Below are 56,888 nucleotides of genomic sequence, written 5' to 3' on the forward strand. Positions count from 1 at the left end.
GGTGGTGGTGTGAGCCGCTCGCCCGAGCCGGGGCGCAGCTCCGCCGCCCGCGGTCGCCGCATGGCGGACAAGGCAAGGGCCGGAACCCGGCCGCCGCGCCCGCCCAGGGTCGAGGTCCATGACGACAGCCCCGACATCGGCGTCGAGGCGCGGATCGCGGCCGGCGTCCTGCTCAACGCCGCCCTCGAAGGGCGGGGCGGGCTGGATGCGGCCCTGTCGTTCCGGGAGGTTTCCAGCCTGCCGGGGCCGGACCGGGCCTTCGCCCGCGCCGTGGCCATGGCGGCGCTGCGGCGGCTGGGCGAGATCGACCAGATCCTTGACCGCAAGCTGCAGAAGGGCCCGCCGCTGGCGGTGCGCACCATCCTGCGCGTCGCCCTGGCCCAGATGCTGATCCTCGAGACGCCGGCCTTCGCGGCGGTGTCGACGGCGGTCAAGCTGGCCGAGCGCGAGCCCAAGACGCGGCCCTACAAGAACCTGGTCAACGCCGTCCTGCGCGGCATCGACCGCGAAGGGCCCGGCCTGACGACGGCCGAGAGCAACCTGCCCGAATGGCTGGCCGCCCGCTGGCGGGCCGCCTATGGCGAGCCGGCGCTGGTCGGCCTGGCCCTGGCCGCCCGCGAGGAGCCGGCGACGGACCTGAGCGTCAAGCCGGACGTCGAGGCGGCGGCGGTCGCGGAAGCGGTCGAGGGCGAGGTCCTGCCCGGGGGCTCGATCCGCACCGGTCTCAGGGGCGATGTCGCCGCCTGGCCGGGCTTCGAGGACGGCGTCTGGTGGGTCCAGGACGCGGCGGCGGCCGTGCCCGGCCGGCTGCTGGCCCCGAAGGCCGGCGAGACCGTCATCGACCTGTGCGCCGCCCCGGGGGGCAAGACGCTGCAACTGGCGGCCTCGGGCGCCAGCGTGGTGGCGCTGGACCGGTCGGCGGTGCGGCTGAAGCGGCTGACCGAAAATCTGCAGCGGACCGGCCTGAACTCCGAGGTCGTGACCACGCCCGCCGAGGACTGGGACGACCCGCGCACCTTCGACGCCGTCCTGCTGGACGCGCCCTGCACCGCCACCGGCACCTTCCGGCGCAACCCCGAAGTCCTGCGCGCCACCAAGCCCGCCGACGTCGCCAAACTGGCCGATGTGCAGCACCGGCTGCTGGACGCCGCCGCCGAACGGGTCAAGCCGGGCGGACGGCTGGTCTATTGCGTCTGTTCGCTGGAGCGCGAGGAGGGCGAGACCCAGATCATCGCCTTCCTGCGCCGGAACCCGGCGTTCAGGACGGCGCCCGCCGTCCCCGCCGAGGTCGGCGCGCCCGACGAAGCACTCACTTCCGAGGGCTGGCTGCGCATCCTGCCGTCGATGTGGGCGGAAAAGGGCGGGCTGGACGGCTTCTTCATCGCCCGTCTGGACCGGGTCGGCTGAGATCGGGCGGATCGAGACTCCCGCCTCTCCCGGCCCGCGACTCCCGGAGCGTCATTCCGGCCCGTGCAGCACCGTGTAGGTGACTGGCGTCCGCACGGTGAACCCGAGCGTCTCATACAGGGTGATGGTCGCGGTATTGGCGGCATAGGCGTGCAGGAAGGCCTGTTCGCCGCGTTCGAGGATGCGCTGCGTCACCACCCGCATCAGGGCGCTGGCGTAGCCATGGCCGCGGTGGTCGGGATGGGTGCAGACGCCCGACACCTCGGTGAAGCCCGTCGGCCGCATCCGTTCCCCGGCCATGGCGATCAGCCGACCGTCCCGTTTCACGCCGATGAATTCGCCGAGCTGGTGGGTCTTCTCGAAGAAGGGACCCGGGACAGTCAGGGTCGCCAGCGCCAGCATCTCGCCGGCGTCGGCCTCGCCCAGAGGCTCGAAGGCGATGTCCCGCCCGCCCGCCGTCAAGGCCGAGGCCGTCATCTGCACGCACAGCGCGGCCGATCGGACGCGGCAGCCCGAGGGCGGGGGCATGTCGCCCGCCTCCACCAGCCCCATCCCGTTGGGCGACGTATTGAGAGCCGCCAGCGCCGCCTGGCTCTCCGGCGAGGCGTCGGCGGCCGCGCCGAACAGGGCCCAGGCCGGATCGAACCGCAGCGCCCGCGCATCGCCGAGCGCCAGATCGGCCTGGCGGCTGGTCAGGGTGCTCCAGACCGGGCGATCCAACGGATGGGCAGGGCTCATCGGCCTTGTCTAGCGCAAGCGCGACGGTCCGCCAGAGGGACCGGAAAGGCGGGGTCCGAAAGCCGCCGTCAGGCGCGCCAGAAGCCGACGATCCTCTTGACCTCGTCGACCACCGGATCGGCGATGGCGGCGGCGCGTTCGGCGCCGTCCCTGAGCACCCGGTCGATCTCGGCCGTATCGGCCATCAGCCGGCGCATCTCGGCGGTCACCGGGGCCATGGAGGCGACGGCGAGGTCGGCCAGCCTCGGCTTGAAGGCGCCGAAGCCCTGGCCGGCGTATTCGGCCAGCACGGCCTCGCGGCTCATGTCGGCCAGGGCGGCGTAGATGGTGACGAGGTTCTTCGCCTCGGCGCGGCCCTCGAGGCCTTCGAGGGTCTCCGGCAGCGGATCCGGATCGGTGCGGGCCTTGCGGATCTTGGCCGTGATCGCATCGGCGTCGTCGGTCAGATTGATGCGCGACTGGTCCGAAGGATCGGACTTGGACATCTTGGCCATGCCGTCGCGCAGGCTCATGACCCGCGGCGCCGGCCCCTGGGTCAGGGGCTCGGGCAGGGGGAAGAAGCCCGGGGCGCTGAAGTCGGTGTTGAACTTCTGGGCGATGTCGCGGGTCAGCTCGAGGTGCTGTTTCTGGTCCTCGCCGGTCGGCACCTCGGTGGCCTTGTAGAGCAGGATGTCGGCCGCCTGGAGCACCGGATAGGTATAGAGGCCGACGGACGAGCGTTCCTTGTGCTTGCCCGACTTCTCCTTGAACTGGGTCATGCGATCGAGCCAGCCGAGGCGGGCGACGCAGTTGAGGATCCAGGCCAGCTCGGAATGGGCGCGCACCGCCGATTGGGGCCAGATGATCGACCGGGACGGATCGAGGCCGGACGCCAGATAGGCGGCGGCGATCTCGCGCGTCTGGGCGGTCAGCAGGGCCGGGTCCTGCCAGACGGTGATGGCGTGCAGGTCGGCGACGAACAGGAAACAGGGCGCGCCGCTGTCCTGCAGCTGGGTGAACCGCTTCAGGGCCCCCAGATAGTTGCCCAGATGCAGGGCGCCGGAGGCCTGGATGCCCGACAGGACACGGCGCGGGCCGGTGTAGGCGGGAGCGGCGGCGGGGGAGGCGTCGGTCATGTCGAGGCGCAATGCCCGACCGTCGCCCAAGGAGCAAGCCGTTACTTGCCTGTCCGCCGCAGCAGGCCCTTCACTTCCGCCGGCGTGATCGCCCGGGTGGCGAAGGCCAGACCGATGTAGGCCAGACCCCCGGCGGCGGTGACCAGCAGCAGGGCGGCCTCCTTGGCGCCGACGCCGATGCCGATGGCGCCGAGGATATCGGCCACCGGCGCCTCGATCCGCGACCGGCCGGCGGCGGCGAGGCCGACGACCAGCGCCAGACCGGCGGCCGACAGGCCGATGCGGGCCAGGCGCGCCAGAGCCTGGGGGCCGGGCCGGTAGAGCCCGCGGCGCCAGAGGGTCGCGGCCAGCAGGATCACATTGGTCCAGGCGGCGGCGGACACCGCCGCGGCGATGCCGGCTATGCCCCAGCCGAGGTTGAACAGCCCGATGGCCAGGGCTGCGTTCACCGCCACGGAGATGAGGGCGAAATTCATCGGCGTCCGGGTGTCGCGCCGGGCGAAGAAGGCGGGCGCGAGGATGCGGATCAGGACGAAGGCGGGCACGCCCCAGCCGAACTGGAACAGGGCGCGGGCCGTATTGACGGCGTCCACCTGCAGGAAGGCGCCCCGGGTGAACAGGGCGTCGATCAGGAAATAGGGCATGGCCATCAGCGCCGCTGCGGCCGGCAGCGTCAGGGCCATGGACAGGATCAGGGCCTCGTCCATCGAGGCCTGTTGCTGGCCGTGATCCTGCGACGCCACGGCGCGGGACAGGCGCGGCAGAAGGGCGATGCCGATGGCGACGCCGACCAGGCCCAGCGGCAGCTGGTACAGCCGGTCGGCCGTGGCCAGCCAGGTCCGTCCGCCGGCGACGAAGCTGGACAGGTTGCCCGAGATGAAGACGTTGATCTGGGTCGCGGAGTTGCCGATGGCGGCCGGAATCGCGGTGATGATGATGGCTTTCACCGCCGGCGTCAGCCGCGGCAGGGCCAGACGGATGTCGGCGCCCGCCCGGCGCGCAGCCCACCAGCACAGGCCGGCCTGCGAAATTCCGGCGACGAGCACGGCCCAGGAGGCGGCATAGGCCGCGCCGATCTGGCCGCCCTGGGCCGGGATCACCGCGACCAGCATGATGAGGTTGAGCAGGACCGGATAGGCGCCCGAGACGATGAACCGTCCGCGCGCGTTCAGCACGCCGCTGAGCAGGGCCGCCACCGCCATGCAGGGCAGGTAGGGCATGGTGATCTGGGTCAGGACCACCGCCAGCTTGAAGCGCGCCGGATCGTCGAGGAAGCCGACGTTGATCACGGCCATCAGCCACGGCATGGCCAGCTGGGCGACAATGGTCAGCGCCAGGGTGGCGAAGGCCACCGCCGCCAGGGCGTCCGTGGCGATCTTGTCCGCCACCGCCTCGCCCTCGGTCTCCAGGGTCTTGGCGTAGGCCGGCACGAAGGCGGCGGCGAAGGCGCCTTCGGCGAAGATGCGGCGGAACAGGTTGGGGAAGTTCAGGGCGGTGTTGTAGGCGTCCGCCGCCGGTCCGACCGAGGCGCCCAGGGCCGCCGAGATGACGATGTCGCGGGCGAAGCCGGCGAAGCGGCTGACGAGGGTCAGGCCGCTGAAGATCGCCGACGACCGCATCATGCCGCCGCCCTTGCGCGAGGTGGTGGCCGAGGCCGGCGGCTGAACCATCGGATCGGTTATGGCCGTGGCTGAAGGCACAGGCGGCGCGGCCTCGATCGGTTGGGCTTCAGGGTCGATCTTTTTGGCCATGTCAGCGCCTTAGCGTGGTTCCGGCGCGCGCGATACGGGCTCTTGAGCCGAGCGGCGGCGACCGACTTCGGAGACGTCGCGCAGGCTGGCCCGAACGGGGGCCGAGACGCGGTGGCCGCCCCGCTCGGTGAAGTCCAGGACGGTTTCCAGATCGGCGCGCAGCGCGTCCAGCTTTGGCCCCGGCTTCGGCTTTCTGCCCGCCGCGTCGGTGACATAGAAGCTGTCGACCGCGCGCTCGCCGAAGCCGGCGATATGGGCCGAACGGATCGAAAGGCGGTGGATGGCGAAGGCCCGGGCCAGGTCGGCCAGCAGGCCGGGGCGGTCGGCGCCCGACACCTCGACCACGGCGGCGGTGGGGCTTTCGTCCAGATCGACCATGGCCGTGGGCCGCACGTCGAAGGCGGCGCGGCGCGGATTGGGCGGGGCGACCGGCGGCGGCGCCGTGGGAACGCCGCCGCGCGCCGCCGTCTCAAGCCCCTCGATCAGCCGGGTCAGTCGGCGCGGCTCGGCCTGGCCGTAGGGAGCGCCGCCCCCGTCCTGAAGCTCGAACACGTCCAGAGCCGTGCCGTCGGGGGCAGTGGCGACACGCGCGCCGACGACGTCTGCCCCGGCGGCGGCGAGGGCGTCGGCGAGATCGACGAACAGGCCCGGTCGGTCGCGGGCGGCGACGGCGACGCGGGTGGCGGCGCGCTCATCCTCCCCGCTCTCCTCGACCGTCAAGGCCTCGGCGGCGGCGCCGTCGGCGCGGGCGCGGGCGACCAGTGCGGGATAGTCGTCCAGCGGATCGGCGTGGGTGACGTCCTCGCCCCGGAACACGCCCTCGGTGCGCAGATAGAGGTCGCGGATGAGATTGCCCTTCCAGGCGTTCCAGACGCCGGGCCCGACGGCGCGGATGTCGGCCACGGTCAGGATCAGCAGGGTCCGCAGCCGCTCGGGGTCGCCGACCAGCCGGGTGAAGGCGCGGACCGTCGCCGGGTCCGAGACGTCGCGCTTCTGGGCGTAGTCGCTGAGGGCCAGGTGGTTGCGCACGAGCCAGACCACGAACTCGGTGCGGCGCGGGTCGAGGCCCAGCCGGTCGCAGGCGCGGCGCGCGGCGATGGCCCCGTCTTCCAGCTGGCCGCGGTCGCCGCCCTTGCCGACGTCGTGCAGCAACATGGCCAGCATCAGGGCCTCGAAATCGTCGATGCGGTGGACGATCTCGGTCGAGGACGGATGGTCCGCCTTGAGCTTGCCGCGCCAGATGTCGTTGATGATGCCGATGGCCTGCAGCGTGTGCTCGTCGACCGTATAGGCGTGGTACATGTTGAACTGGGTCTGACCGACGATCCGCCCCCATTCGGGCAGGAACCGGCCCAGCAGGCCGGTCTCGTTCATCAGCGTCAGGACGCGGTAGGGGCGCTGGCCGTGGGCCAGGATGTCGAGGAAGGCGCGGGTGGCCTCGGGGTCGCGGCGCAGCGACGGGGTCACCAGCGACAGCGACCGGCTGACGGCCGAGAAGGCGTCGGGGTGCAGGTCCAGATCGTGTTCGTCCGCCGTGCGGAACAGCATCAGCAACTTTTCAGGCGCGGCGGCGAAGACCTCGGGGCCTGTGACCGACAGGCGGCCGGCGTCCTCGGTGAAGCCCTCGACGCCGAGCTTGCGTTTGCGGCCCGGGATCAGGCGCGACAGGCTCATGGTCGGCTTCTGCTGGCGCGCCTCCAGCTTGGCCGACATGGCGCGGGTCAGGGCGCCGACGTCGCGAGCGACGAGGAAATACCGGCGCATGAAACGCTCGACCGCCGGCTCGTCGCCGCGTCCGCGCCAGCCCATGCGGCGGGCCACCTCGGGCTGGAGGTCGAACGTCAGCTTTTCCTCTGCCCGCCCGGCCGTCAGGTGCAGATGCGCCCGGGTGCGCCAGAGAAAGTCGAAGGCTTCCTCGAAGGTCCGGCGTTCGCGGGCGGTCAGCAGGTCGTCCAGCACCCGGGCGCCCAGCGGGCTTTCGGGGGCCAGGGAGCGGGCGATCCAGAACAGGGTGTTGAGGTCGCGCAGGCCGCCCTTGCCGTCCTTGACGTTGGGCTCGACGCGATAGCGGACGGCGCCGGATTTCTGGTGGCGCAGGTCGCGCTCCACCAGTTTGGCGGCGATGAAGGGGCGGGGATCGGCCCGCGTCACGAAGGTCCGGAAGCGGGCGATGAAGTCCTGGGCCAGACGGTCGTCGCCGGCCAGGGGCCGCGCCTCCAGCAGGGTGGTGCGGATCACCATGTCGGACTTCGCCAGCGCCAGGCATTCGTCGATCGACCGCGCCGACTGGCCGACCTTCACGCCCAGGTCCCACAGGACGTAGAGCATGAATTCGATCACCTGTTCGGTCCGCGGGATGGGTTTCCACGGACGCAGGAACAGCAGGTCCAGGTCCGAGAAGGGCGCCAGCACGCCCCGGCCGTAGCCGCCCACCGCGATCAGGCTGAGCCGCTCGGCCTCGGTCGGATTGTGGGCGGGATAGAGGGTCTCGGTGGTGAAGCGCCAAAGGGCGATCAGCAGCTCGTCGGCGGCGAGGGAATAGAGCCGGGCCACCTCGACGCCCTCGCCCCCGGCGTCGAGGCGGCGGGCGGCGCGGGATTGGGCGGCGGCGTAGCTTTCGCGCAGGATTTCGGCGACCGCCTTGCGCACATCGGGGGCGGACGCGGCGTCAACCAGCCGGTCGTCGAGGGCGGGGGTCACCGGCGGCCCAGACCCTTCAGCCGGTACAGGGCCTCGAGCGCCTCGCGCGGGGACAGTTCGTCGGGTTCGATGGCCTGAAGCGCGTCCTCGACGGCGGACGAACGCGGGGGCGGCGGGGCCTCCGCCATGGCGAACAGGGGCAGGTCGTCGAGGCTGATCGCGGCGCCCTTCTCGCCCTCCAGACGTTCCAGCACCTCGCGGGCGCGGCTGACGACGGCGGCGGGGACGCCGGCCAGTCTGGCGACCTGGACGCCGTAGCTGCGGTCGGCGGCGCCGGGGGCGGCCTCGTGCAGGAAGACGAGATCGCCGTTCCACTCCTTGGCCACCATGGACAGGTTGCAGACGTGGGCCAGCCGCGTCTCGAGTCCCGCCAGCTCGTGATAGTGGGTGGCGAACAGGGTGCGGGCCCGGTTGCGGTCGTGCAGGGCCTCGGCGACGGCCCAGGCGATGGCGAGGCCGTCATAGGTGGCGGTCCCCCGGCCGATCTCGTCCAGCACCACGAAGCTGCGTTCGGTGGCCTGGGTCAGGATGGCGGCGGTCTCGACCATCTCGGTCATGAAGGTGGAGCGGCCGCGGGCGAGGTCGTCGCCGGCGCCGACGCGGCTGAACAGCCGGTCGACCACGCCGAGACGCATGGCGCGGGCGGGCACGAAGGCGCCGGCCTGGGCGAGGACGACCAGCAGGGCATTCTGGCGCAGGAAGGTCGACTTGCCCGCCATGTTCGGGCCGGTCACGATCGACAGGCGGGCGCAGGCCGCGCCGGAGCCGTCGAGCCGGCAGTTGTTGGGCGTGTACGGATCGCCCTGCGCCTTCACCGCCGCCTCGACCACGGGATGGCGGCCGGCGGTGACTTCGAAACATGTCGTGTCATCGACGGCCGGGCGGACGGCGCCGACCTCTTCGGCCCATTCGGCGAGGGCGGAATGGGCGTCCAGCTCCGCCAGAGCCTCGGCCACGGCCTGAAGCGGTTGAGCGAGCGACTGAACCGTTGCGCGCCAGACCTCGAAGGTCTCGCCCTCGATGGCGAGGGCGCGATGGCCGGCCTGGCTGATCTTCGCATCGAGCTCGGACAGTTCGACGGTGGTGAAGCGGACCTGATTGGCCAGGGTCTGGCGGTGGATGAAGGGGCTCTCGCCGGTCGGGCGCAGCAGCGGTTCGGCGGCCCTGGCGCTGGTCTCGAGGAAATAGCCCAGCACGGCGTTGTGGCGGATCTTGAACGGCACGCCCGCCTCGGCCACGGCGCGGGCCTCGAGGTCGGCGACGACGCGGCGGCTGTCGTCGCGCAGGCGGCGGGCCTCTTCCAGCTCGGGACGGTAGCCGGCCGAGACGAAGCCGCCGTCGCGGGCCAGATGCGGCGGCTCGGCGACCAGACCCTCGGCCAGATCGACCAGAAGGCGGCCGAGATCGGGCGACAGGGTCAGCCGGTCCAGCGCCGCGACGATGCGGGCGGGCGGGCCGGTCAGCGGGTCGCGGGCGGGCGGGAACAGGCCGGCTAGTCCCTCGGCGATCGACAGGCCGGTGCGGATGGCGACGAGGTCGCGCGGTCCGCCGCGGCCCAGCACGAGCCGCGATGTGGCGCGGGCGACGTCCGACGAGGCGCGCAGCCCCTCGCGCAGGTCGCGGCGCAGATCGCGGCGCTCCAGCAGCCATTCGACGGCGTCGAGGCCGTGGTTGATGGCCGTGGTGTCGCGCAGCGGGCGGGCGATGCGTTCGGCCAGCGCGCGCGCTCCGCCCGAGGTGACGGTCCGGTCGATGCAGGCCAGCAGCGACCCTTCGCGCTCGCCGCGCTGGGTGCGGTCGATCTCGAGGCTGAGCCGGGTCGCCGGATCGATGGCGAGGAAGCCGCTGTCGCCCGAGCGGCGCGGCGGGGACAGGGCGGGAATCTTGCCGGCCTGGGTCGTTTCCAGATAGGCGGCGATCAGGCCCAGGGCCGAGACCTCGGCCTCCTCGAAGGCGCCGAAGCCGTCCAGCGAGGCGACGCCGTACAGCCGCTCGACCCGGACCCGGGCGCCAACCGGCTCGGCGAGAGCCTGAGGCAGGGCCTGGACCACGCCGCCGGAGCCGTCGAGCGCGGCCCTGGTCGCCTCGTCCGAGAACAGGCGGTCGGGGACCAGCACTTCGGACGGGCGGAAGGACGCGAGGGTCGCGCCGAGGTCTTCCAGCGAACAGGCGACGGCGTCGACCGACCCGGCCGACAGCTCGACCACGGCGACGGCGGCGCGGCCCTTGCGGACCGAGACGGCGGCCAGACGATTGGCCCCGCGCGCGTCCAGCAGACTGTCCTCGGTCAGGGTGCCGGGGGTGACGACGCGGACGATGTCGCGATGGACCACGGCCTTGGAGCCGCGCTTGCGGGCCTCGGACGGGGCCTCCAGCTGTTCGCAGATGGCGGCCTTGAACCCCTGCCGGATCAGGCGGGCGAGATAGCCGTCGAGGGCGTGGACCGGCACCCCGGCCATGGGGATGTCCTGACCCTGGTGCTTGCCGCGCTTGGTCAGGGTGATGCCGAGGGCGGCGGAGGCGATCTCGGCGTCCCTGAAGAACAGCTCGTAGAAATCGCCCATGCGGAAAAACACGATGGCGTCGGGCTGGCTGGCCTTGGCCGCCAGAAACTGCGCCATGACAGGCGTCGTCCCCTCGCTGGACGGGACCGCGTCGGCTTTCGGAGGGTGGACGAGGGGGGCGTTCATGAGAGCGCCGCAAGGTGAAGGATTGCGCCGCCCGCCTCAAGCGTCTTGCGCAAGCTGTGCCGCACTGCGACAAGCCCGGCAGGCGGTTAAGGGAACGCGGTGAGACACCGCGGCTGTGCCCGCAACTGTAGGCGGCGAGACGGACGATCACTCCGGGGCTTCGGCTTCGGCGTCACTGGGCAACCGGGAAGGCGCGATCCTCCGTTTTTGACCCGCAAGCCAGGAAACCTGGCCGCCGACGTCGCTCGTCCGCTGTCCGGGACCAGACAGAGGCGTGGGGCCAACCCTTCCGCGATGCGGAAGCCGTTCCGTCGAAGCGACCCGACCCCAGCGCCGCGCCCCTTTTCGGGACCGGGTCGGTCGCTTTCACACGCCGCCGCGCAGCGCCCGCGCGGGGCCGACGGAGATCCGCGCATGACGCGATCCTTTCTCTACGCCACCGCAGCCGCCGTGCTGTTTCCCTTGTCCGCCCACGCCCAGTCGGCGGACGAAACTGACGCGCCCCTGCCCGAGGTGGTGGTCACCGCCACCCGCCTGCCGGCCATCGTCGCCGACACGCCGGGCGCACGCGTGATCGACCGGGCGGCGATCGAGCAGCGCGGGGCCGCGTTCGCCGCGGATATCCTGCAGGACATTCCCGGCCTTTCGGTAGTGCGGTCGGGGGCTTTCGGAGGAGTCGCCCAGGTGCGGATACGGGGCGCGACGCCGGGCAAGACGCTGGTGCTGGTCGACGGCGTGCCGGTCAACGATCCGGCCGAGGTCAACGGCGCCTTCGACTTCTCGGGACTGGAGCTGTCGGACATCGATCGCATCGAGGTGCTGTCGGGCCCGCAGTCCTCGTTGTGGGGATCGGACGCCATCGGCGGGGTCATCGCCTTCACGACGCGCGAGCTCGAGGGTTTCGGGCTGGATCTGGAGGCCGGGTCGTACGAGACCGTGCGCGGCCGGCTGGCGGCGGGTGTATCGACCGAACGCTACGGCTTCGGGGCCTGGGTCTTGCATTTCGACACCGACGGCATCTCCGCCGCAGACGCGGCGGACGGCAATCCCGAGCCGGACGGCTTCACCTCGACCACGATGGGCGCGCGGGGCCGCTACGCCTTCACGCCCGGCGTCGCCTTGGACGGATCGGTCCGCTGGACCGACAGCGACGCGGATCTCGACGGCTATCCAGCCCCGGCCTACGCCCTGGCCGACACGCTGGATACGCAGGCCAGCGAGCAATGGTCGGGGTTCGGGCGGTTGCGCCTCAACGCGCTGGGACTGGCGCATCAGATCAGCGTCTCGGCGTCGGACATTTCGCGCGAAACCGTGTCCGCCTTCCCTTCGGTGTTCGAGGCCGACCGGCAGGTGTTTCGCTGGCAGGGGGACGGCTCGGCGGCGGGCGTCGACTTCGCCATCGGCGCCGAGCGCGAGGACACCGAGGGCAGCCTGTCCAGCGGCCTGACCGAGGAACTGGGGACGAGTTCGGCCTTCGCCACGGCCCGGATCGATCCGACCGACCGGCTGAGCCTGACCGGGGCCCTGCGGTTCGATGATACGGACGCCTTCGGCTCGAAGACGACGGGCCGCGTGTCCGGCGCCTTCGAGGCCGGAGCCGGCTTCATCCTGTCGGCGGCCTGGGGCACCGGGTTCAAGGCGCCGTCGATCAGCCAGGCGGTGTGCGACTTCTGCTTCTCGGCACAGCCCTTCCCGGTGCTGAGGCCCGAGACGGCCGAGGGCTATGAGGGGGCGATCGGCTGGGGCTCGGCCGACGGCCGCATCGAGGGCCGGCTGACCGCCTACCGGCTGAAGGTCGAGGACCAGATCACCTATGTCTTCGATCCAGCCACCTTCGACAGCTATTACGTCAACATCGCCGAGACGGCGACGGACGGCGTGGAGTTCGAAGGGCGCGGCCAGTTGCCGGGCGGGTTCGACCTGACGCTCGCATACGCCTGGACCGACGCCCGGGATGAGACGACCGGGGCGCGGCTGCTGCGCGTGCCGGAACAGTCGGGGTCGGCGACCCTGGGCTGGACCGGGCGGCGGCTGACCGGCGCGCTCACCGTTCGGTCGGAAGGCGATCAGGACGACGCCGGCGGGGTCCGCGAGGCCTTCATCACAGCCAATCTGAACGGGTCCTGGGTGCTGACCGACCGGGTCACGCTGACCGCGCGGATCGAGAATCTGGCGGATGAGCGCTACCAGCAGGTGTTCGGCTACGGCGAGCCGGGACGGTCCGGTTCTGTCGGGCTCAGGCTGCGCTACTGACCCGGCGAAGGCCGGTGGCGGCGCCCGCCGTCGCCGGCTCCAGCTGCATGGCGGCCCAGTCGAGGGCGGGCGTCGGGGCGTGGGCGGCGGCGACCACGGCGCGCAGTTCGGCGGCCGAGGCGACGCTGGCCACCACGGCGGAGACTTCGGGCAGGCCGAGGGCATAGGCCAGGGTCGCCTGCATCGGGTCGACGCGGGCCTCGGCCAGACGGCGACGGATACGCGACAGGGTCGGGGCGTGGCGGTGCATCTCGACCGGCAGGGCCTCGCTGTTCATGAACAGCAGGCCGTCCGCGAAGATCGAGGAGGCGTGGACGGTCACGTCCAGCGAGGCCAGCTCGGACAGGACGCCTGCGTGCTGGGCGCGCTGGTCCAGCAGGTTGCATTTCAGCTGGACGATGTCGGGCTGGAAGCGGCGGGCCAGCAGGCCCGGGCCATCCTCGACCGAGGCGCAGAAGCCGATGCGGCGGTACAGGCCGCGGTCCTTGAGGGCCAGAAGCTTGTCCCACAGGGCGCGGCCTTCGGTTCCGGCGAGGTCCGAGGCGCTGGAGATCAGCAGGGCGTCGCCGCGCGGCAGGCCGAGTCGTTCCAGCGAACGGCGGGCGCGGGCCTCGACCCGGTCGACGCCGTCGCTGACCGGCACGGTGCGGACCGAGACCTGGAAGGGCGAGGGGAAGGGCCAGGACTGGCCGAGCCAGCGCTCCCCATCGCCGTCGGGGCGGGTGGCGACGCGGGTGACGCCGGAGTCGGCGGCGGTCTGAAGCAGGATGCGCAGCGATTCCTCGCGCGCCCCGGCGGGCGCGGGTATGGCGCGGTCCGGCGCGTGCACGACGGCCAGAGCGAGTTTATCGACCGGAATCGGGGCGCGGTTCGGAATCACATCCGGACTGTGACGGCCAAAGTTTAAGGCGCCCCTTCCAAGACCTTGCCCGAACCTTACCTCGCGAACGTCGGTTTCAATCCACAGCCTGTGCAAGAGCGGCCAGAACGCCCTTGCCGTAGCGGTCCAGCTTGGTCTGGCCGACGCCCGAGATATGGCCGAGCGTCTCGAGGTTTCCGGGTTCGGCCATGGCGATTTCCAGCAGGGTCCTGTCCTGGAAGATGACGTAGGGCGGCACGCGCTGTTCGGCGGCGCGGTCGCGGCGCCAGGCGCGCAGGGTCTCGAAGCGGGCGCGGACATCGGCGTCCATGGTCTCCAGCGCGGCGTTGCGGCCGGTGCGGACGCGCTCCTTCGAACCCACGACGCGGGCGGGAGTCAGGCGCACCTCGACGGCGCGCTCGCCGCGATAGACCGCGCGGACGGCCTCGGGCTCGCCGATGCGAACCAGCGGCTTGCCGTCATTGGGGTCCTCGACCAGCAGGCCCTCGAACATCAGGTGGTCGACCACGTCGCGCCAGGTGTGCAGGGCCACGTCGGCGCCGACGCCCCAGGTCGACAGGGCGGTCTCCCACGGCTGGACTTCCTTCGTCTTGCCGAGGAGGTGGTCGATGACGCGGGTCTTGCCGAAGCGTTCGCCGAGCCGCTGGACGGCGGCCAGGGCCTTCTGCGCGTGAACCGTGGCGTCGAACACGGCGGGCGGTTCGAGGCAGATGTCGCAGACGCCGCAGGGTTGGGCGGCCGTCTCGCCGAAATATCGGCGCACGGTCTGGGGCCGGCAGGTCGCGCCGTCCAGCATGGCGAACAGCTGGCGGACCTTCCTCACCTGCACCGCCTTGACCGCCTCGGCCATGGGGCGGCCCTCGAGGCGCTTCAGGGTCCAGGCGATGTCGGAGGGGCCGTAGAGGGTGATCCCCTCGGCCGGTTCGCCGTCGCGTCCGGCGCGGCCGATCTCCTGCCAGTAGGCTTCCAGCGAGCCGGGCGGGTCGGCGTGGATGACGAAGCGGACGTCGGCCTTGTCGACCCCCATGCCGAAGGCGATGGTCGCGACCATGACGGCCCCGTCCTCGGCCAGGAAGCGTTCGAGGCGGCGGTCGCGGTCGCGGGCGTCCATGCCGGCGTGATAGGCGATGGCGTTGGTCCCGGCGGCCTTGAGGGCGTCGGCGACCCGCTCGCAGCCGTCGCGAGAGCCGCAATAGACCACGCCCGACTTGCCGCGGCGCTGCCGCACCAGATCAATGACGGTGAGATCGGTCTTCGCCCGCGAGGCGTTCTCCTTGCGCACGGCCGAGAGCTGCAGGTTCGGGCGGGCGAAGCTGTCGACGAGGACCTTCGCGCCTTCCAGCCGCAGGGAGCGGACGATGTCTTCCCGTGTGCGGGCGTCGGCGGTGGCGGTGACGGCGATCCGGGGGACGTCGGGGAAGAGTTCGGCGAGCCGGCCGAGGGTGCGGTAGTCGGGGCGGAAGTCGTGGCCCCACTGGCTGACGCAGTGGGCCTCGTCGATGGCGATCAGGCTCAGCGGCAGGTCGTGCAGCCGGTCGATCAGATGCGGCTGGGCCAGTCCCTCGGGCGAGACATAGAGCAGGTCGAGCTCGCCGGCCCGGGCCTGACGCCAGATGGCCGAGCGGTCGTCCATGGAGACGCCGGAATCGAGCCGGGCGGCCGCCACCCCCTGCTGTTTCAGCGCCTCGACCTGGTCGGTCATCAGGGCGATCAGGGGCGAGACCACGAGGCCGAGCCCGGGCCGCAGCATGGCGGGGATCTGGTAGCAGACCGACTTGCCGCCGCCGGTGGGCAGGACCGCCAGCACGTCGCGACCCGCGAGGATCTCGGCGACCACGTCGGCCTGCAGCCCGCGGAAGTCGCCGTGGCCCCAGACGCGCTCGAGCGTCGTCCGGGCGTCGGCGAGTGTCGGCGGCGCGACTAACGTTAAGGTTGAATCCGCGAGCATGGTGCGCTTGTGCCTCATTTGTTCTCGTTTGTCAGCGGGGAATTGGGACGGGGAAGCCCCGCCTGTGGAGCAGGCCCAGACGGTCCTTCCCCATTTCGGGGGAAGGGGGGCGGCGAAGCCGCTCGGATGGGGGCTCTGTCCGCATGAGCGGTCGACAACCAGAGTCCGCCGCAGACAGCCCCCATCCGTCTCGCTGCGCGAGCCACCTTCCCCCGTGAAGGGCGAAGGGACGGCAGGGGGTCCCCGCCGCGACGCATTCCAGCTATAGGCCGCGCCATGACCACCCTTCTGTATGGCCGCCCGCCGGCGGTGTTCGATCCGCCCGGCGCGGCGACCCAGGTTTCGCCGCTGATCCCGGGCTCGACGCCGCTCGAGGACGTCGCCGAAGCTTCGGCGGACGAGATCATGATCTACGCCCCGCCCGGCGTGCTGGAGCGGCGGTACACGCTGGCGCTGGCGTTGCGGGCGCTGAAGCCGGGCGGCCGGCTGGATGCGATGGCGGCCAAGGACAAGGGCGGGTCGCGGCTGAAGAAGGAGCTGGAGGGCTTCGGCGCCGAGGTCGGTGAAAGCGCCAAGGCGCACCACCGGCGTTGCGTCGTCATCCGGCCGGAGACGCTGACCGGGATCGACGAAGCGATCGCGGCCGGGGCGCCGCGTCTGGTCGAGGGGCTGGAGGCTTGGTCGCAGCCGGGCGTCTTCGCTTGGGACCGGATCGATGCGGGGTCCCTGCTGCTGGCGCAGACCGCGCCCGCGCTGAAGGGGGCGGGGGCCGATCTCGGCTGCGGCTACGGGGCCCTGGCGACGGTGGTGCTGAAATCGCCGGCGGTGACCTCGCTGCGGCTGATCGATCTGGACCGGCGGGCCATCGCGGCGGCGGAGAAGAATGTCACCGACCCGCGCGCGACCTTCGAATGGTCCGACGCCCGCACGATCGAGGCGGCGGGCGATCTCGATTTCGTCGTCACCAATCCGCCGTTCCATGACGGCGGCGCCGAGGACAAGCGGCTGGGTCAGGCCTTCATCCGTCAGGCCGCCGCCATGCTGGGCAAGGGCGGCGTCTTGTGGCTCGTGGCCAACCGGCACCTGCCCTATGAGGCCGAGCTGAACGCCGCCTTCAAGCGGGTGCGGATGGCCGCCGACGCGGGCGGCTACAAGGTGTTCGAGGCGGTGAAGTGAAGACGCCGACGGCCCGCGTCGACAAGCTGCTGGGATCGATGGGCTATGGCTCGCGGACCGAGATGGCGCGGCTGGGCAAGGCGGGCGGGATCGTGCTGGACGGGGCCGATCTGACCGATGTGTCGAAACGGATCGCGGTGACGCCGGACCTGCCGTCGCGGATGGAGATCGACGGCGAGCCGCTCGATCCGACGCCGGGTCTGGTGATGATGCTGCACAAGCCGCTGGGCATGACCTGTTCGCGCAAGGAGGACGGGGCCCTGGTCTATGACGTTCTGCCCCCGCGCTGGCGGCGGCGCGATCCGGCGATCTCGACCATCGGCCGGCTGGACAAGCAGACCACGGGCCTGCTGCTGCTCACCGACGACGGCGACCTGTTGCACCGGGTTATTTCGCCCAAACGGCATGTGGCCAAGGTCTATCGCGCGACCCTGGCGCGGCCGCTGGACGGGACGGAGGGCGATGTCTTCGCCGCCGGAGGTCTGGTGCTGGAGGGCGAGGACAAGCCGCTGTCGCCGGCGGTGCTGGAGGTGCTGTCGCCAACGGAGGCGCGGCTGACCGTGACCGAGGGCCGCTATCACATGGTGCGGCGGATGTTCGCGGCGGTGGGCAATCACGTCGAGGGCCTGCACCGTGAACGGGTCGGGGGGCTGGCCCTGCCGGACGATCTGGGTCCGGGGGACTGGCGGCTGCTGGATGCGGCGGAGATCGACGCGATCTTCGCCTGACGGAACCTCACCCACGCCGCCGGCTTATCGCTCCGCTTGCAGCGGAGGCGACATGACCGGGGCGACGATCAAGAGAGACCTGCGCACCGGACGTTCGCTGTGGGCCGACAGCTTCGGTCTCGGCGTGCCGGTACGGCCGCTGAGAGAAGCGATCTCGGTCGATGTGGCCATCGTCGGGGCGGGGATCAGCGGCGCCTTCATGGCGCATGAGCTGAGCCGGGATCATTCGGTGGCGGTGCTGGACCGGCGGCCGCCGCTGATGGGATCAACGATCGCCTCGACCGCCCTGCTGCAATGGGAGATCGACCTGCCGCTGACGGCGCTGGGCGAGCGGATCGGCATGGCCAAGGCGCGGCGGGCGTATCTGCGATCGCGGCGGGCGGTGGACGACCTGAAACAGGTGATCGCCGAAGAGGGGATCGTCTGCGGCTGCCATGACAAGGCGACCCTCTATCTGGCCGGCGACGAATACGGCCATCGCGCGCTGCAGGCCGAGGCCGAGGCGCGGGCGGCGATCGGGCTGGAGAGCGAATACGTCGGGCCGGAGATTCTGCGGGACCGGCTCGGCATCGACCGAACCGGCGCCATCGTCAGCCAGGGCTCGGCCAGCGGCGATCCGGCCCGGCTGGCGGCCGGCCTGCTGCGGCGGGCGCAGGCGGCGGGGGCGAAAGTCTATTCGCGGGTCGAGGTGATGGAGGCGGCCAGCGATCCGGACGGGGTGACCCTGCTGACCGACGCCGGCCATGCGGTGCGGGCGAAGGCGGTGGTGTTCTGCTGCGGCTATGAATTCCCCAGGGGCGTGCCGACGCCCGGGGCCAAGGTCATCTCGACCTGGGCCATGGCCTCGAAGCCGCGTCAGCGCTGCCCGGCCTGGCTGAGGGAGACCCTGGTGTGGGAGGCGTCGGACCCTTACCTCTATTTCCGCATGGGCGGAGACGGGCGGCTGATCGTCGGCGGCGAGGACGAGGCGACGCCGGACGCCCATGCCGACAAGGCGAAGCTGAAACGCAAGTGCGAGACGATCGCCGCCAAGCTGAAACGGCTGTTGCCCGAGGTGGCGTTCGAGATCGACTACAGCTGGGCAGGGGCTTTCGGAGAGAGCGCCACCGGCCTGCCCTCGATCGCGCCCGTGCCGACCATGGACCACGCCTGGGCGGTGATGGGGTTCGGCGGCAACGGCATCACCTATTCGGTCATCGCCTCGCAGGTGGTCTCGGCGGCGCTGCGCGGCGGGGCCGATCCGGACGCGGACCTGTACCGGCCTTGACCCCGGCCGGCGGCGGGGGCACCTGCGCCTGATGAGCGCCCACGCCAAGATCTGCGGCCTGACCACGCCGGACACGCTGGACGCGGCCCTCGCAGGCGGGGCGGCCTTCGTGGGCGCGGTGGTGTTCCCGAAGAGTCCGCGCCACATCGAACCCCTGCACGCCGCGACCCTGTTCGAGCGGGCGCGCGGCCAGGGTCCAGGGGGGGCGAAGATCGTGGCCGTGACGGTTGACGCCGACGACGCCCTGCTGACCGAAATCGCCCTGATCCTGAAGCCGGACCTGATCCAGCTTCATGGCCATGAGACGCGCGAACGGGCGGAACGGGTGCGGACGCTGACCGGGGCCGGGATCATCAAGGTGCTGCCGATCCGCACACACGGGGATTTCGCCGAGGCCGCGGCCTGGGAGCCGTTCGCCGATCATCTGATGTTCGACGCCAAACCGCCCGAGGGCTCCGCCCTGCCGGGCGGGGTCGGGGCGCGGTTCGACTGGGCCCTGCTGGCTGACCGGGCCTTCCGTCATCCCTGGTTCGTGGCGGGCGGGTTGACCCCGGACAATGTGGCGCAGGCGATCCGGGTGTCCGGCGCGCCCCTGGTGGATGTGTCCTCTGGCGTGGAAAGCGCGCCGGGTGTTAAGGACCCCGCCCTGATCACGGCGTTCCTCGACGCCGTCCGCTCCGCCTGATTTCCGCCGCTCCCCCGCGTGAAAGCTACCGCCGTGAACGCCATCATCCCCAACCAGTACGCCATGCCCGACGCCGAGGGCCGTTTCGGCCCCTATGGCGGGCGGTTTGTGGCCGAGACCCTGATGCCGCTGATCCACGAGCTGGACGCGGCCTATGCGGCGGCCAGGGCGGATCCGACCTTCCAGGCCGAGCTGGACGGTTTCCTGACCGACTATGTCGGCCGGCCCAGCCCGCTGTACCTGGCCGAGCGGCTGACGGAGCACTACGGGGCCGCCGACATCTGGTTCAAGCGCGACGAGCTGAACCACACGGGCGCGCACAAGATCAACAACTGCATGGGCCAGATCCTGCTGGCCATGCGGATGGGCAAGACGCGGATCATCGCCGAGACCGGCGCCGGCCAGCATGGCGTGGCGACCGCGACCGTCTGCGCCCGCTTCGGGCTGAAATGCGTCGTCTACATGGGCGCGACCGACGTCGAGCGGCAGTCGCCCAACGTCTTCCGCATGAAGCTGCTGGGAGCCGAGGTCGTGCCGGTGACAGCGGGCCGGGCCACGCTAAAGGACGCCATGAACGAGGCGATGCGCGACTGGGTCACCAATGTCGAGGACACCTACTATCTGATCGGCACGGCGGCCGGGCCGCACCCCTATCCGGCCATGGTGCGGGACTTCCAGTCTGTGATCGGCAAGGAGACGCGGGCCTCGATGCTGGCCCGGCGGGGCAAGCTGCCCGACGCGGTGGTGGCGGCGATCGGCGGCGGGTCGAACGCCATCGGCCTGTTCCACCCCTTCATCGAGGACGCGGGCGTGCGGCTGATCGGGGTCGAGGCGGCCGGGCGCGGGCTCGACGGACCGGACCACGCGGCCTCGCTGCAGGGCGGCCGCCCCGGCGTGCTGCACGGCAACCGCACCTATCTGCTGCAGGACGACGACGGCCAGATTCTGGAAGGCCATTCGATCTCGGCCGGTCTCGACTATCCGGGCATCGGCCCGGAACACGCCTGGCTCAAGGATATCGGCCGGGCCGAATACCGCGCCGCCACCGACGCCGAGGCGCTGGAGGCCTTCCAGCTGTGTTCGCGTCTGGAGGGGATCATCCCCGCGCTGGAGCCCAGCCACGCGCTCGCCCGGATCGGCGAGATCGCGAAGGAAGTGGGCAAGGGCGGCGATGTCGTGCTGAATATGTGCGGGCGGGGCGACAAGGACATTTTCGCGGTAGCGAAACATCTGGGCGTGGAGTTGTAGAATGAAGATCGCAGTATTGGCCGCCGCGGCGGCCCTGTTGGCCAGTCCCGCCTGGGCCCAGGAGCCAGCGGCTCCCGCCACAGCGCCGGTTGTCGTGTCGCCGGACGCCCTGGTGCTGCCGGGCGCGACCTTGGCGCCCGATTGCGGCAATCTGTACGGCCTGGCGGGCCGCGCCTTCTGCGTCAGCGCGCCGCTGGCGGGGATCGGAACCCTGGCCGACGCCTATATCGCCGACCTCGCCACCAAGGGCTGGATCGCGGCGGGCGGGGACGACAACCGCGTGGTCTTCGTGCGCCGGCGCGACACCGGCGGCTGCGACGGATTGCAGATGCAGGCCTTCTACGACACCGCCCGGCCCGCGGGTCCCGAGTCCACGGGCTATCTCGGCTTCGGCCCGATCCCCGGCGACGTTTGCGCCGGCCCGGCGGCCGCTCCCGCCCCGACGCCTGCCCCGGCGCAATGACCACAGCCCGCATCGACGCCCGTTTCGCCGCGCTGAAGGCCGAGGGCCGGGCCGGGTTCGTGGCCTATGTCATGGCCGGGGACCCCACGCGGGACCAGGCGCTGGAGATCCTGCGCGGCCTGCCGGGCGCGGGCGCGGACATCATCGAGCTGGGCTTTCCGTTCTCGGACCCGATGGCCGAGGGGCCGCCGATCCAGCGCGCGGCCCTGCGCGGGCTCAAGGCGGGGCTGACCCTGAAGGGCACGCTGGCCCTGGCGGCCGCCTTCCGCGAGGGCGACGCGGACACGCCGGTGATCCTGATGGGCTATCTCAATCCGATCGAGACCTACGGCTACGACGCCTTCGCGCGCGACGCGGCGGCCAGCGGGGTGGACGGTCTGATCGTCGTCGACTGCCCGCCGGAAGAAGCCGGGCCGCTGTCGGACGCCCTGGACGCGGCCCAGGTGTCGCTGATCCGGCTGGCCACGCCGACCTCGGACGATGCGCGGCTGAAGATCATCGCCGAACGGACCTCTGGCTTCGTCTACTATGTCTCGGTCGCGGGCGTGACCGGGGTCAAGGAGGCGCAGGCCCTGTCGGTGGCTCCGGCCGTCGAGCGGGTGCGCAAGGCCTCGGGGCTGCCGGTCGCCGTCGGTTTCGGGGTCAGGACGCCGGAACGGGCCGCCGAGATCGCCCGCGTGGCCGATGCGGTGGTGGCCGGATCGGTCCTGGTCGATGAGGTCGCGGCCGCTTTGGAGGCGAACGAACCCGCGGCGGCGCGCGTTCTGGCGAAGGTGCGGTCCCTGGCCGATGCGGTCCGGGGTGCGCGCGTGAAAGAAAGCGTCTAAAGCGCCGCCATGGTCGACAAGAACAAACCTCCCCAGGAAAAGCGCGGCGGCTGGCTGAGCCGCTTCGCCCCCGGCGTGCGCAAGATCGTCAACCGGCGCGACACGCCCGAGAACCTGTGGGTCAAGGACCCCGACACGGGCGAGATGCTGTACCGGTCGGACCTGGAAACCTCGCTGTGGGTGACGCCCTCGGGCCGCCACATGCGGATCAACGCCGAACAGCGGCTGCGCTACACCTTCGACGACGGCGCCTTTGAGGCCATCGACACGCCCGACGTGCCCGAGGACCCGCTGAAATTCTCGGACGGCAAGCCCTACAAGGACCGCCTGATCGCCGCCCGCAAGGCGGCCGGCCGCAAGGACACCATGGCGATCGGCTTCGGCGAGCTGGACGGAACGCCCGCGGTGGTGATCGTCCAGGACTTCAGCTTCATGGGCGGCTCGCTGGGCATGGCGGCGGGCGAGGCGTTCATCGCCGCGGCCCGGGCGGCCGTGGAGCGGGGCGTGCCGCTGGTCTGCTACACCGCCGCGGGCGGGGCCCGGATGCAGGAGGGCGCGCTCAGCCTGATGCAGATGGCGCGCACCACCCTGGCCATCCAGGAGCTGAAGGCGGCGCAGCTGCCGTTCGTGGTGGTGCTGACCGATCCGACCACCGGCGGGGTCACCGCCAGCTACGCCATGCTCGGCGATGTGCATCTGGCCGAGCCGGGGGCCCTGATCGGCTTCGCCGGCCCGCGCGTCATCGAGGCGACCATCCGCGAGAAACTGCCGCCCGGCTTCCAGCGCGCCGAATATCTGCAGGAGAAGGGCATGGTCGATCGCGTGGTCGCCCGTGAGGACCTGCCGAAGGTGCTGGGCCAGATCCTGTCGATGCTGATGGGCGGACGGCGCCGGGCGGCCTGACCGCCGTGGACCCGATCTCGGAAAGACTGAGGGCGCGGCATCCCCAGCGGATCGATCTGTCGCTGGACCGGATGCGGGTGCTGTGCGCGGCCCTGGGCGACCCCCAGCACCGCCTGCCGCCGGTGGTCCATGTGGCCGGGACCAACGGCAAGGGCTCGACCGTCGCCTTCATCCGCGCCATCGCCGAGGCGGCCGGGCTGAAGGTTCACGTCTACACCTCGCCCCATCTGGTCCGGTTCAACGAGCGCATCCGTCTGGGCGGTGAACTGATCGGGGACGCTGCCCTGAACGACATCCTCGACCGCATCGAGGCGCTGGATGTCGAGGCGACGGTGTTCGAGAGCACCACGGCCGCCGCCTTCGTCGCCATGAGCGAGACGAAGGCCGACCTGGCCGTCGTCGAGGTCGGGCTTGGCGGGGTGCTGGACGCCACCAATGTGATCGAACGCCCGCTGCTGAGCGTCATCGCCCCGGTCGATCTGGATCATGCCGAGTTTCTGGGAACGTCCCTGCCCGGGGTGGCGGCGGAAAAGGCGGGCATCCTGAAGTCCGGCGCGCGGGGCCTGATCGCGCGGCAATCCGAAGAGGCGATGGCGGTGATCGAGGCGGCGGCCCGCGCCGTGCAGGCGCCCCTGACCGTCATGGGCGTTGATTTCGACGCCTGGGCGGAGCGGGGCGGCATGGCCTTCCAGGATCAGGAGCGATTCCTCGACCTGCCCGCGCCGGCGCTGGTCGGGCCGCACCAGATCGCCAACGCCGGCCTGGCCGTCGCCGTGGCGCTGGAGCTGGACCTGCCCGAGACCGCCATCGCCGAAGGCCTGCGCGCCGTGCGCTGGCCCGCGCGCCTGCAGCGACTGACGGCGGGGCCTTATGGCGAGGCCGCGCGGGCGGCGGACGCGGAGCTGTGGCTGGACGGCGGCCACAATCCGCACGCGGCAAGGGCCCTGGCGGAGGCGCTGGCCGAGCGTCAGGCCAGGGCGCCCCGTCCGCTGGCCCTGATCGTCGGCATGCTGGCGAACAAGGACGCAGGGGGCTTCTTCGAGGCGATGAGAGCCACCGGGGCGGCCGTCTTCACCGTTCCGTTCGAGGGCGCCGCCGCCGAGCCGGAAGCCTTGGCCGCCGTCGCGCGCGGCCACGGTCTGGGCGCCGCGGCCTGTGCTTCGGTGCAGGAGGCGCTGGAGCGGGCCTTGCGGCTGGGGGCCGGCCGGGTGGCCATCTGCGGCTCGCTGTATCTTGCCGGCGAGGTTCTGGGCGCGGCGCGGGAAACCTGGCCGGACTGAATTCTCACCCGTTCAACGTCCAACGTCCGCGCCGGCGGCTAGTGTTCGTCCGGCGTGCGGACGCGCTGCAGATTGCGGAGAAAATCGCGCGTCTGCTGGTCCTGGACGCCGCTGACGGGGATGTTTCTGCAGACCCTCTGCTGCATGTTCGATCCGGTGGCGCGTTCAAGGCGGCAGACGCGACGGGTGGCGCCCGGGTCCGGGCGGAGTGGCCGCCGACCGGGCCGCGGCGGGCGCGGGGGCACCGGCGATGACTCTCACCTGGCCCCCGTCGAGCAAAAGGGCGGCGGCGATCAGGGCGGCGGTCAGCATGGCTATGGAGCTCCGTGTCCTTCCGGGACCCGAAGCAGAACACCGATTTTTCAGCCGGGCAAATCCGGGGCCGTTCGACCCCGGCCGGATCAGGCGGCGGCCGTTCCGATGCCGGACTCGGCCAGCCATTCGAGAATCTTGCCCTTGGGCATGGCCCCGACCTTCATCGACGCCATCTGGCCGTCCTTGAACAGCATCAGCGTGGGAATCCCCTTCACGCCCAGTTTCGACGGAATCATGGGGCTGTCGTCGATGTTGACCTTGGCGATGACCACCTGGCCGGCCAGATCATCGGCGATCTGCTCGAGGGCCGGGCCGATCTGTTTGCAGGGGCCGCACCATTCGGCCCAGAAGTCGACCAGTACGGGCCGGGACGCCTTCAGAACGTCGGCGTCGAAGCTGTCGTCGGTGACCTTGATGGTGGCCATGCGGATATTCCTGTCTGGCGCCGGCGTCGGCGAAGGCGAATGATCGGCCGCTCAGACTCAATGAGTTCGGCCCGGGCGCCCCGATGTGGGATGTCCCGGCGCGCAAATCAACGCGGATGTTCGGACGGCCCGTCATCCGGACAGGGCGGCCCGCATCAGGTCGGCGGGCACGGGCATCAGACGCGGGCCATCGGTCCAGACCAGGGCCGCCTCGACGGTCCGGTCGGGGTAGAGCCGGGCCAGCACCGAGGCGTAGACCGCCATCTGCAGCACATAGGCGGGGTCGGCGTCCTCGATACGATCGGGAGCCGGGCGGTTGGTCTTGTAGTCGATGACCAGGACCCGATCCGGGGTAACCACCAGCCGGTCCATGCGTCCCGATATCGGGACATCGCCGACCGACCCCGTCAGGGCGACCTCCGGACGGGAGCCTGGACCGAAGACCGGGGCGAAACGGGCGTCCTCGAGGACAGCGAAGGCGGCGCCGGTCATTTCGCCGCGGGCCTCGTCATCCAGGTCCCGCTCGCGCGACAGGATGCGGCGCGCGGCGTCGGCCCTTTCGGGCGGCGCGATGTCGGGCAGGCGCTCGAGCAGCCGATGGATCAGGTCGCCGCGCCGGAACCGGCCCAGCGGCGCGCCGGGTCCGGCGGTCGTCGCCAGGGGCGAAGGCGCAGGGATGCGGGTCGTCTCCTCCATCTTCGACGGCGAGGCGAAGCGGGCGGCGCTGTCGGGAGCGGGCGGGGTGCGCGCCCAGGCCGGCGCCCCTGCCGGCGTCGGGCGGGCGGCGATCCCGGCGGCAAGCGTTTCAGGGTCGACGCCGAACCGCCGCACGCCGTCGCCGATGTCGTGCACGTTCTGCGGATCATCCTCCTGCAGGCGCTGGAAGGTTTCGGCGATGACGCTCCACCAGCTGCCGGCCTCGAAGCCTTCCTCGGGCCGCCGGACCGCCCGGCCCATGATCACCAGCCGGTCGCGGGCGCGGGTCAGGGCGACATAGAGCAGGCGAAGGGTCTCGGCGTCGGTGCGGGCCACCCGGGCCTCGCGCGCGGCCTTCGAGGCCGGGCAGTCGTCCTTCGCCGAGCCGGGGCACATCAGCCAGCCCTCGCCTTCTGCGCCGTCCTCGTTCGCCGAGGGCATCAGGGTCGGCCCCTGGGGCTTGGCGCGCGAGGTGGTGTCGGGAAGGATGACGATGGGCGCCTCCAGACCTTTCGCGCCGTGGACGGTCATGACCCGCACCTCGTTGCGGGCGCCCTCCATCTCGCGCTTGACCTCGACATCGGCGGCCTCGAGCCGGGCGACGCAGGTTTCCAGATCGACGCCGCCGCGCCCTTCGGCGGCCAGGACCTGGGCCAAGGTCTCGTCGATGGCCTCCTCGGCCTCGCGGCCCAGGCGGGCGAGGATGCGGGCGCGGCCGGTGAGGCCGGTGTCGTCGACGCGGTTCAGCAGGCTGGAGAAGAAGGCGAAGGGGTCGCGGTCGCGGGCGTCCAGCGCGGCCTGGACGAAGTCGCGGGCGCGACGCCACTGCGGCTGTTCGTCGGCCCGGTCGCGCAGCGCGCGCCACAGCGAGCGGCCGGCGCGCCCATCCTTGTCGGCAAGCGGATACAGGCTGTGGGCGTCGCCGAAATCGGTCACGTCGCAGAAGGGGCTGCGCAGCACCTCGGCCAGCGACAGGTCGTCGTCGGGGTAGAGGGCGAAGCGGGCGACGGCGATCAGGTCGTCGAAGACGATGTGCTCTTTCAGCTTCAGCCGGTCGGCGCCGGCGACGGGCACGGCCTCGGCCTTTAGGGCGCGGATGATCTCCTCGAACAGGGCGTCGCGGCGGCGGACCAGGACGAGGAAGTCGCCCCAGCGGGCCGGGCGCATCGGCGGGTCGGTCTCCGATCGGCGATGGTTGTGAACCGCGACGCCGGCCATGACCTGCTTGCGGATGTCGCGGGCCAGGGCCTGGGCCAGCTGTTTGCGGCCGCTGCGGGCGTCCTCCTTGTCCACCGGGGCGTTCCAGGCCTCGCGGTCGGGCGTCGCCGGATCGTGGAACAGGGGCCAGAGGTCGATCGAGCCGTGCTGGCCGACGCGGGCGGGATGGTGGGTCGGGATGTCGCCGAGCTGGCCGACGAGGGCGCGGGTCCGCTCGGGGCCCTCGAAGGCGGCGTCGACGAAGGCCAGCACCTCCTCGGTCGAGCGGAAGGAGGTGTCCAGCGGCACCTCCTCGAACGGCCGTCCGGCCCCACGGGCCAGCGCCTCATAGGCCTGGGCCTCCTGCCGCAGCCGTTCGGGGCGGGCGCCCTGAAAGGAGTAGATCGACTGTTTCTCGTCGCCGACGGCGAAGACGGTGCGGGGAATGCGCGGGGCATCGCCGCGCCGCCCCGCGCCCTCGCCCGAGAAGAACTCCTCGGTCAGGGCCTTGAAGATGGCCCACTGGTCGGGGGCGGTGTCCTGGGCCTCGTCGACGAGGACGTGTTCGATGCCGCCGTCCAGCTTGAACAGCACCCAGGCGGCGGTGGCCCGTTCGGTCAGCAGGTCGACGGTGCGGACCACGAGGTCGGAGAAATCGAGCGCGCCCTGCCGGGCCTTGGCGGCTTCATAGAGGGCGGCGTGGGTCCGGGCCAGGGTCAGGGCCTTGACCGTGTCGTCAGCGACCCGGGCGGCGCGCATCCGGTCCAGAACGGCGCAGTATTTCAGCGAGACGGAGTCGAGATACGCAGCGGCCGCAGGCGGGGCGCTCTTCGTGCCGAATTTCGTCCGCGCCTCGCCCTTGGAGTCGATGAAGAGGGCCTTCATGGCGGCGAGGCTGGAGTGGGGCGGGACGGCCTCGCGCATCTGGGCCGCGATCTTCTGGTCGTTGGCCGAGCCCGTTGCGAAGCCGTCGGCGGCGGCGCGCCAGGCGGCGGGGTCGAGCCAGTTGAGGAAGTCGGTCTCGATGGCTGAAGGCGTCTCATCTTCGGAGACGCCGGCGAGAATATGCGGACCCGGCGCGGAGCCCGAGGTCCAGCGCTCGACATAAGCGACCAGCTTGCCGCGCTCGGTCTCGATCATGGCCAGCAGGGCGTGGAAGGATTTCCAGTCCAGTTCGACCGCGAAATGGGCGTAGGCGGCGCCGAGCCGGCCGTCGGGATCCACCAGGGCGGCGCGGGCCAGATCCTCGCGCGCCTCGTGCGACAGGGCGATCGCCGCCTCGTTCTCCAGCACCTTGAAGGCGGGCGAGACGCCGGCCTCGATGGGGAAGCGGCGCAGCAGCTTTTCGCAGAAGGCGTGGATGGTCTGGATCTTCAGACCGCCCGGCGTCTCCAGCGCGCGGGCGAACAGGCGGCGGGCCTCCTTCAGGTCGGCGGGCTTCAGGCCGGCGGGATCGCGGCCGTCCAGCCCCGCCAGATCGGCCGACAGCTCGGCGTCGTCCATGACCGCCCAGCGGCCCAGCTTGTCGAACAGCCGGGCCTGCATCTCGGCCGCGGCGGCCTTGGTGTAGGTGACGCAGAGGATCTCGCCCGGCGGTGCCTTCTGCAGCAGCAGCCGGGCCACGCGGTCGACCAGGGTGGTGGTCTTGCCCGAGCCGGCATTGGCGGTGACGAAGACCGAACGGCCGGGGTCGGCGGCGGCGGTCTGGTGGGCGCGGGCCTGGTCGAGCGGGGCCAAAGTCGGCGTGGATTGCGTCATTCGGGCGCCTCGTCCTCGCCGCCGACGACGTGCCACTCCCAGACCCGGGCCAGATGGTCGTAGTTGCCGCCGAAATTGCCCATGAACTGCGGCGCGGCCCAGGAGACATAGGGCCGGGACTCGTCGTCGAAGGCGGCGACGCCGTCGACCAGCCGGGCCAGTTCACGTTCGGCCAGTTCGGCCGCGGTCAGGGGCTGGCTGCGGGTGACCCTGCCGACGTCGACGGCCTCGCCCGGCGTCTTGCGGCCGGTGACCTTGACGTAGAGCAACTCCGAGGCCGGCGTCGGCGGGGCGTCGGCGAAGCCGCCGTCGGCGAGGATGGCGGCGGTCAGGGTCAGCTGGGGGGCGAAGCCCTGGGCCACCTGTTTGGCGCTGGGGGTCGAGCCGGTCTTGAAGTCGATGACGGCCGCGCCGTCGGCGTCAAGTTCGATCCGGTCCGCCTTGGCCGTCAGGGTGAAGGGGCCGAACGGCGCGCCGAAGGTCATCTGGCCGGTCTGTTCGATCAGCAGGGTCGCGCCGCGCTCGCGGCGCTCGCGCTCCCAGCCGGCCAGCCAGACGGCGCAGTTGCGGGCCAGCGGCGTTTCGCGCGCCATGGCGTGGTCCTCGAAGCCGGCGGCGTCCAGCTCCTCGCGCAGGAAGTCCTCGATCTGGTCGGCGCAGTCCTCGGGCAGGGCGTCGGGCCAGGACACGACGACGCGCTCGATGGCGCGGTGCACGGCGTTGCCGCGCGCCATGGCCTCGGCCGAGGCGCCGGGGCGCTCGAGCTTCTGCAGGCCGAGGATGCGCTGGGCGTAGACGGCGTAGGGATCGCGGACCCAGCGTTCGACGCTGGTCACGGGAAGTTTGCGCGGGCGGCGCGCGACAGGCGGCTTCGGCGCCGGGCGGCGCTCGTAGCGCGGTGGTCCCGGCGGCGGGACATCCAGCGCGCGGGCGGCGTCGACCGAGGTCGAGGGGCGTTCGAGGACGATGGGCGTGGCCGGGGCGTCGGCGCCGCGGGTCAACATCTCCAGCCGCCACAGCCAGCGCGACTTGACCGCGGGCTGACCGCCGCGGCGTTCGGAGTGGACCAGTATGGCCTCGTCGGCGCAGGCGGCCTGGACGAAGTCCTGGGCCGTCTGGCCGAGGCGGCGCTCGGGCGGGGGCAGGCCGAGAGTCTGGCGCATGGGCCGTGACAGGAAGGGATCGGTCGGAGCGGCGTTGGGCCAGACCCCCTCCTCCAGCCCGGCCAGGATCATGCGGTCGGCGCGCACCAGCCGCGCCTCGATGGCGCCGAGGATGCGCAGCCGGGGCTGGGTGGCGCCGCCGGTGCGCACCGTCTCCCTGGCGAGCAGGTCACGGACCAGGTCGGCGAATTCGGCGCACGACACGGCGCCGAGGGAGGCGCCGCCCTCGATCAGACCGGCCAGAAGGGCGGCGGCGGCCTCGCCGTCGGGACCGGCCCAGGCGTCCTGACCGGCGAGCGCCTCGATCAGTCCGGTCAGGGTGCGGGCGGCGGCGTCGAGCGGGGCGTCGGGCGTGAACGGGGCGAGGGCGGCGGCGGACAGCGCCTCCAGCCGATCGACCAGGGCCGTAGCGGCGGTCAGGCGGGCGCGGGTCCCGTCGGAGGGGGGCTTGCCGTCGTCGCGCGGCTCGCCGGCCTTGAGCAGGGCGCGGCGCAGGCGGCTCCAGTCGCGATGGCGGGGGCCTCTCAGGGCGTGATGTTCGAGGGCGCGCAGGGCGGCGGCGGGATCGGTTTCGCCGAGGTCGAGCCGGACCAGCGGATGCTTCAGCAGGCCCAGCAGGGCGTGGGGATCGAGCGGCTTGTCGACGAAGCGGACGGCGAGATCGATCAGCCGGCCGGCGTCCATGCGCGACAGGGGCTGGCCGGAGGAGACGTCGGCGGCGACGCCCCAGCGCTCCAGCCGGGCGGCGACGCGGCGGCCAAGGGCCAGGTCGGGGGTGACGAGGGCGCAGGTCCGGCCCGGAGTCTCCAGCGTCTCGCGCATCATCAGGGCGAGGACGGCGGCGGCGTCTTCCTCGGCGCGTACGGTGACGACCGACAGGCCTTCCAGCCCCTGGGCGATCGGATCGGCGGACTGGTCCCTGAAGGCGTCCTTGCGCAGGGCGGCGATGACCGTTCGCCAGTCGTCGGTGGCGTCCGCCGGGCGCAGGGCCTCGTTGATCAGCCGCTGGCGGGCGCGGCCGCGCGCCTCGGCGACGGCGTCGCCGACCGGCTGGAACCACGGGCGGACGGCGTCGCGTTCGGTGCGGCCGTCCAGCAGCCGCCACAGGGCGTTCTGCGGATGCTGTTCATTGTCGCCGAGCGTGGCCCAGACGGTCGGGTCCAGCTCCCGGTCGAGGCCAGGCAGGACGACGCAACCGCGCGGCGCGGCGGCGACGGCGGCCAGCACATCGGCGGCGGCGGGGGCGGTGCCGGTCGAGCCGGCGGCGATGACGGTCTGGGACGGCGGCCGCTCGGTCCAGGCGGTGGCCAGCAGCCGCAACAGGCGGGCGCGGCGCCAGGCCGGATCGACCAGCCCCATGGCCTCCAGCCGTCGGGGCCAGGCTTCGACGGCGAGGGCGAGGAATTCGGCGGACTCGCGCCAGTGCTCGGCCAGATCGCCCTCGACCAGGGTCGCGACGCGGTGCAGGTCCCCGATCTCCTCCAGCTGGCAGGAATCGAGGAAGCCGCCGAGCGCGTCGGCCATCTCCAGCGCGCGCAGGGGCGTAAGGCCGGGGCGGAAGTCCTCGACGATCATCCGCGCCATCTCGAAACGGCGGGTCAGGGGGGCGATGGCCGGGGGAAGGTCGAGGCCCAGTTCGCCGGGCGCGAAGGGCGGCTCGTCCTCTTCGAGGTCGCCGAGCGGGCGGACCTGGGGCAGCAGCAGGGGGCGTCCGCCCGCCTGTTTCGACAGGGCGGCGGTGAAGGCGCGCGCGGCGCGGCGGTTGGGCAGCAGGATGACGGCGTCGGACAGGGCCTCGGGCGGATGGTCGCCGAGCCAGTCCAGAACTCCGGCTGCGAGATCCTCGAGGAAGGGCCGTCGCGCCTCAATGGCGTACCATCGCGGTCCGGGGGGCAGGAAGGGATCGAAGCGGGCGGTCATTCGAGCGCCAGTTTCGCCTCGGCCTCGTCGCGGGCCTGCGGGTCGCCGACATGCATCCAGTCGCCGTCGAGAACGCAGCCGTACAGGCGACCTTCCGCGGCGGACCGGCGCCAGAAGCCGCTCAGCGAGAAGGGGCCGTCGGGGCCGTCGGCGACATAGTCGGGCCGACAGATGTGGACGCCCATATAGGCGAAGGGGGCGGAGGGGGCGTCGCCCCGGAAGGTCAGTTTTCCGTCGTCGGCGAGGAAGAAGTCGCCCTCGCCCTCGAAGCCGATCGAGCCTTCGCGCCTGGCGAGAAGAAGCGCCGCATCCATGATTGACGGATTCCACAACCGGGCGAGTTGATTCAGCGCATCGCCCCGCGGGTCGGTCCAGACGCTGTCGATGTTGGCGACAAAGACCGGGTCGGGCCCGAGGAGGGCCGCCGCCTTCTTCAGTCCGCCGCCCGTTTCCAGCAGTTCGATGCGTTCGTCGGATATGACGATGTCCGGCCCGCCGCGGCGCGCGGCCAGATGGCGCTCGAGCCGGTCGGCGAACCAGTGGACATTGACCACCGCCCGCTCGACCCCGGCGTCCGCCAGCCGGTCCAGCACATGGTCGATGAGGGCGCGGCCGCCGACCTCGACCAGGGCCTTGGGCCGGTCGTCGGTCAGGGGACGCATGCGGGTGCCGAGGCCCGCGGCCAGCACCATCGCCGTTCTTGGGGCGGTCATCGGCGTCTCGTCTCCGGGACATGGGCGGCGAACCAGCGGGCCACGGGTTCGAGCCCGGGCGCCTTCAGATTGGCGTTCAGATGGGCCCACATGCGCGGCATGAAGGCGCGGTAGCGCGGCTTGCCGTCGCGCACGATCAGCCGGGCGAAGACCCCGAGGATGCGCGCCTCGTTCAGCGCCGCCAGCCCGGCGTAGTCGCGCATGAAGGCCTGCCGGTCCGTCAGCGGACGAAGGGCGAAATAGTGGTCCAGCGCCCGCGTCTCCAGCGCCGCCGGCACGTCGCGGCGGGCGTCCTGCAGCAGGGAATGCAGGTCCCAGGAGGGGTGGGCGCGCACGGCGTCCTGGAAGTCGATCAGCCCCACGCTCGCGGCGCCGCTGCGGCCCGGCAGGCGGATCAGGTTTTCGGCGTGATAGTCGCGGTGGGCCATGACGGTGGCTCCGGCCGCCCCGCGCGCCGTGACGGGGGCCCATGCCGCCCGCCATTCATCCACGGCTGCGTCGTCGAAGATCAGCGACGCATCCAGCTTCGGCATCCATTCCACGAACAGGTCGGCCCCGCCCTGCAGCGCGGTTTCGTCATAGGCCAGCAGCGGCCAGTCGCCGGCGGGTCCGGTCAGTATGGCCGGCGCGGGCGTGTCGTGCAGGGTCGCCAAGGCCTCGACGGCGGCCAGATAGAGCGGCTCCTCGGGCGCGCCGTCCTCGATCACCCGGGCGAAAAGGTCGTCGCCGAAATCCTCCAGCACGGCCAGGCCGGCGGCGGCGTCGACGGCGACCATCTCGGGGGCGGACAGGCCCAGCGACCTCAGGTGGGCGGCGACGGCGGCGAAGGCCTCGATGCGGCCGGCGGACAGGCGGGCGACGGCGTTCCAGCCCTCGGCCTTGCGGCGCTCGGGCGACCACGACGGATCAGCGGGCGGGCTTTCGGCGGCGGCCGGCTGATCCATCAGCATCAGGCTGACGCCCGATGGCGTCGTCAGCCGCTCATAGCGGCGGGTCGAGGCGTCGCCGGGCAGGGGCGCGCGCGCCGCCTCGGCCAGGCCGGCGGCTTTGAGGAAGTCGAGACGCTGCTGCTCGCGGTCAGACATGAAGGTCCTTCAGTTTCGTCTCCCATGCGCCTGCGCCGGACAGGGCCGCAACCCGGCCGTCTCCGGCCTCGGCGAGGGTCACCGTCAGAATGTCGGGGCCCAGCCAGCGGGCCGGATCGTCGCCGAGCCGTTCGGGCCATTCGATGATGGCGCAGCCGTCGTCCAGCACCTCGTCGAGGCCGATCTCGGACGCCTCCCCGGGCCGGGTCAGGCGGTAGAGGTCGAAATGGGCGACGGGGGGGTCGCTCTCGTAGAACTGCACCAGGGTGAAGGTCGGCGAGGGCACGTCCTCGTCCGGCCGCGTCAGGGCGCGGATCAGGCCCCGCGCCAGGGTCGACTTGCCCATGCCCAGCGGTCCGTACAGCAACACCGCCTCGCCCGGCTGCAACCGCGGCGCGATGGCGGCGCCGAGGCGGGCGGTGGCGTCGGCGTCGGGCAGCGTCAGGCCATTGATCTCAGGCAAAATCGGCGTCCGGCTGGCTGGGCAGGACCCGTTCGGTGAAGGCCTTGAGCCCGTAGGTCGCCTTGACCGCGTCGATGTCGAGACGGGTCGGCGGCACCGGCTTGCCGACCTTCAGCTGGAAGGCCTTGCGGCGCTTGTTCAGCAGTTCGTGGAACAGGGTGATGTCCCGAAGTTCCGGCGAAATGCGGTCGAAGAGGTGGAACAGGCGCGACGTCGGGCCAGCGACGTGGATGGGTACGATGGGGGCGCCGTATTTGCGCGCCAGCGAAGCGGCGGTCGGGGCCCATTCGGGATCGGTGACCGAGCCGTCGCGGGCCACGCGGGCCAGCCTCCCGGCCGGGAACATGACGACGCAGCGCTCGGCCTCGAAGGCTTCCTTCGCCGCATGAAGCGTCGCCCGCGTCTTTTCGCGCGTGCGTTTCGCGACCACCCATTCGACCGGAATGACGGTCTCGCCCAGCCGGGGCGAAACGCGCAGGGCGTCGGCGTTGGCGAAGAAGACGGCGTCGGTCCGCCGGCCCCGGATGGCGTCGAACACGGCGATGCCGTCGGCGATGCCGGTCGGGTGATTGGCGACGATGATGCAGCGGCCCTCGGCCGGAATGCGTTCGGGGTTCATCACCGCGACCTTCAGATCCAGCAGGTCGCTCATATAGTCGAGCGCTCCGGGTCCCGGGAGCGGCCTGACGGCGTCGGCCATGCGCACGGCGGCGCGGTAGTTGAGCAGCCGGTAGAGGAAGGGCCGGACCAGGGGCCAGGCGATGGACCGGGTCAGACGCGGCGCGCGCTCGGCGATCAGCACGTCGCAGACGTGCGGTTCCCGGCGGGTCGGCGTGAGGGCGACGATCTCGGTCATTCGACGCCGGTTGTCGCCGCTCGCGGCGCGGACGGCAAGCGGCTTCCGCCTGCCCGCGCCCGGTGCTACGCCAGCGCCCGGGACTGAAGACAAGTCACGAGGAAACCGTCCATGCGCCACCGTTCCCTGCTCGCCGGCGCCAGCGCCGCCCTGGCCATTTTCGCCGCCGTCCCCGCCCTGGCGGAGACTCCCGCCGAGGGCGCCCCGGCGCCCGCCCCGGCCAGCCAGTCGGCGGACGCTTTCGACTACCGCGACATGATTTCGGCCAATCGCCTGGCCGATCCGCAGGTGTCGCCGGACGGACGCTGGGTGGTCTACGCTGTGACCACCACGGATGTGGCCGCCAACCGCCGCGCCGGTTCGCTCTGGATCATGGACCTGCGCCAGGGCGGCGAGGGCCGCAGGCTGGCGATCAGCGAGGGCGGGGCCAACACCGCGCGCTGGGGCTCGGACGGCAAGCTGTATTTCCTGTCCGGCCGCTCGGGCACCAGCCAGGTCTGGCGGGCGAACGCGGATGGAACGGGTCCGGTGCAGGTCACGGACCTGGCGCTGGACGTCAACGCCTACCGGCTGAGCCCCGGCGCGGACAAGGTCGCGGTGTCGCTGGCCGTCTTCCCCGGGTGCGGCGACATCGCCTGCACCGTCGACCGCACGAAGGCCGTGGCCGAGGATCCCGCGACCGGCCAGGTCTATGACCGCATGTTCGTGCGCCACTGGGATACGTGGAACGACGGGACCCAGAACCATCTGTTCGTCCAGTCGATCGGCGCCGACGGCCGCGCCACGGGCCAGCCCGTCCATGTCACGAAAGGCTTCGACGGCGACACCCCCTCCAAGCCGTTCGGCGACGAGAGCGAATTCACCTTCGCCCCGGACGGGCAGGCGATCGTCTTCTCGGCCCGCCTCGCCGGCCAGAGCGAGCCGTGGAGCACCAATTTCGACCTGTGGCGCACCAACGGCCTGTCGGGCGACGGCACGTTCGAGAACCTGACCGACGACAATGACGCCTGGGACACCGGCCCGGTCTTCTCGCCGGACGGCCGGACGATGGCCTACCGCGCCATGGCCCGGCCCGGCTTCGAGGCCGACAAATTCGCCATCTTCCTGCGCGACGTGGCCACGGGCCGGACGCGCCAGATCGCGGCGGACTGGGACCGCTCGGCCGACAGCCTGCAATGGTCGGCGGACGGGAACACCGTCTATGTCACCGCCGGCGACGTCGGCCAGACCCGGATCTTCGCCATCGACACGCGCAACGGCGTGGTCACCCCGGTCACGGGTCCGGGACATGTTTCGGCCTTCGCCCAGACGCCCACCGGCTTCGTCTTCGCCCAGGACACGCTGACCCGGCCCAGCGAGCTGTTCGTCAAGACCTTCCGCGGCCGCGAAATGCCGCGCCGGATCACCAATGTGAACCCGCAGCTGGACGATCAGGCGTTCGGCGAGCCCGAGCAGTTCAGCTTCGCCGGCTGGAACGGCGAGACTGTCTACGGCCATGTCATCAAGCCGGCGAACTATGTCGAGGGCCGGAAATATCCGGTCGCCTTCCTGATCCACGGCGGACCTCAGGGATCGTTCGGCAACGGCTGGTCCTACCGCTGGAATCCCGAAACCTACGCCGGCGCCGGCTATGCGGTGGTGATGATCGATTTCCACGGCTCGACCGGCTACGGCCAGGCCTTCACGGATTCGATCAGCCAGCACTGGGGCGACCGCCCGCTGGAAGACCTGCAGAAGGGCTGGGCCGCGGCGCAGGAACGCTACGGCTTCCTCGACGGCGACAACGCCTGCGCCCTCGGCGCCTCGTACGGCGGCTACATGATCAACTGGATCGCCGGCCGCTGGTCCGACGAATTCAAATGCCTGGTCAACCACGATGGCGTCTTCGACGTGCGCGGCATGGCCTATGGCACCGAGGAGCTGTGGTTCACCGAATGGGAGTACGGCGGCACCCACTATGACAATCCGCGCGGCTACGAGGCCTTCAACCCGGTCCATCACGTCGACCAGTGGAAGACCCCCATGCTGGTGGTGCAGGGCGATCTGGACTTCCGCATCCCGACCTCGCAGGGCCTGTCGACCTTCACCGCCCTGCAGCGCCGGGGCGTCGAAAGCCGGTTGCTGTTCTTCCCGAACGAGAACCACTGGGTGCTGAAGCCGGCCAACAGCCTGCAATGGCACACCGAGGTGTTCGGCTGGCTGGACAAATATCTGAAGCCCGCGCCGTAACCGGACCGGTCTTCGGCAGGCAGGGCGCGTCCGGACCGGGCGCGCCCTTTTTGCCGCCCGCGCGGGAATACGCCGCCGCCCGCGGCCCGCCCTGAGCCTTTCCGGACGTTTGCGCGTTGTGGAGGCTTCGACGGAGTCCCGCGCTTGTCCAACCCCTTGAAGGACCATCCCAACTGGCTGGCCGTGCGCGACCGGGCGCTGGTCCCGGCGGGGACCTGGGCGCGGGACCGTCGCGACTGGGTCAGGGCCAACGACCCGGTCTACACCAGCTTCCGCCAGCCGGGGCGGCCGGAGCAGATCGCCGCGGGTGTGGCGCTGGCGTTGATCGCCCTGGTCGTCGTCTTCCTGGTGCTGTTCGACTGGAACTGGCTCAGGGGGCCGATCGGCGGATGGGCCTCGGCCCGGTACGACCGCGACATCGAATTGCAGGGCGATCTGGACGTGCAGCTGTTCAGCTGGACGCCTTCGGCCCGCATCCGCCAGGTGCGCGTCGGCGGCCCGGACTGGGCCAGCGAGAAGGACACCCTGACGGTCGAGGACGCCGTGGCCTCGGTGCGTCTCATGCCGCTGCTGTCGGGTCGGGTGGAGATGCCGCTGGTCGAGATCGTCCGCCCGCAGGTCGTGCTGATCTCGACCGCCGACGGCCGCAAGAGCTGGGTGCTGGACCCGGACAAGCCCGACACCGGCCCGATGAAGCTGCCGCCGATCAACCGGCTGGTCATCCGCGACGGACAGGTGTTCCTGGACGAGCAGGGCCGCAACATCCGCCTGAACGCCACCGTCAACGCGCGCGAGGGCTCGGACGGAAACGCCGGCTTCCACCTCGATGGCCGCGGGACGATCAACGGCACGCCCCTGACGCTGATGGTGCGGGGCGGACCCTTCATCAACATCAAGCGCGACCGCCCCTATGGATTCAAGGCCGAACTGTCCGGCGTGGGCACGACACTGACGGCCGATGGCGCGATCACCCGGCCGTTCGATCTGGGCCAGTTCAACGCCACCCTGGGTCTGCGCGGGCGCGACCTGGCGGACATCTATCTGCTGACCGGCATCACCACCCCCAACACGCCGCCGTATCGTCTCAACGGCAAGCTGACCCGAAACGACAACGTCTTCACCTTCAACGACTTCAGCGGCCGGGTCGGCTCTTCGGACCTGTCGGGCGATCTGAAAGTGGACAAGGTCGGCGACCGCCGCCGGGTCGAGGCCAGCCTCTATTCCCGCCTGCTCGACATCGACGACCTCGCCTCGGTGCTGGGCGGGACGCCGCGGGTCACCGCGTCCGGCGACACGGTGGTGACCTCCGGCGCCCCGGGCAAGCTGCTGCCGGACGCGCCGCTGAACGTCGAGCGTCTGCGCGTCATGGACGGGACGCTGACCTATCGCGCGGCCCAGGTGAAACGGAACGAACTGGACGTGCGGCGCGTCAATCTGGGGGCCCGGCTGAAGGACGGCATCCTGAATCTGGATCCCGTCGCCTTCGACTTCAACCGCGGCGAACTGGACGGGACGGCGCGGATCAACGCCAACAACAAGGTGCCCTATTCGACCGCCGACTTCCGTTTGCGCGGCTATCCGCTGGAGTCGATCATCCCCGCGCGAAACGGCGTCCCCACGGTGACGGGCCGCGCCATCGGGCGGGCGAAGCTGGAGGGGCCGGGCGCCTCGATTCACGATTTCGCGGCCAATTCGAAGGGCACGCTGAGCCTGGTCGTGCCGCAGGGCCGGATGCGCGCCGCCTTCGCCGAATTGCTGGGCATCAATGTCACCGCCGGCCTCGGCAAGCTACTGTCAGGCGACACCGGCACGTCGGAAATCCGCTGCGCCGTGGCCGACTTCACCGTCAGCGGCGGCACCGCCACCGCGCGAACCTTCGTCATCGACACCACGCCCGTGCTGGCCAAGGGCACGGGGACCATCGATCTCGGCGCCGAGACCATGAACCTGCGCATCGACGGCGAGACCAAGTCGCCCCGATTGATCCGCCTGTGGTCGCCGATCACCATCCGGGGCCCGCTGACGGCGCCGAAGATCGGCGTCGACGGCGGCGCCATCGCCGGACAGGTCGGCCTGGGCACGGTGCTCGGGGCCCTGATCAACCCGCTGGTGGCCCTGCTGCCCTTCGTCGACCCGGGACTGGCCGAGGACGCCAACTGCGGCGCCCTGATCTCGTCGGCGCGATAAGCGGCCGCGCGGTTGAGCCGTAGCCGACTTCCGTGCGTATCTTGGTCCAACTCCGTCTGAAACCAGGGACCGCATGACCCGAAGAGGCCTGTTCGCCCCCGCCCTCGGCCTGATCGCCGCGGCCTGTTCGCCGCTGGGCCTGCTGAATAATCTGGCTCCGCGCGACCGGGGCGTGCGGCGCGTGGCGCGCGACCTCGCCTATGGCGACAATCCCCGTCAGAGGATGGACATTCACGCCCCCGTCGAGGCGGGCGACCGGCCGTGGCCGATGCTGGTCTTCTTTTACGGCGGGGGCTGGGACAGCGGCGAGCGCCGCCTCTACGGCTGGGCGGCGCAGGCGCTGGCCGCGCGCGGCTTCGTGGTCGCCACCCCGGACTACCGGCTGGTTCCCCAGGCGCATTTCCCGGCCTTTATCGAGGACGCCGCGGCGGCCACGGCGAAGGCCGGGCAGATCGCCGACCGGTACGGCGCCGATCCGGCCCGGCTGGGCGTCATCGGACACTCCGCGGGGGCTCATCTGGCGATGATGATCGCCCTCGATCGCCGCTATATGACCGGCGCGGGCGCGCCAGGGCTGATCAGGGCCGCGGCCGGTCTGGCGGGGCCCTATGACTTTCTGCCTTTTGACGTGCCGGCCTCGGTCAACGCCTTCGGACGGGTTCCGGACCCGACCCTGACCCAGCCGGTGACCTTCGCCCGCGCCGACGCCCCGCCGCTGTGGCTGGGGCATGGCGTGGAGGATGTGGTGGTCCATGCCGAGGACACGGCCATCCTGTGCGACCGGATGAAGGCCGTTGGCGGCCGCTGCGAGGCCAAGCTCTATCCCGGCCTGAATCACGCCGACCTGATCGCGACCTTCTCGCCCCTGTTCCGCAGCAAGGCGCCGGTGCTGGACGACGTCACGACCTTCCTGCGCCGCGAGCTGGGCTGATGCCCGGGGCGCTGAAGCTCCACCGTCTCGCCAAGGTCATCTTCTTCCGCTAGATGAGGCCATGACAGAAACGATGACACCACAGGCGGCGCTGGACCGCCTCGAAGCCCTCTACAACCAGTCCGTCTCCAACCTGCGCACCGCGGTGGGGGCCTTTCTCCGGACCGGCGAACGCGCCGATCCCGAGGCCCGGGCCAAGGGCCTGTTCTCCTATCCTGAACTCAGGGTCAGCTGGTACGGCGAACGGCCGGCCAATCTGGAACAGCGCGCCTACGCCCGGCTGTCGCGGCCGGGAGTCTATGCGACCACCATCACCCGGCCCGACCTGTACCGTCCCTATCTGCTGGAACAGCTGACCCTGCTGGAGGCGGACTATGGCGCGGCCTTCGACGTGCGCCCGTCGGATCAGGAGATCCCCTTCCCCTATGTGATGGACGGTTCGGACGTCGCCCTCGACCGCAGCCAGACGGCCGCCGTCGCGCGCTATTTTCCGACCACGGACCTGGCCCATATCGGCGACGAAATCTCGGACGGGATGTTCGACCTGACCCGGGATTTCCCGCTGGCCCAGTTCGACGGCCTGCGCACGGACTTCTCGCTGGCCCGCCTGCGCCACTACACCGGCACGCCGGTCGAGGATGTGCAGAGCTACATCCTGTTCACCAACTACAACCGCTATGTCGACGAGTTCGTGCGCTGGGCCTGCGCCCAGCTGCAGGATCCGAACAGCGCCTATGACAGGCTGGTCTGCGCCGGCGGGATCGAGATCACGCGCGACACGCCCAGCCCCGAGACGGCGGTCATGGACGCGGCCTGGAAGAAGCACCAGATGCCGGCCTATCACCTGACGGCGCCGGGCCATCGCGGCATCACCCTGGTCAACATCGGCGTCGGCCCGTCCAACGCCAAGACCATCTGCGACCACCTGGCGGTCACCCGTCCCCACGCCTGGATGATGATCGGCCACTGCGGCGGTCTGCGGCCCAGCCAGAGCATCGGCGACTATGTGCTGGCCCACGCCTATCTGCGCGACGACCACGTGCTGGACGCGGTGCTGCCGCCGGACATTCCCATCCCCTCGATCGCCGAGGTCCAGCGGGCGCTGTACGACGCAGCCAAGATCGTCTCCGGCGCGCCGGGCGAGGAGGTCAAGCGGCGCCTGCGCACCGGCACGGTGGTGACCACCGACGACCGGAACTGGGAGCTGCGCTATTCCAAGTCGGCGCTGCGCTTCAACCAGAGCCGGGCCGTGGCCATCGACATGGAATCGGCGACCATCGCGGCCCAGGGCTACCGCTTCCGCGTGCCCTACGGGACCCTGTTGTGCGTCTCGGACAAGCCGCTGCACGGCGAGATCAAGCTGCCGGGACAGGCCAACCGCTTCTATGAGGGCTCGATCTCCGAGCACCTTCAGATCGGCATTCACGCCATCGACCTGCTGCGCGCCGAGGGCGCCCGCCTGCATTCGCGCAAGCTGCGCGCCTTCGACGAGCCGCCGTTCCGGTAAGAAACACGTTCTCCCTCCCCTTCATGGGGAGGGAAGTCGGCGCGAAGCGACGACAGGGTGGGGTGCGTCTGAAATTCCCCCCCGGTCGCTGCGCGACCCCACTCCCTATGAAGGGGAGGGAGAATATCTCGCCTACTTCTTCAGCCGCTTCGCATTGGCGACGGCGGTCCGGTGGATCGGACGCATGACGTCGGCCTGGCCCTTCAGAAGCGCGCTGTTCATCGTCAGCATCTGGGTCGCCGCGCGGCTCCACCAGCCGACGGCGTAGCTGTACTGGGCCTGCATGGCGGCCGCGGGGGTCGAGGCGGAGGCGATCGACGTCGCGGCCCTGGAGGCGTGCCCGGCTTCCGTCATCAAGCCGGAGCCGACGCGGCCGCCGATGTCGCCGAACGTCTTCGCCATGGCCGAGGCCGAGGCGGACAGGGCCTCGACCTTTTCGGTGCTCATCAACGACATTTCCTTCAGGTCGACCTTGCGCGGGTCGACCAGGCCCGCGGCCATGATCTCCATGCGGGCGGTGATCACATCGCCGGCGGCCTGCAGCATCTCCCCGCCCGACAGGGCGGTGCTGGCCGCGCGCGCGCCGTCGCGGGTCAGGCGGCGGCCGGTCTTGATGGCTTTGTCGAACTGGGTCATGCGCCGAGCCTTGGGCCGCAATCAGGTCGCGGGCAAGACCTCCGACGAGAAGTCCGCCACATCCTTCAGAAGGGCGGGGACCGCCGCGTCGATGATGGTCCGGCCCTTTTCGGGGCTGGCCTGGGCCGGGTCCGAGCCGATGCGGCCGTCGGGGAAGCGGGCGCGATAGTCGAGGGCGTCGCGGATCGGGCCGGTGGGGGCGATCTGCGGGCTGTAGTCCGCCACCTTGATGCGATCCGGATAGGCGGCCTGGGTGACGGCGATCTCGGACGGGGTGGCGTGCATCCCGTGGCCCGTCGGGAACATCCTGGCGCACAGGCTGTGCACCCCCGGCAGGTCCCACCAGTTCTTCAGCTTGAGCACGAACGGCGGCTGCTCCTCGACGAACGACCATTCGGCGTAGATCTCGGCGAAGGTCGCCTCGATTGTGGCGACGTTGCCGCCGTGCCCGTTGAGGAAATAGATCCGCTCGAAGCCATGCCGGCTCAGCGACGACACCCAGTCGGTGATGGCGGCCATGAAGGTCGAAGGCCGCAGCGAGATGGTGCCGGCGAAGGCCAGGTGATGCTGGGCCATGCCGATATTGAAGGTCGGAGCCACGACCAGGCTTTCGTCCTGCGCCTCCGCCGCGTGGGCGATGATCTCGGGGCACAGCCAGTCGGTGCCGAGCAGGCCGGTCGGGCCGTGCTGTTCATTCGAGCCGATGGGCACGACGACGGTCTTCGTCGTCTTCAGCCGCGCGTCGATCTCGGGCCAGGAGGAGAGGTGGATCAGCATGGGTACGCTCCGGAACGGTACGGGCGCGGTCTAGGCCGATTGTCCGCCGCGGCCAACCGCCTCAGACGGCGAAGGCGCGCAGGAAGCGGCGGGCCGCCTCGGCGGCGCGGGCCCCGAGGTCGAAGTCCGGATGGGGGAGGCCCAGCACGCCGCGCAGGTGGCCGTGGCCCAGCACCATGCCCGAGAACATCTCGGCGGCGGCGTCGGGATCGGGGATGCGCAGCAAGCCCTTGCGGTCCTGCTCGGCGAGCCAGGCGGACAGACGGCGCAGGCCTTCGGCCGGGCCGGCCTGATAGATGGCCGCGGCCAGTTCCGGGTCGCTCGGCGACATCAGGGCGACACCGCGCATCGAGGCGCCGGCCTGGGCGCCGCACAGCTTTTCCAGCATGCCGGCGGCCATGGCGGTCAGCACCGTTTCGGGATCCCCGCCGCTCCGCAGCGGCGTGCTGATGGCGTCCGAGCGGCGGGCGGCCAGGACGCGGCCGATCTCCACCTTGGACGGGAAGCGGTTGTAGAGGGTCTGGCGCGACACCCCGGCCCGGCGGGCGATGGCCTCCATCGAGGTCAGGGCGCCCTTCTCCGAAAACAGGGCCAGGGCCGCGTCCAGGATGGCCTCGGTCTTGGCCTCGTCGATCTGTCCGGCGACGCGGGCCATCAGTGGGCGTCCACCGGCGGGCCGCCCGCCACGGCCTTCACCGGACGGGACAACAGGGTCACGAAGGCGGCGAAGACGCAGCCGACGGCCAGCATGGCGAAGGCGTCGCCGAAGGCCAGGGTCGTGGCCTGGAGATTCAGCATGCCCTGGATCGCCTTCATCGCCGCTCCCGCCGGGTCGATCGAGCCCGCGAACCGCTCCTGCATTCCCGCCAGCATGGCCTGCATGCCGCCGTTCGTCACGGAGATGTTCTGGGTCAGCTCGCTCATGTGCGAGGCCGTGTTCTGCGTCAGCGAGGTGTTCAGGAAGGCCAGGCCGAAGGCGCCGCCGACGTTGCGGGACAGGTTCACCAGGCCCGAGGCGTTCTTGACCATGTGCGGCGGCAGGGTCGACATGGTCACCTGCTGGGCCGCGATCATGGCCATCATCACACCGGCCCCGCGCACGGCCTGGACCCCGGCGAATTCCCAGAAGCCCCATTCGCTGGTCACGGCGTGGGCGTCCCACATGCCCCAGGCGCACAGCATGAAGCCGCCGAACATCAGGATGCGAGCGTCGACCTTGCGCACCAGCCGGCCCGCGAACGGGGCCGTGACGAACATGGCCAGGCCCGACACCACCATGGTGGTGCCCACCTCGGCCGCCGAATAGTCCCGCACCCGGGACAGGAACAGCGGCAGCAGGAAGGTGCCCCCGAACAGGGCCGCGCCGACGGTGAAGGTCATCACCACCCCGACCATGAAGTTGCGGTTGGTGAAGGCGCGCAGCTCGACCACGGGGTTATGGTAGGTCAGGGACCGCCAGATGAAGGCCGGGCCGGTGATGGCGGCGAGGACCGACAGCCACAGGATGTTGTCGTCCGAGAACCAGTCGTTCTTCGACCCTTCCTCGAGCACGAATTGCAGGCTCATCAGGAAGACCGCCATCAGGCCCAGGCCCCACCAGTCGAAGCCCTTGGTCAGCGACGGGTCGCCCTTGTCGAAATTGGCGTAACGGCCGACGAGGAACAGCACCAGCAGTCCCGGCGGGACGTTGATGAAGAACAGCCAGCGCCAGCTCAGCCACTCGGTCAGGTGGCCGCCCAAGGTCGGGCCGACGGTGGGCGCCAGGGTCACGATCAGCCCCATGACCACGCTGGCGGTGATGCGTTTTTCCGGCGGGAAGGCCGTGAAGGCGACGGCGAAGACGGTCGGGATCATGGCCCCGCCGACGAAGCCCTGAAGCGCGCGGAAGAAGATCATGGCGTCGATCGACGACGACAGGCCCGTGGCCACGCTCATCAGCATGAAGCCGGCGCAGGAGACGAGGAACACCTTCTGCGTCCCCCACAGCCGCGACAGATATCCCGACAGGGGGATCATCACGACCTCGGGGATCAGATAGGCGGTCTGGATCCAGCTGATCTCGTCGGCCGAGGCGCCGACCCCGGCCTGGATCTGCGGCAGGGACGAGGCCACGATCTGGATGTCGAGGATGGCCATGAACTGGCCGATCACCATGCCGGCGAAGCCCAGCAGCAGGATGGTCCAGTTGATCTTCGGTTCGGCCGGGGCTGCTCCGGCCACGGCGGGAGCGGCGGCGGTCACTGGACCGCGACGCCCGTGTCGGCGGCGGCGGTGGCGATGGTCCCGGTGGCGGCCTGGGCGAAGCTGAGGCCTCCCCGGCTCTTCAGGTCGACCTTGACCTCGACCGACAGGCCGGGCCGCAGGGCGGCGCCCGAGGCGCGATCGACGCGGATGCGCACCGGCACGCGCTGGGTGATCTTGGTGAAATTGCCGGTGGCGTTCTCGATCGGGATGAGAGCGAACTCGGAGCCGGTCGCGGGCGAGAAGCTGTCGATGTGGCCGGTCAGGGCCTGACCGGGGTAGGCGTCGGCGCTGATCTCGACGGTCTGGCCGAGGCGCAGGCGATCGACCTGGGTCTCCTTGAAATTGGCGACCACATAGGCGTCGCCCAGCGGCACGATCGACAGGATCTGGCCGCCCGGACGGACATACTGGCCCACGCGCACGCCGCGCGCGCCGATCACGCCGGCGACCGGCGCGCGGATGACGGTGCGGTCCAGGGCGATGCGGGCCTGTTCGACCTGGGCGCGGGCCACCTCGACGGCGGCCACGCTCTGGCTGCGGGTCGAACCCAGCACCCCGGCGGTGCGCTGTTCGGCGACCAGGGCGGCCTGTGCCTCGGCGACGGTGGCCTGGGCCGTGCGGGCGCCGGCCTGTTCGGTCTGGATGCGCTGCTGCGACACCCAGCCCTGTTCGGCCAGCTTGCCGTAACGGTCGACCTGCTGGCGGGCCAGATCGGCCTGGGCCTGGGCCTGGGCGACGCCGGCGGCGCGCGAGGCGATCAGGGCCTGTTCCTGGGCCGCGCGGGCGTCGACATTGCCGACGGCGGCGATCACCGAGGCCAGATTGGCTTCGGCCTGGGCCAGGGCGGCGCGGGCGTTGGCGTCGTCGAGGCGGATGAGGATCTGGCCCGGCGCGACGCGCTGGTTGTCGGCCACCAGCACCTCGACGACATAGCCGTCGATCTGGGGACTGACCTCGGTGGTGTCGGCGGCGACGAAGGCGTTGTCGGTGGACTCCCAGCGCTGCTTGCCCTGCCACCACGCGATCCCGCCGACAAGGACGGCCACGGCGACCACGGCGCCCACCATCAGGGGCAGGCGTTTTTTCAGGGTGGGCGACAGGGCCATGGGGGCGCGCTCGGAGCAGGGGGTGTCAGGGAGGACGACTTAAAATGGACGATACTGTCCAAAAATCAACAACGCTCGTTTCGGCGCCGCAACACGTCTTGTTTCGCATCGTTTGGCGGCCGTGATGTCCGCTGGCTCGCGGCGGGCGAGATCGACGCCACCGCCCTTGAAGCCGCGCGCCGGCCGGTTCTCGACACCGCCCGTCGTCGTCGAGGTGCGGCCGAAGGTGGTTCCGGTTGTCGCGCGGATCACGCGCTGATCTGGCGCGGCGACGCCAGCCGCGCTCTAAGTCGGCCATGACCCGGAAGGTTTCCAGAGACACGCCCAAACGTCCCGCCGTCATGACCGGCGCGGCGATCCCCGTGCTGGGCTGGCCGCCCGACGAGGACCGGGTCGAGGCCGTCTTCGAGCGGCTTTCGGCGGTCATGCCCGAGCCGAAGACCGAGCTGAATTTCTCCAGCCCCTACACCCTGGTCGTGGCCGTCGCCCTGTCCGCCCAGGCCACCGACGTCTCGGTCAACAAGGCGACCGACCGGCTGTTCCGGGTGGCGGACACGCCGGCGAAGATGCTGGAACTGGGCGAGGCCGGACTGGTCCCCTACATCGCCTCGATCGGCCTCTATCGCGGCAAGGCGCGCAACGTCATCGCCCTGAGCCAGATCGTGATGGAGCAGCATGGCGGCGAGGTGCCGCTGAACCGCGCCGACCTGCAGGCCCTGCCCGGCGTCGGGCGCAAGACGGCCAGCGTGGTGCTGAACGAACTGGGAATCGAGCCCGCCATCGCGGTCGACACCCACGTTTTCCGCGTCTCTCACCGGCTGGGTCTGGCCAACGCCGCCACCCCCGACAAGGTCGAGGCCCAGCTGTTCCGCGTGGTGCCCGAGCAATGGCTGCCCAAGGCCCACCACTGGCTGATCCTGCACGGCCGCTACACCTGCACGGCGCGCCGGCCGAAATGCAGCGCCTGTCTGATCAGCGACCTGTGTCCGACGCGGCCCGATCTGGTGGCGATGGGCGAGGCGGGCTGAATCCTTTCCAGCGGGAGGGAGTTCAGCGCCCCGCCTTCAGGACTTGATCCAGAAACCCGTTTTGCCAGACGACTTTGGTCGATCGACTCATTGAAAGGAAACAGGTTTTCCAGCCGACCAGCGTCAAATGCCTGGCGCCCCTTCTGGCGGGGTTACACTCTCTTTCCAACCTTCGGGGAAGCGCGGAAGAGTCCGATGAGTCCGCAATGTCCGCTAAAATCAGCGGACTCGACATTCCGCCTGCAGCCGGGCGCGCACCGCGTCCGCGAACCTCTGCCCGCCTTCCGGCGCGGAACCGAGATAGAAGTCCGGCTCGATCAGCTCGGCCTCCATCAGCAGCCAGCGGCCGTCGGCGTCGGGCGCCATGTCGATGCGGGCGTACAGCAGATCCTCGCCGATGGCCGCCAGCGTCTGCTCCGCAAGGGCCAGCGCGCCGGCGGGCGGCCGGGCGAGGGCGGTGTAGCCGCCGCCGTACTGGACCTGGACCCGGAATTCGCCGGGAACCGGCCGCTTGTTGACGACATGGCTGAGCCCGCCGCCGAAGAACAGCAGGGAGGTTTCGCCTTCCGTCTCGATGGTCGGCAGATAGGGCTGGATCATCGCCGGCCCCCCGGGCGCGTCGACCAGCCGGTCGCCGCGCGACAGTCGCAGGGTCTTCCACGCCCCGCCGGAGACGCGGGGTTTGACCACCAGCCGGTCGGTTCCGAAGCGGTCGAAGGCGGCGTCGACATCGGCCTGTCCCGGGCTGTCGATCCAGACCGTGTCGGGGATGGCGATCCCCTGCTCGGCCAGTCGCTTCAGATAGCTCTTGTCCGAATTCCAGCCCAGCACCGACGGCGGGTTCAACATCCGCAGCCCCGCCCCGGTCCAGGTCGCGCAGGCGTGGATCCAGCGCTCATGGTCCCGGTGATAGCCCCAGACGATCAGCGGCAGGACCAGCGGAAATCGCTCCAGGGCCGAGGCGTCGGCGACGTGTTCCGTCCACGGCGTCGGGACGACGGTCACGCCCGCGAGGGACAGGGCTTCGCCCAGCCGCGCCAGCACGCCCGGCCACTGGCCGGCGTAGGAGGGATCGGACGGGTCGGGGGTCAGGACGGCGACTTCGGTCATCCCCGGGTCTTAGCGAACAGTCGGGAAATGCATAAGGGTTTCCTTATGGGTTTTTGGATGACGCCGGGCCGGTCGTCCGCTATGGGCCGCCCATGACCCAGATCCCCGCCTCCTACGATGTCTGCGCCGTCGGCAACGCTATCGTCGACGTCCTGGCCCCCTGCGATCCCGCCTTCCTGACGGCCCAGGGTCTGACCGCCGGCTCGATGCAGCTCGTCGACGCGCAGCAGAGCGCCGCCCTCTATGGCGCCATGGCGGCGGGGGTCGAGGCCTCGGGCGGCTCGGCCGGCAACACCGTCGCCGGCGTCGGCTCGTTCGGCGGGCGGGCCGCCTATATCGGCAAGGTCGCCGACGACACCCTGGGCGGCGTCTTCAGCCACGACATCCGCGCCGCCGGCGTCGTATTCGACACCGTCCCGCTGAAGGATGGTCCCGAACGGGGCCTCGCCACCGGGGTCTGCATGATCAACGTCACGCCGGACGGCCAGCGCACCATGTGCACCTTCCTCGGCGCCGCCAACCAGCTGGCGGCCGCCGACATCGACGCGGCCCTCATCGGCGCCTCGGCCATCGTCTATCTGGAAGGCTATCTGTTCGATCCGGCCCCGGCCCGCGCCGCGTTCGAGGCCGCCGCCGCGGCCGCCCACGCCGCCGGACGCAAGGTCGCCATCACCCTGTCCGATTCCTTCGTGGTTCACCGCTGGCGCGCCGAACTGCTGGCCTTCATCGAGGCCTCCGCCGACATCGTTCTGGCCAACGAGAACGAGCTCCACGCCCTGTTCGAGACCGAGGATTTCGACGCGGCCGCCGCCCATCTGGGCCGCATCGTCGACGTCGCCGCCGTCACCCGCGGCGCCGCCGGTTCGGTGGTGTTCGGAGGCGGCGGGACCGAGCGGGTCGAGATCGCCGCCTGCCCGGTCGACAAGGTGGTCGACACCACCGGCGCGGGCGACCAGTATGCCGCCGGCTTCCTGCTGGGTCTCGCCCGCGGCCTGTCGCTGGAGGACGCCGGCAAGCTCGGTTCGCTGGCGGCGGCCGAAGTCATCGCCCACTGGGGTCCGCGGCCGATGACGTCGCTGGAGCGGCTGGCGAAAGAGGCGGGCCTGGCCCTGAACGCCTGACGCCCTCGCCTGCAACCCGCCTGGGTTGACAGGTTTCGGTCCGTACAGGACCTTGTCTGCGGGAGTGCGCGAAAGTTGCGCGCGGAGGCTTGGTTCGGGGGACTTGATGGCGGACTTCAGCAGGCGCTCGTTTCTCGAGCGGGTGATTGGCGCGGGCGTCACGGGCGGGGCGCTGGCGACGGTTGCGGGAGGCCCGGCTTTCGCCCGGCAGGACGGACCGACAGATTCCGATCCCACCGACTCCGTGGGCGCCGGCCGCGGCACGGGCGTGAGCGACACCGACAGCGGCGACCGCGTCGGCCAGGGCCGCAACACCACAGGGGTGAGCGACACCGACAGCAGCGACCGCGTCGGCCAGGGCCGCAACACCACGGGCCAGACCGACAGCGACAGCACCGACCGTTCGGGCCAGGGCCGCAACACCACGGGCCAGACCGACAACGACAGCACCGACCGTGCGGGTCAGGGCCGCAACATGACCGGCCAGACCGACAACGACAGCACCGACCGTTCGGGTCAGGGCCGCAACATGACCGGCCAGACCGACAACGACAGCACCGACCGTGCGGGTCAGGGCCGCAACATGACCGGCCAGACCGACAATGACAGCACGGACCGTTCGGGCCAAGGCCGCAACATGACCGGCCAGACCGACAACGACAGCACGGACCGTTCGGGCCAGGGCCGCAACATGACCGGCCAGACCGACAACGACAGCACCGACCGCTCGGGTCAGGGCCGCAACATGACCGGCGTGACCGACAGCGACAGTTCCGATCGGTCGGGGCAGGGACGAAACACCACGGGCGTCACCGACAGCGACAGTTCCGACCGCGCCAATCAGGGGCGTGGGCCGCGCTGAGGGTCGCGTCCTGATGGGGGCCCTGCAGGCGCCGGGCGTGATCGAATGGATGGTGGGCGTCCCGGATCAGGTCTTTCTGTCCGATGTCCATGAGCAGAAGCCGCTGATCCATGGCGGCGGCGATGTCGACCGCTTCGACGCCCTTTTGACCCTTGACCGGCTCAACGACCGGCTCGCCGAAATGGATCTCCGGGAAGGCATGGTCGAGATGACCAACGCCCGCTCGCCCGTCGATCGGTCGGACTATGTCGCCAACGGCGTCGTCGACCGCGTGGCGCTCGCCAGGGGCTATCGCAACGGCGCCACCCTGGTCGTCAACCAGCTTCAGCACAGCGACAAACGGCTGGCCGACTTCTGCCGCGCGCTGGAGCAGGCCCTGTCGTGCCACATCCAGACCAACATCTATTTGACGCCTCCCGGCGAACAGGGCTTCCGCACCCACTACGACAGCCACGATGTCTTCGTCCTCCAGGTCGAGGGCGAGAAGACCTGGCGCCTCTACGACGAGCCTGCCGCGTCTCCCTATCGGGGCGAGAAATTCCGCTCCGGTGAACACGCGGCCGGGGAGGCCAGCCACAGTTTCGTTCTGCGAAAAGGCGATTGCGCCTACATCCCTCGCGGCTATTTCCATGATGCGGCGAACCTTGGCGACGGTCCGTCGCTGCACATCACCGTGGGGTTGATCGTCCGCACCTGGGCGGATCTGATGCTCGAGGCGGTGTCCGAGGTCTGCCTCCAGGACCGGGCGTTCCGGAAGGCCCTGCCGTACGACTATGCGAGGCCGGATTTCGACCCCGCCCGGCTGCAACCGGTTTTCGACGCCCTCGTCGAGCGCCTGAGCGGCGCGATCGCGCCCGCCAACGCGTGGGAGACGATCAGCGAGGCCTTCATCCGTTCACGCGAACCGGATATCGCTGACGCCATCGCCCGCAACCGGGCTGACGACGGGACGATCTATGTCGCCCGCCCGGCCTTCACCCGGATCTCGGACCTGGGCGACGGCGTCCGGGTCCTGGGGCCGGGTTCGGACTTCCGTTTCGGTCGCGCCCCGGTCGGCCTCGTTCGCCGGATCCTGTCGGGGGAGCCCTTCCGGCTGGCGGACCTCGACCATCCCGAGGCCGCCGACGTGGTGGAGCGTCTGACCACCGCCGGCCTGGTGCACCGTCAGGCGGGCGAGCGCGCGGCTCCCTGGGGGCCGGGGAGGGCGCCCGGGCCGCCGGCCGATCGTCGGGCCGGCGGCGCGAACGACTAGGCTCGCCGGACCGTCACATACAGGGCGCCGTCGCCGCCATGGTGGCGGGCGGCGGAGGCGTAGCCCGACACCACGCCCCGCAGCGCGGGGCTCTGCAGCCATTCGTGCACCGAGGCCCGGATCACGCCGGTTCCGCCCCGGCGGCCCTGTCCGGTGATGACCAGAACCGAGCGGTAGCCGCGCGCCTGCGCCCCGAGCAGAAAGGCCGTCAGGGCGTCCTGGGCCTGGAAACGGCCGAAGCCGTGCAGGTCGATCCGCGCCTCGATCGGATCGCGCTCGCGCGACAGGCGGCGCTGTCGGCGGGGCTCCAGTTCCTCGGGCAGGCCGCGCGGGCGTCCGGGCGCCATCGATGGCGTGTAGGACGGCGGCGTTCCACGCTCTTTCGGTGTGGCCTTCGGATGCGGCGCGGCCGGGGGCTCGACCGCGGCGGGGCCGGCCATGATCAAGGCCGCCTTCTTCGGTTGGGCGGGGGTGACCGAACCGGCGACGCGGGCCCAGATGCGACGGTCGTCGGGGCTCAGGTCGTCGCGGCGGCTCATGTCGCGCCGGGGGCGGTCCCGTCGACGTCCTCGTCGGAGCCCGAATCCTGCGGCCCCGGCGTCTGGACCAGCAGGTCGCCCGGCTGGCAGTTCAGTTCGCGGCACAGGGCGTCCAGGGTCGAGAACCGGATGGCGCGGGCCTTGCCGGTCTTCAGGATCGACAGGTTCGCCAGGGTCACGCCGACGCGGTCGGCCAGCTCGGTCAGCGACATGCGCCGCTCGAGGAGGATGCGATCTAGCTGGACGCGAATGGCCATGGCGGGGCTCTAGCGGACCTTTTTCAGATTGTCAGTTCGGATTCGCGGCGCAGGCGGGCGCCTTCGCGGAATACCTCGGCCAGGACGAAGACGACCAGGATGGAGAAGGCGGGGGTGACGAGGTCGAAAAGCGACGGGGGGTCCATCTCGCCGCGGGCGAGGCGCGCCACCAGCGTCTGCCCGATCCAGGATCCGCCGGTGACCACGGACAGGATCAGGCCGATCTGCTTCAGCCGGCTGACGTTGGTGGGATGGAAGGGGTCGCCCGTGGCGAGGGTGGCGAAGATGCGGCGCAGCTGCCTCAGGATCAGGGCGAAACCGCCGAAATAGCCGGCGAAGGCCCCGAAACCGAACAGGATGTAGGTGCGTGAGACCGGAACCTGGGTGCCGCCCGATTCGTCGCTGAAGATCAGGCCGGTGGGTCCCATGGGAATGAACAGGGTGACGACGAAAGCCGCCACCACGATCAACGTCAGAAGGATCATCAGCCAGTAGGCGACGCCGAGAGCCGCATTCAGCAGCCGGGACATCGAGCGGGCCCGCAAGCCGGGCACAGGGGGTACGCTAATCCCGAGTTTCTTCATTTTCGGGAAGCGCATGGAGGGGCCTCGTTCAGGCCGGGGGTCGAGGCGAGGATGCCGCGCGGGGTCCGGCGAACCCACACGCGGGCTTATTCATCGCGATTGTCATGCCGATCGTCAAAGCTCCGGTGAGACAGAGAAGAATCACAGGGCCTGGATCAGGGTGGCGACCAGGGCGGTCGGCAGGGCGGCGAGCAGCATGGCGTTGAGGATGCCGTGGCCAACCTTTTCGATGAAGTAGGAAGCGTTCATGGTGTTCATGGTCTTTCTCCGTAGTTCCTGAGTGAGGGATGTTTTCACCCCTCGTTCGTTGTTCCGCTGCATCGATCTTGCCGGTATCGGCTTGTTCGGGGAACGTCGCGGCGTCCGTTCTTGAGGACATAGATAGGACGTGCGTCGAAGGAAGTCATGTTACATATCGTTTAACGATATTAAACTTTGGCAATGGATTGTTGCGGAGCGCGTGACCAGAATGAATCTGAAGCTTATCAAGGGGATGCGCCTGGTGGTGGCGACCCACAATCCCGGCAAGGCGGTCGAGATCGACGCGCTTCTGGACGGACATTACGAGGTGGTCACCGCGGCCGGCCTGAACCTGCCCGAACCCGAAGAGACCGAGAGCACGTTCGCGGGCAACGCCCTGCTGAAGGCGCGCCACGCGGCGGACCGGGCCGGAGAGGTCGCCCTGGCCGACGACTCGGGCCTGTCGGTCGCGGCGCTGGACGGGGCGCCGGGCATATTTTCCGCCCGCTGGGCCGGCCCCGACAAGGATTTCGCCTTCGCCATGCGCCGGGTGGAGGAACGGCTCGAGGAGATCGGATCGGACGACCGCCGCGGCTGGTTCACCTCGGCCCTCGCCGTGGCCTGGCCCGATGGCCCGACGGTGGTCGTCGAGGGCCGGGTCGACGGCCTGCTGACCTTCCCCCCGCGCGGCGACCGGGGATTCGGCTACGATCCCATCTTCGTTCCCGATGGCTACGGCCAGACCTTCGGCGAACTGGACCCCGCGCTGAAGGATTCCATCAGCCACCGGGCGCGGGCGTTCGCGAAGCTGAAGGCGGCGCTGATTGACTGATCCCGTTCCAGACCCGGGGCACGATGTCGCTCGAGTGGCGATGCGCCGCGCGCATCGCGATAGCGACCCTGGAACTGACCTCGCCCTGTACGTCCACTGGCCGTACTGCGCTCGCATCTGTCCATATTGCGATTTCAACGTCGTGCGGGACCGGGGGCGGGTCGAGGAACAGGCCGCGCTGGCTGCGGCCATCCTCGCCGACATGGAGGCGCAGGCCGCCCTCGTCGGCCCGCGACGGCTGGCCTCGATCTTCTTCGGCGGAGGCACGCCGTCCTTGATGGCTCCGGACGCCGTGGCCGCGATCATCGACCGGGCCAAGGGCTTGTTCGAGCCGCGCGGCGACATCGAGGTTTCGCTCGAGGCCAATCCCACCGACGCCGAGGCCGCGCGCTTCGCCGCCCTGGCGGACGCCGGGGTCAACCGCCTCTCCATGGGGGTGCAGGCGCTGGACGACGCGGCCCTGGCCTTCCTCGGGCGCAATCATTCGGCGGGCGAGGCCCGGCGCGCCGTCGCCGTCGCCGCGGGCGCCTTTCCGCGCCTGTCGATCGATCTGATCTACGCCCGCCCCGGCCAGACCGTCGCCGGCTGGACCGCCGAACTGACCGAGGCGCTGGGCCTCGGCTTCGAACACGTCTCGCCCTATCAGCTGACCATTGAACCGACGACCGCCTTCGGCCGCGCCGTGGCGCGCCATGCCTGGACGCCGCCTGACGAGGACCTGTCCGCCGCCCTCTATGAGGCGACCCAGGGCGTGCTCGAGGGCGCGGCGTTCGAGGCCTATGAAGTCTCCAACCACGCACGCGGCGTGGCGGCCCGATCCTCGCACAACCTCCATGTATGGCGCGGCGGCGACTATCTCGGCGTCGGCCCGGGCGCGCACGGCCGGCTGACGCTGGGCGGGGCGCGAACGGCGACGGTCGCGCACAAGGGTATCTGTCCGTACGTCGCCGGCGTCGCGGCGGGGACGCCGTGGAGCGAGCGCGAGACCCAGTCGGCGCGGGACGCGGCGGAGGAAAGGGTGCTGCTGGGCCTGCGCACGTTCGAGGGTCTGGCCCTGGCCGATCTGGCCCCGCTGGGCCGGTCGGAGGCGGAGGAGCCGCTGGCCGGGCTGATCTCGGATGGCTTCCTTGTGGTGGACGCGGGCCGGGTCAGGGCGACGGCGACCGGACGGCCTGTGCTCGACGGGGTGCTGAGGGCGCTGCTGGTCTGACGCCGTCGGGGCTTGCGGGCCCGATCTGGATCGCCTGACCCGCGCTCCGGCCAGAAGGCGGTATTCCCGCCCTCTGCCATCCGCCCCTTTCGCCCCCCTGGTCAGGCCGTCTCCCCCCCCGATCCGGCCGCCGAGCCGCCTTCGTTTCCCTGGCGCCGCTCTCCGCCGTGGTAAAATGGATGGGTCGGGAACCGAAATCCCGCCGCCACGGACTTTGACATCGTCATCCCGACCGGTCCGGCCCGACCGGACCCCGCGCCACCCGCGCAATTTCCGCCGTTCAGCGTCCGCCGCAGAGGGGGCGAGAGTCTCGCTTTCCGGCATTTTTCCGGGGCCGGTTCCGTCTCCCGCCCGGCGGCGCGTCAAGCCCCGCCCTTGAGCCGGGCGGCCGCCGCTGGCACGGTCCGCCGATGTCCGAACCCTCGCCGTTTCCCCCGACCGCCCCGCCGCCGCGCAAGGTGGCGTCGGGCCTCTATCTGGTGGCGACGCCGATCGGGAACCTGAGGGACATGACCCTGCGGGCGCTCGACGTGCTGGCCGCCGCCGACCTCGTGCTGGCCGAGGACACGCGGGTGACCGGCAAGCTGCTGTCGGCCTATGGGCTGAAGGCGAAGCTGGAGCGCTGCGACGACCACGCCTCGCCCCGCGCCGCCGAACTGGCCATCGAGCGGTTGCGCGAGGGGGCGGTGGTGGCCCTGGTCTCGGACGCCGGCACGCCCGTGGTCAGCGACCCCGGCTTCGTGGTGGCCCGGGCGGTGATCGCCGCCGGCCTGCCGGTGCACCCGATCCCCGGCCCGTCCAGTCTGCTGGCCGCCCTGTGCATCGCCGGCCTGCCCGCCGACCGGGTGCTGTTCGCCGGCTTCCTGCCTCCAAAATCGGGCGCGCGGCGGACCATGCTGGAAGAGCTGCGGACCGCGCGCCAGACCCTGGTTTTCTTCGAGAGCGGACCGCGGCTGGCCGACAGTCTTGCTGACATGGCCGCCGTGCTGGGGCCGCGCCCCGCCGCCGTCGCCCGCGAATTGACCAAGCTGTTTGAGGAGTGCGTGCGCGGCTCGCTGGCCGAACTGGCCGTCGATCCACGCTGCCAGTCTCCCAAGGGTGAGATCGTCGTCGTGGTGGGGCCGGGCGAAACCGAGGTCGCCTCCGACGCCGACGCCGACGCGGCCCTGGCCGAGGCCATGACCCGTCTGCCGCCCGGCGAGGCCGCCGCCGAGGTGTCGCGGGCCCTGAACCTGCCGCGCAAGCCGCTCTACAAGCGGGCGCTGGAGCTTCAGGGCCGGTGAAGGCCCCGAAGCCCGCGACCCGGCTGACGGCGCCCAAGGTCGGGCGCGTCAAACAGGACTGGCGGGTGGGGCTGGGCGCGCGGTCGCACCGGGCCGGCCATGGCTCGGAATGGCTGGCCGCCGCGCTGCTGATGGCGAAGGGCTACCAGATCCTCGGCTTCCGCCTGAAGACCCGCGCGGGGGAGATCGACATCCTCGCGCGGCGCGGCCGGACCCTGGTCGTGGCCGAGGTCAAGCGCCGCGCCACGCTGGAGGCCGCCGTGGCGGCCCTGGCCCCGGACCAGTACGACCGGCTGCTGGCGG

Annotated in this window: 48 protein-coding genes and 1 riboswitch (2 of these 49 running past the window's edge); of the genes, 24 read left to right on the forward strand and 24 right to left on the reverse strand. The window is 71.0% G+C overall.

All coding sequences use genetic code 11. The features are described 5' to 3' along the window. On the forward strand, positions 1-13 hold the final stretch of the coding sequence (locus ASD59_RS11805; RefSeq protein ID WP_055831893.1) for a potassium transporter Kup. Its footprint begins 1,976 nt before the window's first position; 13 of the gene's 1,989 nt are visible here — the last part of the coding sequence; its start codon lies beyond the left edge, outside the window; the stop codon is at positions 11-13. Between the two features lie 47 nt (positions 14-60). Further along, positions 61-1,407, forward strand: coding sequence for an RsmB/NOP family class I SAM-dependent RNA methyltransferase (locus ASD59_RS11810; RefSeq protein ID WP_055831894.1), 1,347 nt, complete (start codon positions 61-63; stop codon positions 1,405-1,407). A 51-nt stretch (positions 1,408-1,458) separates the two neighbouring features. Here ASD59_RS11810 and ASD59_RS11815 read toward each other — a convergent pair whose 3' ends face one another. From ASD59_RS11815 to mutS, 5 genes are all read right to left on the reverse strand, one after another. Then, positions 1,459-2,145, reverse strand: a complete 687-nt coding sequence (locus tag ASD59_RS11815; RefSeq protein WP_055831895.1) for a GNAT family N-acetyltransferase — start codon at positions 2,143-2,145, stop codon at positions 1,459-1,461. A 68-nt stretch (positions 2,146-2,213) separates the two neighbouring features. Beyond that, entirely contained in the window at positions 2,214-3,260 is a 1,047-nt protein-coding gene (gene trpS, locus ASD59_RS11820; RefSeq protein WP_055831997.1) for a tryptophan--tRNA ligase, read from the reverse strand. Positions 3,261-3,301: 41 nt separating this feature from the next. Then, positions 3,302-4,930: a murein biosynthesis integral membrane protein MurJ gene (gene murJ, locus ASD59_RS11825; protein WP_055832000.1), complete on the reverse strand. Its 1,629-nt coding sequence runs from the start codon at positions 4,928-4,930 to the stop codon at positions 3,302-3,304. Positions 4,931-5,020: 90 nt separating this feature from the next. Further along, positions 5,021-7,711, reverse strand: a complete 2,691-nt coding sequence (gene glnD / locus ASD59_RS11830; RefSeq protein WP_055831897.1) for a [protein-PII] uridylyltransferase — start codon at positions 7,709-7,711, stop codon at positions 5,021-5,023. Then, positions 7,708-10,401: a DNA mismatch repair protein MutS gene (gene mutS, locus ASD59_RS11835; protein ID WP_055831900.1), complete on the reverse strand. Its 2,694-nt coding sequence runs from the start codon at positions 10,399-10,401 to the stop codon at positions 7,708-7,710. The genes glnD and mutS overlap by 4 nt, the downstream gene beginning before the upstream one ends. A gap of 35 nt (positions 10,402-10,436) precedes the next feature. Continuing rightward, positions 10,437-10,651: riboswitch (cobalamin riboswitch) on the forward strand. Positions 10,652-10,815: 164 nt separating this feature from the next. Here mutS and ASD59_RS11840 point away from each other — a divergent pair. Next, positions 10,816-12,654 carry a TonB-dependent receptor plug domain-containing protein gene (locus tag ASD59_RS11840; protein WP_055831905.1) on the forward strand — a complete coding sequence of 613 codons (1,839 nt, stop codon included), beginning with the start codon at positions 10,816-10,818 and terminating at the stop codon, positions 12,652-12,654. Here ASD59_RS11840 and ASD59_RS11845 read toward each other — a convergent pair. Both ASD59_RS11845 and recQ read right to left on the reverse strand, forming a co-directional pair. Continuing rightward, a complete protein-coding gene (locus ASD59_RS11845) occupies positions 12,638-13,534 on the reverse strand; it encodes an aldo/keto reductase (RefSeq protein WP_235562921.1) in 897 nt (298 codons plus the stop codon). The genes ASD59_RS11840 and ASD59_RS11845 overlap by 17 nt on opposite strands. 76 nt (positions 13,535-13,610) lie before the next feature. Further along, entirely contained in the window at positions 13,611-15,482 is a 1,872-nt protein-coding gene (gene recQ / locus ASD59_RS11850) for a DNA helicase RecQ (protein ID WP_055832003.1), read from the reverse strand. 276 nt (positions 15,483-15,758) lie between these two features. On the opposite strand from recQ, the gene ASD59_RS11855 reads away from it, so the two are divergent. The 9 genes from ASD59_RS11855 to ASD59_RS11895 all read left to right on the forward strand — a co-directional run bounded on the left by ASD59_RS11855 (position 15,759) and on the right by ASD59_RS11895 (position 24,059). Next, positions 15,759-16,658 (forward strand): class I SAM-dependent methyltransferase, encoded by a 900-nt coding sequence (locus ASD59_RS11855; protein ID WP_055831907.1) that lies wholly within the window; start codon positions 15,759-15,761, stop codon positions 16,656-16,658. 38 nt (positions 16,659-16,696) lie between these two features. Next, a complete protein-coding gene (locus ASD59_RS11860) occupies positions 16,697-17,386 on the forward strand; it encodes a pseudouridine synthase (RefSeq protein WP_055832006.1) in 690 nt (229 codons plus the stop codon). Between the two features lie 52 nt (positions 17,387-17,438). Further along, on the forward strand, positions 17,439-18,653 hold the full coding sequence (locus tag ASD59_RS11865) for an NAD(P)/FAD-dependent oxidoreductase (protein ID WP_055831909.1): 1,215 nt from the start codon (positions 17,439-17,441) through the stop codon (positions 18,651-18,653). Between the two features lie 31 nt (positions 18,654-18,684). Then, positions 18,685-19,338, forward strand: a complete 654-nt coding sequence (locus ASD59_RS11870) for a phosphoribosylanthranilate isomerase (protein WP_055831911.1) — start codon at positions 18,685-18,687, stop codon at positions 19,336-19,338. Positions 19,339-19,401: 63 nt separating this feature from the next. Continuing rightward, a complete protein-coding gene (trpB, locus tag ASD59_RS11875; protein WP_055832009.1) occupies positions 19,402-20,586 on the forward strand; it encodes a tryptophan synthase subunit beta in 1,185 nt (394 codons plus the stop codon). A 1-nt stretch (position 20,587) separates the two neighbouring features. After that, complete coding sequence (locus ASD59_RS11880) at positions 20,588-21,049, forward strand: hypothetical protein (protein WP_055831913.1); 462 nt, start codon at positions 20,588-20,590, stop codon at positions 21,047-21,049. Beyond that, a complete protein-coding gene (gene trpA, locus ASD59_RS11885; RefSeq protein WP_055832011.1) occupies positions 21,046-21,876 on the forward strand; it encodes a tryptophan synthase subunit alpha in 831 nt (276 codons plus the stop codon). Before ASD59_RS11880 ends, trpA begins: the two co-directional genes overlap by 4 nt. A 9-nt stretch (positions 21,877-21,885) precedes the next feature. Next, complete coding sequence (gene accD / locus ASD59_RS11890; protein ID WP_055831915.1) at positions 21,886-22,779, forward strand: acetyl-CoA carboxylase, carboxyltransferase subunit beta; 894 nt, start codon at positions 21,886-21,888, stop codon at positions 22,777-22,779. A gap of 5 nt (positions 22,780-22,784) precedes the next feature. Further along, positions 22,785-24,059 carry a bifunctional folylpolyglutamate synthase/dihydrofolate synthase gene (locus ASD59_RS11895; RefSeq protein WP_055831917.1) on the forward strand — a complete coding sequence of 425 codons (1,275 nt, stop codon included), beginning with the start codon at positions 22,785-22,787 and terminating at the stop codon, positions 24,057-24,059. 401 nt (positions 24,060-24,460) lie between these two features. On the opposite strand, the gene trxA is transcribed toward ASD59_RS11895, so the two are convergent. From trxA to ASD59_RS11930, 7 genes are all read right to left on the reverse strand, one after another. Further along, complete coding sequence (gene trxA / locus ASD59_RS11900) at positions 24,461-24,799, reverse strand: thioredoxin (protein WP_055831920.1); 339 nt, start codon at positions 24,797-24,799, stop codon at positions 24,461-24,463. A gap of 132 nt (positions 24,800-24,931) precedes the next feature. Further along, the gene (addA, locus tag ASD59_RS11905) at positions 24,932-28,450 is read right to left on the reverse strand and encodes a double-strand break repair helicase AddA (RefSeq protein WP_055831921.1); all 3,519 of its coding nucleotides are present in this window, start codon (positions 28,448-28,450) and stop codon (positions 24,932-24,934) included. Continuing rightward, positions 28,447-31,533 (reverse strand): double-strand break repair protein AddB, encoded by a 3,087-nt coding sequence (gene addB / locus ASD59_RS11910; protein ID WP_055831923.1) that lies wholly within the window; start codon positions 31,531-31,533, stop codon positions 28,447-28,449. Before addB ends, addA begins: the two co-directional genes overlap by 4 nt. Then, positions 31,530-32,246: an N-acetylmuramate alpha-1-phosphate uridylyltransferase MurU gene (murU, locus tag ASD59_RS11915; protein WP_055831925.1), complete on the reverse strand. Its 717-nt coding sequence runs from the start codon at positions 32,244-32,246 to the stop codon at positions 31,530-31,532. Before murU ends, addB begins: the two co-directional genes overlap by 4 nt. Further along, positions 32,243-33,331: an N-acetylmuramate/N-acetylglucosamine kinase AmgK gene (gene amgK, locus ASD59_RS11920; protein WP_055831927.1), complete on the reverse strand. Its 1,089-nt coding sequence runs from the start codon at positions 33,329-33,331 to the stop codon at positions 32,243-32,245. Before amgK ends, murU begins: the two co-directional genes overlap by 4 nt. Continuing rightward, the gene (tsaE, locus tag ASD59_RS11925; RefSeq protein ID WP_055832013.1) at positions 33,324-33,785 is read right to left on the reverse strand and encodes a tRNA (adenosine(37)-N6)-threonylcarbamoyltransferase complex ATPase subunit type 1 TsaE; all 462 of its coding nucleotides are present in this window, start codon (positions 33,783-33,785) and stop codon (positions 33,324-33,326) included. Before tsaE ends, amgK begins: the two co-directional genes overlap by 8 nt. Position 33,786: 1 nt before the next feature. Further along, on the reverse strand, positions 33,787-34,650 hold the full coding sequence (locus ASD59_RS11930) for a GNAT family N-acetyltransferase (RefSeq protein WP_055831929.1): 864 nt from the start codon (positions 34,648-34,650) through the stop codon (positions 33,787-33,789). A 111-nt stretch (positions 34,651-34,761) separates the two neighbouring features. Here ASD59_RS11930 and ASD59_RS11935 point away from each other — a divergent pair, with 111 nt between their 5' ends. The 4 genes from ASD59_RS11935 to ASD59_RS11950 all read left to right on the forward strand — a co-directional run bounded on the left by ASD59_RS11935 (position 34,762) and on the right by ASD59_RS11950 (position 41,504). Beyond that, positions 34,762-36,879: a S9 family peptidase gene (locus tag ASD59_RS11935; RefSeq protein ID WP_055831931.1), complete on the forward strand. Its 2,118-nt coding sequence runs from the start codon at positions 34,762-34,764 to the stop codon at positions 36,877-36,879. 144 nt (positions 36,880-37,023) lie between these two features. Further along, entirely contained in the window at positions 37,024-39,066 is a 2,043-nt protein-coding gene (locus tag ASD59_RS11940; RefSeq protein ID WP_082560178.1) for an AsmA family protein, read from the forward strand. A gap of 73 nt (positions 39,067-39,139) precedes the next feature. Beyond that, complete coding sequence (locus ASD59_RS11945) at positions 39,140-39,997, forward strand: alpha/beta hydrolase (RefSeq protein WP_055831933.1); 858 nt, start codon at positions 39,140-39,142, stop codon at positions 39,995-39,997. Positions 39,998-40,058: 61 nt separating this feature from the next. After that, entirely contained in the window at positions 40,059-41,504 is a 1,446-nt protein-coding gene (locus ASD59_RS11950) for an AMP nucleosidase (protein WP_055831934.1), read from the forward strand. 132 nt (positions 41,505-41,636) lie between these two features. Here the strand turns inward: ASD59_RS11950 and ASD59_RS11955 are convergent, their stop codons facing one another. The 6 genes from ASD59_RS11955 to ASD59_RS14300 form a co-directional block, all read right to left on the reverse strand. Then, positions 41,637-42,140: a phasin family protein gene (locus tag ASD59_RS11955; RefSeq protein WP_082560179.1), complete on the reverse strand. Its 504-nt coding sequence runs from the start codon at positions 42,138-42,140 to the stop codon at positions 41,637-41,639. 21 nt (positions 42,141-42,161) lie between these two features. Next, a complete protein-coding gene (locus ASD59_RS11960; RefSeq protein WP_055831936.1) occupies positions 42,162-42,917 on the reverse strand; it encodes a creatininase family protein in 756 nt (251 codons plus the stop codon). Between the two features lie 61 nt (positions 42,918-42,978). After that, positions 42,979-43,572: a TetR/AcrR family transcriptional regulator gene (locus ASD59_RS11965; RefSeq protein WP_055831939.1), complete on the reverse strand. Its 594-nt coding sequence runs from the start codon at positions 43,570-43,572 to the stop codon at positions 42,979-42,981. Next, positions 43,572-45,158, reverse strand: a complete 1,587-nt coding sequence (locus ASD59_RS11970) for a DHA2 family efflux MFS transporter permease subunit (protein ID WP_055831941.1) — start codon at positions 45,156-45,158, stop codon at positions 43,572-43,574. The genes ASD59_RS11965 and ASD59_RS11970 overlap by 1 nt, the downstream gene beginning before the upstream one ends. Beyond that, positions 45,155-46,267, reverse strand: a complete 1,113-nt coding sequence (locus ASD59_RS11975; RefSeq protein ID WP_055831944.1) for an HlyD family secretion protein — start codon at positions 46,265-46,267, stop codon at positions 45,155-45,157. The genes ASD59_RS11970 and ASD59_RS11975 overlap by 4 nt, the downstream gene beginning before the upstream one ends. A 39-nt stretch (positions 46,268-46,306) precedes the next feature. Continuing rightward, positions 46,307-46,519, reverse strand: a complete 213-nt coding sequence (locus tag ASD59_RS14300) for a hypothetical protein (RefSeq protein ID WP_156377023.1) — start codon at positions 46,517-46,519, stop codon at positions 46,307-46,309. A 44-nt stretch (positions 46,520-46,563) separates the two neighbouring features. Here ASD59_RS14300 and nth point away from each other — a divergent pair, with 44 nt between their 5' ends. Then, positions 46,564-47,295, forward strand: a complete 732-nt coding sequence (nth, locus tag ASD59_RS11980; protein ID WP_082560180.1) for an endonuclease III — start codon at positions 46,564-46,566, stop codon at positions 47,293-47,295. A gap of 219 nt (positions 47,296-47,514) precedes the next feature. Here nth and ASD59_RS11985 read toward each other — a convergent pair whose 3' ends face one another. After that, positions 47,515-48,405 (reverse strand): ATP-grasp domain-containing protein, encoded by an 891-nt coding sequence (locus ASD59_RS11985; protein WP_055831948.1) that lies wholly within the window; start codon positions 48,403-48,405, stop codon positions 47,515-47,517. 92 nt (positions 48,406-48,497) lie between these two features. On the opposite strand from ASD59_RS11985, the gene ASD59_RS11990 reads away from it, so the two are divergent. From ASD59_RS11990 to ASD59_RS12000, 3 genes are all read left to right on the forward strand, one after another. Then, a complete protein-coding gene (locus ASD59_RS11990; RefSeq protein WP_156377024.1) occupies positions 48,498-49,526 on the forward strand; it encodes an adenosine kinase in 1,029 nt (342 codons plus the stop codon). Between the two features lie 106 nt (positions 49,527-49,632). Next, positions 49,633-50,388 carry a hypothetical protein gene (locus tag ASD59_RS14305; protein WP_055831951.1) on the forward strand — a complete coding sequence of 252 codons (756 nt, stop codon included), beginning with the start codon at positions 49,633-49,635 and terminating at the stop codon, positions 50,386-50,388. Between the two features lie 13 nt (positions 50,389-50,401). Next, complete coding sequence (locus tag ASD59_RS12000) at positions 50,402-51,640, forward strand: cupin domain-containing protein (RefSeq protein ID WP_235561814.1); 1,239 nt, start codon at positions 50,402-50,404, stop codon at positions 51,638-51,640. Here the strand turns inward: ASD59_RS12000 and ASD59_RS12005 are convergent. From ASD59_RS12005 to ASD59_RS12015, 3 genes are read right to left on the reverse strand one after another with little or no spacing between them, the layout of a single operon-like run. Then, positions 51,637-52,179, reverse strand: a complete 543-nt coding sequence (locus ASD59_RS12005) for a Smr/MutS family protein (protein ID WP_055831957.1) — start codon at positions 52,177-52,179, stop codon at positions 51,637-51,639. The genes ASD59_RS12000 and ASD59_RS12005 overlap by 4 nt on opposite strands. Continuing rightward, the gene (locus tag ASD59_RS12010) at positions 52,176-52,436 is read right to left on the reverse strand and encodes a helix-turn-helix domain-containing protein (protein WP_055831960.1); all 261 of its coding nucleotides are present in this window, start codon (positions 52,434-52,436) and stop codon (positions 52,176-52,178) included. Before ASD59_RS12010 ends, ASD59_RS12005 begins: the two co-directional genes overlap by 4 nt. A gap of 23 nt (positions 52,437-52,459) precedes the next feature. Beyond that, on the reverse strand, positions 52,460-52,957 hold the full coding sequence (locus ASD59_RS12015; RefSeq protein WP_055832022.1) for a DUF2975 domain-containing protein: 498 nt from the start codon (positions 52,955-52,957) through the stop codon (positions 52,460-52,462). A gap of 532 nt (positions 52,958-53,489) precedes the next feature. Here ASD59_RS12015 and rdgB point away from each other — a divergent pair. From rdgB to ASD59_RS12035, 4 genes are all read left to right on the forward strand, one after another. After that, positions 53,490-54,092 (forward strand): RdgB/HAM1 family non-canonical purine NTP pyrophosphatase, encoded by a 603-nt coding sequence (rdgB, locus tag ASD59_RS12020; protein ID WP_055831963.1) that lies wholly within the window; start codon positions 53,490-53,492, stop codon positions 54,090-54,092. A 40-nt stretch (positions 54,093-54,132) separates the two neighbouring features. Further along, on the forward strand, positions 54,133-55,302 hold the full coding sequence (gene hemW, locus ASD59_RS12025; RefSeq protein WP_055831965.1) for a radical SAM family heme chaperone HemW: 1,170 nt from the start codon (positions 54,133-54,135) through the stop codon (positions 55,300-55,302). A 410-nt stretch (positions 55,303-55,712) separates the two neighbouring features. Beyond that, the gene (gene rsmI / locus ASD59_RS12030) at positions 55,713-56,585 is read left to right on the forward strand and encodes a 16S rRNA (cytidine(1402)-2'-O)-methyltransferase (protein ID WP_055831971.1); all 873 of its coding nucleotides are present in this window, start codon (positions 55,713-55,715) and stop codon (positions 56,583-56,585) included. Beyond that, a protein-coding gene (locus ASD59_RS12035) for a YraN family protein (RefSeq protein ID WP_369816709.1) crosses the window boundary here: on the forward strand, positions 56,582-56,888 show its 5' portion. It continues 134 nt past the right edge of the window; only the first 307 of its 441 coding nucleotides appear in the window; its start codon is at positions 56,582-56,584; its stop codon lies beyond the right edge, outside the window. The genes rsmI and ASD59_RS12035 overlap by 4 nt, the downstream gene beginning before the upstream one ends.

Source organism: Brevundimonas sp. Root608 (assembly GCF_001427825.1).
In the GTDB taxonomy this organism is placed as follows: Bacteria; Pseudomonadota; Alphaproteobacteria; order Caulobacterales; family Caulobacteraceae; genus Brevundimonas.

Excerpts from the sequence above, each read along its gene's own strand:
- ASD59_RS11810 (WP_055831894.1), top strand. The coding sequence starts at position 61 with ATGGCGGACAAGGCAAGGGCCGGAACCCGGCCGCCGCGCCCGCCCAGG.
- ASD59_RS11815 (WP_055831895.1), bottom strand. The coding sequence starts at position 2,145 with ATGAGCCCTGCCCATCCGTTGGATCGCCCGGTCTGGAGCACCCTGACC.
- trpS (WP_055831997.1), bottom strand. The coding sequence starts at position 3,260 with ATGACCGACGCCTCCCCCGCCGCCGCTCCCGCCTACACCGGCCCGCGC.
- murJ (WP_055832000.1), bottom strand. The coding sequence starts at position 4,930 with ATGGTTCAGCCGCCGGCCTCGGCCACCACCTCGCGCAAGGGCGGCGGC.
- mutS (WP_055831900.1), bottom strand. The coding sequence starts at position 10,401 with ATGAACGCCCCCCTCGTCCACCCTCCGAAAGCCGACGCGGTCCCGTCC.
- ASD59_RS11840 (WP_055831905.1), top strand. The coding sequence starts at position 10,816 with ATGACGCGATCCTTTCTCTACGCCACCGCAGCCGCCGTGCTGTTTCCC.
- recQ (WP_055832003.1), bottom strand. The coding sequence starts at position 15,482 with ATGCTCGCGGATTCAACCTTAACGTTAGTCGCGCCGCCGACACTCGCC.
- ASD59_RS11855 (WP_055831907.1), top strand. The coding sequence starts at position 15,759 with ATGACCACCCTTCTGTATGGCCGCCCGCCGGCGGTGTTCGATCCGCCC.
- ASD59_RS11860 (WP_055832006.1), top strand. The coding sequence starts at position 16,697 with ATGGGCTATGGCTCGCGGACCGAGATGGCGCGGCTGGGCAAGGCGGGC.
- ASD59_RS11865 (WP_055831909.1), top strand. The coding sequence starts at position 17,439 with ATGACCGGGGCGACGATCAAGAGAGACCTGCGCACCGGACGTTCGCTG.
- ASD59_RS11870 (WP_055831911.1), top strand. The coding sequence starts at position 18,685 with ATGAGCGCCCACGCCAAGATCTGCGGCCTGACCACGCCGGACACGCTG.
- trpB (WP_055832009.1), top strand. The coding sequence starts at position 19,402 with ATGCCCGACGCCGAGGGCCGTTTCGGCCCCTATGGCGGGCGGTTTGTG.
- ASD59_RS11880 (WP_055831913.1), top strand. The coding sequence starts at position 20,588 with ATGAAGATCGCAGTATTGGCCGCCGCGGCGGCCCTGTTGGCCAGTCCC.
- trpA (WP_055832011.1), top strand. The coding sequence starts at position 21,046 with ATGACCACAGCCCGCATCGACGCCCGTTTCGCCGCGCTGAAGGCCGAG.
- accD (WP_055831915.1), top strand. The coding sequence starts at position 21,886 with ATGGTCGACAAGAACAAACCTCCCCAGGAAAAGCGCGGCGGCTGGCTG.
- trxA (WP_055831920.1), bottom strand. The coding sequence starts at position 24,799 with ATGGCCACCATCAAGGTCACCGACGACAGCTTCGACGCCGACGTTCTG.
- addA (WP_055831921.1), bottom strand. The coding sequence starts at position 28,450 with ATGACGCAATCCACGCCGACTTTGGCCCCGCTCGACCAGGCCCGCGCC.
- addB (WP_055831923.1), bottom strand. The coding sequence starts at position 31,533 with ATGACCGCCCGCTTCGATCCCTTCCTGCCCCCCGGACCGCGATGGTAC.
- murU (WP_055831925.1), bottom strand. The coding sequence starts at position 32,246 with ATGACCGCCCCAAGAACGGCGATGGTGCTGGCCGCGGGCCTCGGCACC.
- amgK (WP_055831927.1), bottom strand. The coding sequence starts at position 33,331 with ATGTCTGACCGCGAGCAGCAGCGTCTCGACTTCCTCAAAGCCGCCGGC.
- ASD59_RS11930 (WP_055831929.1), bottom strand. The coding sequence starts at position 34,650 with ATGACCGAGATCGTCGCCCTCACGCCGACCCGCCGGGAACCGCACGTC.
- ASD59_RS11935 (WP_055831931.1), top strand. The coding sequence starts at position 34,762 with ATGCGCCACCGTTCCCTGCTCGCCGGCGCCAGCGCCGCCCTGGCCATT.
- ASD59_RS11945 (WP_055831933.1), top strand. The coding sequence starts at position 39,140 with ATGACCCGAAGAGGCCTGTTCGCCCCCGCCCTCGGCCTGATCGCCGCG.
- ASD59_RS11950 (WP_055831934.1), top strand. The coding sequence starts at position 40,059 with ATGACAGAAACGATGACACCACAGGCGGCGCTGGACCGCCTCGAAGCC.
- ASD59_RS11955 (WP_082560179.1), bottom strand. The coding sequence starts at position 42,140 with ATGACCCAGTTCGACAAAGCCATCAAGACCGGCCGCCGCCTGACCCGC.
- ASD59_RS11960 (WP_055831936.1), bottom strand. The coding sequence starts at position 42,917 with ATGCTGATCCACCTCTCCTCCTGGCCCGAGATCGACGCGCGGCTGAAG.
- ASD59_RS11965 (WP_055831939.1), bottom strand. The coding sequence starts at position 43,572 with ATGGCCCGCGTCGCCGGACAGATCGACGAGGCCAAGACCGAGGCCATC.
- ASD59_RS11975 (WP_055831944.1), bottom strand. The coding sequence starts at position 46,267 with ATGGCCCTGTCGCCCACCCTGAAAAAACGCCTGCCCCTGATGGTGGGC.
- nth (WP_082560180.1), top strand. The coding sequence starts at position 46,564 with ATGACCCGGAAGGTTTCCAGAGACACGCCCAAACGTCCCGCCGTCATG.
- ASD59_RS11985 (WP_055831948.1), bottom strand. The coding sequence starts at position 48,405 with ATGACCGAAGTCGCCGTCCTGACCCCCGACCCGTCCGATCCCTCCTAC.
- ASD59_RS11990 (WP_156377024.1), top strand. The coding sequence starts at position 48,498 with ATGACCCAGATCCCCGCCTCCTACGATGTCTGCGCCGTCGGCAACGCT.
- ASD59_RS14305 (WP_055831951.1), top strand. The coding sequence starts at position 49,633 with ATGGCGGACTTCAGCAGGCGCTCGTTTCTCGAGCGGGTGATTGGCGCG.
- ASD59_RS12000 (WP_235561814.1), top strand. The coding sequence starts at position 50,402 with ATGGGGGCCCTGCAGGCGCCGGGCGTGATCGAATGGATGGTGGGCGTC.
- ASD59_RS12005 (WP_055831957.1), bottom strand. The coding sequence starts at position 52,179 with ATGAGCCGCCGCGACGACCTGAGCCCCGACGACCGTCGCATCTGGGCC.
- ASD59_RS12010 (WP_055831960.1), bottom strand. The coding sequence starts at position 52,436 with ATGGCCATTCGCGTCCAGCTAGATCGCATCCTCCTCGAGCGGCGCATG.
- rdgB (WP_055831963.1), top strand. The coding sequence starts at position 53,490 with ATGAATCTGAAGCTTATCAAGGGGATGCGCCTGGTGGTGGCGACCCAC.
- hemW (WP_055831965.1), top strand. The coding sequence starts at position 54,133 with ATGCGCCGCGCGCATCGCGATAGCGACCCTGGAACTGACCTCGCCCTG.
- rsmI (WP_055831971.1), top strand. The coding sequence starts at position 55,713 with ATGTCCGAACCCTCGCCGTTTCCCCCGACCGCCCCGCCGCCGCGCAAG.